The 57575-nt window shown below is 44.9% G+C and carries 47 protein-coding genes and 1 riboswitch; of the genes, 34 read left to right on the top strand and 13 right to left on the bottom strand.

Annotated elements, in window-relative coordinates; all coding sequences use genetic code 11:
- The first annotated feature begins 122 nt into the window (after positions 1–122).
- From L0G63_RS03850 to pnp, 5 genes are all read left to right on the top strand, one after another.
- Entirely contained in the window at positions 123–647 is a 525-nt protein-coding gene (locus tag L0G63_RS03850) for a type 1 glutamine amidotransferase domain-containing protein (RefSeq protein ID WP_301449437.1), read from the top strand.
- Positions 648–721: 74 nt separating this feature from the next.
- Entirely contained in the window at positions 722–883 is a 162-nt protein-coding gene (locus L0G63_RS03845; protein WP_301449436.1) for a hypothetical protein, read from the top strand.
- Positions 884–992: 109 nt separating this feature from the next.
- On the top strand, positions 993–1169 hold the full coding sequence (locus tag L0G63_RS03840; RefSeq protein ID WP_301449435.1) for a hypothetical protein: 177 nt from the start codon (positions 993–995) through the stop codon (positions 1167–1169).
- 374 nt (positions 1170–1543) lie between these two features.
- Positions 1544–1810: a 30S ribosomal protein S15 gene (gene rpsO / locus L0G63_RS03835; protein WP_238035965.1), complete on the top strand. Its 267-nt coding sequence runs from the start codon at positions 1544–1546 to the stop codon at positions 1808–1810.
- A gap of 696 nt (positions 1811–2506) precedes the next feature.
- Positions 2507–4609 (top strand): polyribonucleotide nucleotidyltransferase, encoded by a 2103-nt coding sequence (pnp, locus tag L0G63_RS03830; protein ID WP_301449434.1) that lies wholly within the window; start codon positions 2507–2509, stop codon positions 4607–4609.
- Positions 4610–4709: 100 nt separating this feature from the next.
- Here pnp and L0G63_RS03825 read toward each other — a convergent pair whose 3' ends face one another.
- The 4 genes from L0G63_RS03825 to L0G63_RS03810 all read right to left on the bottom strand — a co-directional run bounded on the left by L0G63_RS03825 (position 4710) and on the right by L0G63_RS03810 (position 8464).
- The gene (locus L0G63_RS03825) at positions 4710–5273 is read right to left on the bottom strand and encodes a hypothetical protein (RefSeq protein ID WP_301449433.1); all 564 of its coding nucleotides are present in this window, start codon (positions 5271–5273) and stop codon (positions 4710–4712) included.
- 28 nt (positions 5274–5301) lie between these two features.
- The gene (locus tag L0G63_RS03820; RefSeq protein ID WP_301449432.1) at positions 5302–5853 is read right to left on the bottom strand and encodes a hypothetical protein; all 552 of its coding nucleotides are present in this window, start codon (positions 5851–5853) and stop codon (positions 5302–5304) included.
- Between the two features lie 142 nt (positions 5854–5995).
- Complete coding sequence (locus L0G63_RS03815) at positions 5996–6253, bottom strand: YheV family putative metal-binding protein (RefSeq protein ID WP_301449431.1); 258 nt, start codon at positions 6251–6253, stop codon at positions 5996–5998.
- Positions 6254–8464 (bottom strand): M3 family metallopeptidase, encoded by a 2211-nt coding sequence (locus tag L0G63_RS03810; protein WP_301449430.1) that lies wholly within the window; start codon positions 8462–8464, stop codon positions 6254–6256.
- Positions 8465–9023: 559 nt separating this feature from the next.
- On the opposite strand from L0G63_RS03810, the gene L0G63_RS03805 reads away from it, so the two are divergent.
- The 4 genes from L0G63_RS03805 (at position 9024) to L0G63_RS03790 (ending at position 12882) form a co-directional block, all read left to right on the top strand.
- Positions 9024–10136: a hypothetical protein gene (locus L0G63_RS03805; protein WP_301449429.1), complete on the top strand. Its 1113-nt coding sequence runs from the start codon at positions 9024–9026 to the stop codon at positions 10134–10136.
- A 258-nt stretch (positions 10137–10394) separates the two neighbouring features.
- Complete coding sequence (locus L0G63_RS03800; RefSeq protein ID WP_301449428.1) at positions 10395–11150, top strand: endonuclease/exonuclease/phosphatase family protein; 756 nt, start codon at positions 10395–10397, stop codon at positions 11148–11150.
- Between the two features lie 178 nt (positions 11151–11328).
- Positions 11329–12354, top strand: a complete 1026-nt coding sequence (locus L0G63_RS03795; protein WP_301449427.1) for an NADP-dependent oxidoreductase — start codon at positions 11329–11331, stop codon at positions 12352–12354.
- A gap of 231 nt (positions 12355–12585) precedes the next feature.
- Positions 12586–12882, top strand: a complete 297-nt coding sequence (locus L0G63_RS03790) for an EcsC family protein (protein ID WP_301449426.1) — start codon at positions 12586–12588, stop codon at positions 12880–12882.
- An 83-nt stretch (positions 12883–12965) separates the two neighbouring features.
- On the opposite strand, the gene L0G63_RS03785 is transcribed toward L0G63_RS03790, so the two are convergent.
- Genes L0G63_RS03785 through L0G63_RS03775 form a run of 3 tightly spaced genes read right to left on the bottom strand, consistent with a single transcriptional unit; the run spans position 12966 to position 16445 of the window.
- Entirely contained in the window at positions 12966–13583 is a 618-nt protein-coding gene (locus tag L0G63_RS03785; RefSeq protein ID WP_301449425.1) for an alpha-ketoglutarate-dependent dioxygenase AlkB, read from the bottom strand.
- A 17-nt stretch (positions 13584–13600) separates the two neighbouring features.
- A complete protein-coding gene (locus L0G63_RS03780) occupies positions 13601–14494 on the bottom strand; it encodes an alpha/beta fold hydrolase (RefSeq protein WP_301449424.1) in 894 nt (297 codons plus the stop codon).
- Positions 14495–14531: 37 nt separating this feature from the next.
- Positions 14532–16445 carry an ABC transporter ATP-binding protein gene (locus tag L0G63_RS03775; RefSeq protein ID WP_301449423.1) on the bottom strand — a complete coding sequence of 638 codons (1914 nt, stop codon included), beginning with the start codon at positions 16443–16445 and terminating at the stop codon, positions 14532–14534.
- A 361-nt stretch (positions 16446–16806) separates the two neighbouring features.
- On the opposite strand from L0G63_RS03775, the gene L0G63_RS03770 reads away from it, so the two are divergent.
- On the top strand, positions 16807–17655 hold the full coding sequence (locus L0G63_RS03770) for an EamA/RhaT family transporter (RefSeq protein ID WP_301449422.1): 849 nt from the start codon (positions 16807–16809) through the stop codon (positions 17653–17655).
- A 177-nt stretch (positions 17656–17832) separates the two neighbouring features.
- The gene (locus L0G63_RS03765; protein ID WP_075105841.1) at positions 17833–18723 is read left to right on the top strand and encodes a fructose bisphosphate aldolase; all 891 of its coding nucleotides are present in this window, start codon (positions 17833–17835) and stop codon (positions 18721–18723) included.
- 74 nt (positions 18724–18797) lie between these two features.
- On the opposite strand, the gene thiC is transcribed toward L0G63_RS03765, so the two are convergent.
- On the bottom strand, positions 18798–20894 hold the full coding sequence (thiC, locus tag L0G63_RS03760) for a phosphomethylpyrimidine synthase ThiC (RefSeq protein ID WP_301449421.1): 2097 nt from the start codon (positions 20892–20894) through the stop codon (positions 18798–18800).
- Between the two features lie 246 nt (positions 20895–21140).
- Positions 21141–21296, bottom strand: a riboswitch (TPP riboswitch).
- Between the two features lie 292 nt (positions 21297–21588).
- Between thiC and pstS the strand changes: the two genes are divergently transcribed.
- The 5 genes from pstS (at position 21589) to phoU (ending at position 26781) form a co-directional block, all read left to right on the top strand.
- A complete protein-coding gene (gene pstS, locus L0G63_RS03755; protein WP_301449420.1) occupies positions 21589–22761 on the top strand; it encodes a phosphate ABC transporter substrate-binding protein PstS in 1173 nt (390 codons plus the stop codon).
- 219 nt (positions 22762–22980) lie between these two features.
- Complete coding sequence (pstC, locus tag L0G63_RS03750; protein ID WP_093069746.1) at positions 22981–23934, top strand: phosphate ABC transporter permease subunit PstC; 954 nt, start codon at positions 22981–22983, stop codon at positions 23932–23934.
- 90 nt (positions 23935–24024) lie between these two features.
- Positions 24025–24900 (top strand): phosphate ABC transporter permease PstA, encoded by an 876-nt coding sequence (pstA, locus tag L0G63_RS03745; RefSeq protein ID WP_301449442.1) that lies wholly within the window; start codon positions 24025–24027, stop codon positions 24898–24900.
- Positions 24901–25139: 239 nt separating this feature from the next.
- Positions 25140–25898, top strand: a complete 759-nt coding sequence (pstB, locus tag L0G63_RS03740; RefSeq protein WP_301449441.1) for a phosphate ABC transporter ATP-binding protein PstB — start codon at positions 25140–25142, stop codon at positions 25896–25898.
- 100 nt (positions 25899–25998) lie between these two features.
- Positions 25999–26781 (top strand): phosphate signaling complex protein PhoU, encoded by a 783-nt coding sequence (gene phoU, locus L0G63_RS03735; RefSeq protein WP_058023580.1) that lies wholly within the window; start codon positions 25999–26001, stop codon positions 26779–26781.
- 84 nt (positions 26782–26865) lie between these two features.
- Here the strand turns inward: phoU and L0G63_RS03730 are convergent, their stop codons facing one another.
- Positions 26866–27156, bottom strand: a complete 291-nt coding sequence (locus L0G63_RS03730; RefSeq protein ID WP_058023955.1) for an oxidative damage protection protein — start codon at positions 27154–27156, stop codon at positions 26866–26868.
- Positions 27157–27630: 474 nt separating this feature from the next.
- Positions 27631–29004 (bottom strand): argininosuccinate lyase, encoded by a 1374-nt coding sequence (gene argH / locus L0G63_RS03725; protein ID WP_301449440.1) that lies wholly within the window; start codon positions 29002–29004, stop codon positions 27631–27633.
- Positions 29005–29234: 230 nt separating this feature from the next.
- On the opposite strand from argH, the gene L0G63_RS03720 reads away from it, so the two are divergent.
- From L0G63_RS03720 to L0G63_RS03695, 6 genes are all read left to right on the top strand, one after another.
- Positions 29235–30269, top strand: a complete 1035-nt coding sequence (locus L0G63_RS03720) for a histidine kinase (RefSeq protein WP_301449419.1) — start codon at positions 29235–29237, stop codon at positions 30267–30269.
- A 235-nt stretch (positions 30270–30504) separates the two neighbouring features.
- Positions 30505–31242 (top strand): LytTR family DNA-binding domain-containing protein, encoded by a 738-nt coding sequence (locus tag L0G63_RS03715; RefSeq protein ID WP_301449418.1) that lies wholly within the window; start codon positions 30505–30507, stop codon positions 31240–31242.
- A gap of 188 nt (positions 31243–31430) precedes the next feature.
- Positions 31431–32465, top strand: coding sequence for a hydroxymethylbilane synthase (gene hemC / locus L0G63_RS03710; protein ID WP_301449417.1), 1035 nt, complete (start codon positions 31431–31433; stop codon positions 32463–32465).
- A gap of 94 nt (positions 32466–32559) precedes the next feature.
- On the top strand, positions 32560–33534 hold the full coding sequence (locus L0G63_RS03705) for a uroporphyrinogen-III synthase (protein ID WP_301449416.1): 975 nt from the start codon (positions 32560–32562) through the stop codon (positions 33532–33534).
- Between the two features lie 59 nt (positions 33535–33593).
- On the top strand, positions 33594–34631 hold the full coding sequence (locus tag L0G63_RS03700) for a hypothetical protein (protein WP_301449415.1): 1038 nt from the start codon (positions 33594–33596) through the stop codon (positions 34629–34631).
- Positions 34632–34693: 62 nt separating this feature from the next.
- Positions 34694–35173, top strand: coding sequence for a thioesterase family protein (locus tag L0G63_RS03695; protein WP_301449439.1), 480 nt, complete (start codon positions 34694–34696; stop codon positions 35171–35173).
- Positions 35174–35305: 132 nt separating this feature from the next.
- Here L0G63_RS03695 and ribBA read toward each other — a convergent pair whose 3' ends face one another.
- Together ribBA and L0G63_RS03685 are read right to left on the bottom strand one after the other, a co-directional pair.
- A complete protein-coding gene (gene ribBA / locus L0G63_RS03690; protein ID WP_058023962.1) occupies positions 35306–36418 on the bottom strand; it encodes a bifunctional 3,4-dihydroxy-2-butanone-4-phosphate synthase/GTP cyclohydrolase II in 1113 nt (370 codons plus the stop codon).
- Between the two features lie 310 nt (positions 36419–36728).
- A complete protein-coding gene (locus tag L0G63_RS03685; protein WP_301449414.1) occupies positions 36729–38018 on the bottom strand; it encodes a replication-associated recombination protein A in 1290 nt (429 codons plus the stop codon).
- Positions 38019–38427: 409 nt separating this feature from the next.
- Between L0G63_RS03685 and L0G63_RS03680 the strand changes: the two genes are divergently transcribed.
- Together L0G63_RS03680 and L0G63_RS03675 are read left to right on the top strand one after the other, a co-directional pair.
- A complete protein-coding gene (locus L0G63_RS03680; protein ID WP_301449413.1) occupies positions 38428–38961 on the top strand; it encodes a type IV secretion protein Rhs in 534 nt (177 codons plus the stop codon).
- An 84-nt stretch (positions 38962–39045) separates the two neighbouring features.
- Positions 39046–39975, top strand: coding sequence for a hypothetical protein (locus tag L0G63_RS03675; RefSeq protein WP_301449412.1), 930 nt, complete (start codon positions 39046–39048; stop codon positions 39973–39975).
- A gap of 118 nt (positions 39976–40093) precedes the next feature.
- On the opposite strand, the gene gltA is transcribed toward L0G63_RS03675, so the two are convergent.
- On the bottom strand, positions 40094–41374 hold the full coding sequence (gene gltA / locus L0G63_RS03670) for a citrate synthase (protein WP_301449411.1): 1281 nt from the start codon (positions 41372–41374) through the stop codon (positions 40094–40096).
- A gap of 1029 nt (positions 41375–42403) precedes the next feature.
- Here gltA and sdhC point away from each other — a divergent pair.
- The 10 genes from sdhC (at position 42404) to L0G63_RS03620 (ending at position 57338) form a co-directional block, all read left to right on the top strand.
- A complete protein-coding gene (gene sdhC / locus L0G63_RS03665) occupies positions 42404–42790 on the top strand; it encodes a succinate dehydrogenase, cytochrome b556 subunit (RefSeq protein WP_301449410.1) in 387 nt (128 codons plus the stop codon).
- A gap of 2 nt (positions 42791–42792) precedes the next feature.
- Positions 42793–43197, top strand: coding sequence for a succinate dehydrogenase, hydrophobic membrane anchor protein (sdhD, locus tag L0G63_RS03660; RefSeq protein ID WP_301449438.1), 405 nt, complete (start codon positions 42793–42795; stop codon positions 43195–43197).
- Between the two features lie 358 nt (positions 43198–43555).
- Positions 43556–45406, top strand: a complete 1851-nt coding sequence (gene sdhA / locus L0G63_RS03655; protein ID WP_301449409.1) for a succinate dehydrogenase flavoprotein subunit — start codon at positions 43556–43558, stop codon at positions 45404–45406.
- 224 nt (positions 45407–45630) lie between these two features.
- Positions 45631–46341 carry a succinate dehydrogenase iron-sulfur subunit gene (locus tag L0G63_RS03650; RefSeq protein WP_058023969.1) on the top strand — a complete coding sequence of 237 codons (711 nt, stop codon included), beginning with the start codon at positions 45631–45633 and terminating at the stop codon, positions 46339–46341.
- 935 nt (positions 46342–47276) lie between these two features.
- Positions 47277–50150 (top strand): 2-oxoglutarate dehydrogenase E1 component, encoded by a 2874-nt coding sequence (locus L0G63_RS03645; RefSeq protein WP_301449408.1) that lies wholly within the window; start codon positions 47277–47279, stop codon positions 50148–50150.
- A 163-nt stretch (positions 50151–50313) separates the two neighbouring features.
- Positions 50314–51561, top strand: a complete 1248-nt coding sequence (gene odhB / locus L0G63_RS03640) for a 2-oxoglutarate dehydrogenase complex dihydrolipoyllysine-residue succinyltransferase (protein WP_301449407.1) — start codon at positions 50314–50316, stop codon at positions 51559–51561.
- A 355-nt stretch (positions 51562–51916) separates the two neighbouring features.
- On the top strand, positions 51917–53371 hold the full coding sequence (lpdA, locus tag L0G63_RS03635; protein ID WP_301449406.1) for a dihydrolipoyl dehydrogenase: 1455 nt from the start codon (positions 51917–51919) through the stop codon (positions 53369–53371).
- 185 nt (positions 53372–53556) lie between these two features.
- Entirely contained in the window at positions 53557–54723 is a 1167-nt protein-coding gene (sucC, locus tag L0G63_RS03630; RefSeq protein ID WP_075101408.1) for an ADP-forming succinate--CoA ligase subunit beta, read from the top strand.
- Positions 54724–54910: 187 nt separating this feature from the next.
- Positions 54911–55786, top strand: a complete 876-nt coding sequence (gene sucD, locus L0G63_RS03625; protein ID WP_301449405.1) for a succinate--CoA ligase subunit alpha — start codon at positions 54911–54913, stop codon at positions 55784–55786.
- A gap of 202 nt (positions 55787–55988) precedes the next feature.
- Entirely contained in the window at positions 55989–57338 is a 1350-nt protein-coding gene (locus tag L0G63_RS03620; protein WP_301449404.1) for a Gfo/Idh/MocA family oxidoreductase, read from the top strand.
- Positions 57339–57575 lie beyond the last annotated feature (237 nt).

Raw genomic sequence — 57575 nt, 5'->3', positions numbered from 1 at the left:
AGAGTTCAATAATATACGTTGTGTCTTACAACTACTTTTGCAAGAGGTCTATTAATGAATGATAAAAATATTATAACAAATGAATTGATACAAACTCGACGCTAAATACAAAAGGAAATATTATGAAAACGATCGCTTTTTTACTACACAATAATTTTGAGCAAGCAGAATACGAAGAGGTGAATAACCAGCTGAAAGACAAAGGTTATAAGACGCTACTGATCACTACGAACGATACTAAAGAAGTCCAAGCCATGCAGCAGGATGTAAATAAAGGTGATACCTTTACTGCTGATATCTTCGTAAAAGATGCAAATGTTTCCGATTATGATGCATTGGTATTACCAGGTGGTACGGTCAATGCGGATACCATTCGTGGTAATAAAGAAGCCCATGACATTATCAATGCTATCAATGATGCAGGTAAACCATTAGCTGTGATATGCCACGCTTCTTGGGCGCTTATCAACACGGGCATTGCAAAAGGTAAAACCCTTACTGCCTTCCATACATTACAAACAGATTTGGAAAATGCTGGTGCGACGTATGTCGATAAAACAGTACAAGTCGATGGCAATTTAATTACTTCACGTAATCCAGATGATATCAGTAACTTCGTTAATGCCATTGATAAAGCATTGTCTTAAATTTTACTTCATTTATTGAAAGATGAAAAATTAAGAACTCTCAAATATTTATAATTATAATTAAGGAAAATATTATGTCTAACTCTAATCCAAATGATACTAAACTTGAACAGCAACGCTCTGAATCAGCAAAAGCCGCTCTTAAAGGCCAGACTGAAAATAACCATACTGAAGATAACGAAGCTGCAGCTGAGCGTATTGCTGACAACTTAGAGAATGCTAAAGAAGATAAGTAACACGCTCAAAAAGTCGCCTGTAACAGGGTGACATCGTCGTACTTAACTTTCAGTTCAATATCGATAATTCTGAAATATAAATTCCAAAAATTATAATTTAGGAGCTAATATGAGTAATTTATCAGGCAATATGGACGAACAAGAAAAAGAAATTGAGCAACTTTCAGAGGATATCAATCCTAGTGAAGATGCTGCACCTGATAGTCTAGCAGAAGTGACGACTGCAGCACCACTCGACAGTGATGAGCTAGGTGGTAATGCAACAGAAGATGATATTAAGAAATAGGGTTATTTTACCAATGATGACATCATCAGTTTCTTACTAATAGCTAAGATAAGTTTACAAGTATTATGAAAAACTGCTGCTAGTTCAGCAGTTTTTTGTTATAATTGCCCTCGCATTTAAATCAGGTTCTGAACAATGTACCACAGTCGGCTTATTGCTTTAATTAAGTATTATAGCTAATAGATGCGATGCGGGGGTTCAAACGGATTAAATGGTTTTTTATTTTTAATTGCGCTTGTCGTACACTAGGTCAACTCTAGTAATGCAGGGTTGTCCTGAATGGCGTACAAGTCATTTTATTTATCACTCTACTGCTTTTAAGCTGACTTAATGATAGTTAGTGTTGAAAGCCTTTAGCATTGCCGGAGATATTTATGCTAACTAATACTGATCGTGAACAAATTATTGCGCAATACCAACGTGGCGAAAACGACACTGGTTCTCCAGAAGTTCAAGTAGCTTTATTGAGTGCGCGTATCAATGATTTGCAGAACCATTTCAAAGCACATAAAGCTGACCATCACAGCCGCCGCGGTCTTATCCGTATGGTTAACACACGTCGCAAATTGCTTGATTACCTAAAAGGTAAAGATCTTGGTCGTTACACTGCTCTTATCAGCCAGTTGGGTCTACGTCGTTAATTTAGCGATAACAGTATGAGCGGATGCCAAAATTAAGGCTGTCGCTATATGGTGCTGTCTTCAAGTTCTCGCTAAATCGCTGATTACTCGTTTATTGTTATTAACAGAATAGATTTTTAAAAAACGGTGTGGAATAGTTTCACGCCGTTTTTTTATGCTTATTCATTTTAGAGACGGATTATAAAGCGTGTAAGCGGTTTTCTCACAGATTGATACTAGTAGTACTATTAAAGTCTGAGAGATTATATTGAGTATCGATAGTGGTGCGATTCTTCAATTAATTGGTCAACAGCTATAAATCACTGTAAAATAACACCTTGTGAGTTCGACATTGTATTTACTATATATGTGCGATCTACAGAGTAAGTGCTGCGCAATCTAGTTTGCTGCACACATGTTTGACCATTGAAAATGTCGAAAAATAGCCTGTACGGTTTTTAGCGTCGAAGTCTTTTGACTTGAAGCGTTTTTGATAGTATTTATAGTAAAGCAAAAATTGAACAACCGAATATATAAAAGTACGACGTCTAGCATAGACAGATATATGGAATGATTAATAAGGTTATTGGCGCTGATTGAGATGATTTCGAGAAGAAAAATTATCAGTGAGTGGCCATATACATAGAGTTTTAATGACGGATATCAGTGTCTTATGATGCTGGTATCATTTTTGTCAGCCAACATTAGGAAGATTATATGACAATGTTTAATACCATTAAGCGTGAATTTCAGTACGGCGACCAACAAGTCGTTATCGAGACAGGCCGAATTGCCCGTCAAGCAAACTCTGTATTAGTACACATGGGCGGCGTTACGGTACTTGTCGCAGCAGTGGTAAAGTCAGAAGCCAAAGAAGGTCAGAATTTCTTTCCGCTCACTGTCAACTATCAAGAAAAAATGTATGCAGCGGGTAAGATTCCAGGTGCTTATGGCAAACGTGAAGGCCGCGCGAGCGAGTTTGAAACACTAACTTCTCGCTTGATTGACCGTCCGATTCGTCCACTATTCCCTGAAGGTTATGTCAACGAGATTCAAATTACTGCCACCGTTGTGTCATCAGACAAAACGCAGTCTGCAGATATCGCAGCACTAATCGGTGCTTCAGCAGCATTGGCTATCTCTGATGCGCCATTCAATGGCCCTGTCGCTGCCGCTCGTGTTGGTTTTATTAACGGCGAATACGTACTAAACCCAACGACTGAGCAGCTTGAAACCAGTGATCTAGATTTGGTCGTGGCTGGTACTAAATCTGCGGTATTGATGGTGGAGTCTGAAGCAGCTGAGTTGTCAGAAGATCAGATGTTAGGGGCGGTATTATACGGTCATCAGCAGCAGCAAATCGTTATCGACAATATTGTATCGATGGCGGAAGAAATTGGTACTGCTAAGCAGCAGTATTCTGCGCCTGAGCGTGATCAAGCACTTACAAACAGCATGAAAGAGCAGTTTGGCGAGCAAGTGGCTGACGCTTATACCATCACTGATAAGCAAGATCGCTACACCAAGCTTGATGAGATCAAGCAATCAATCATTGATACCCTCGCTGGTGATGCTGAGTCAGAAACGTATGCTGATACAGTGTCTGAGCTAAAAGAAATCTACAACGACCTTAAATATCGTACCGTTCGTGACAATATCTTGTCAGGCAAGCCACGTATCGATGGTCGTGACCTTGAGACGGTTCGTGCGCTTGATGTGCAGGTTGGTGTATTGCCATATACGCATGGTTCAGCACTGTTTACTCGCGGTGAGACGCAAGCACTGGTGACAACCACGCTTGGTAACACCCGTGATGTCAATATGATTGACTCACTAGGTGGCACGATTCGTGACCATTTCATGCTGCATTACAACTTCCCGCACTTCTCAGTAGGCGAGACAGGCCGTGAAGGTATTCCAAAGCGTCGCGAAATCGGTCATGGCCGTCTGGCACGCCGCGGTGTCCAAGCAATGCTACCAGACAGCGAGCGCTTCCCATATGTCATCCGTGTGGTGTCAGAAATCACTGAGTCAAACGGCTCGTCTTCTATGGCGTCTGTTTGTGGTGCAAGCTTAGCATTGATGGATGCTGGTGTACCATTAAAAGCACCAGTTGCTGGTATTGCGATGGGTCTGGTTAAAGAAGGCGAGCGCTTTGCTGTCTTGTCAGACATCTTGGGTGATGAAGATCATCTAGGTGATATGGACTTTAAAGTAGCGGGTTCTAAAAACGGTATCACTGCGCTACAGATGGATATCAAGATCGAAGGTATTACTCCTGACATCATGGAGCAAGCGCTTAAGCAAGCCCACGCTGGTCGTATCCATATCTTGGATGCGATGAACCAAGTATTGCCTGAGAGCCGTACAGAGATCAATGCACATGCACCGAACTACGCAGTTATCGAAATCAACCCAGACAAGATTCGTGATGTGATCGGTAAAGGCGGCGCAACTATCCGTCAGCTGACTGAAGAGACGGGTGCTGTTATTGATATCGATGATGCTGGCACGATTCGTATCTTTGGTGAAAACAAAGCAGCCACTAAGGCCGCCATTGGCAAAATCGAAGCCCTAACGGCAGAAGTTGAAGTGGGTAAAACGTATGAAGGTACGGTCGCTCGTATCGTTGACTTTGGTGCGTTTGTTAACCTATTACCAAACACTGATGGCCTAGTGCACATCTCACAAATCGCAGAAGAGCGCGTAGAAAATGTATCAGATTACTTAAAGGAAGGCCAAGTGGTCAACGTGCTTGTCCAAGACGTTGATAACCGTGGTCGTATTAAACTGACGATGAAAGGTGTTGAGCAGAACTAATTCTCAATACTTAGTGTCAGTTAAGTAAAAAACCGCTTTGATTTGGATCAAGGCGGTTTTTTTATGTATTCAAAAAAATAATGATCTCGCCAAAGTTTATTTATAAAATGATACTTTTGGGCACATGGATATCGATACGCAGCTTTGGTAAATCTTGTAAATACTCGCTCAGTAATGGCAATGTATCAGTCTGCCAATCTAGAGGGAGTAGTTGACCATTCTCATTTTTGGCATGTTCCTCATTACGTGGATTATCAAAGATAAGCGGACGCGCCAGTAGAGCAACTCTACGGATACCCTGATAGCGTATGAGCGGAATTAATTGTTGCTGTAGGTCGATCAGAGCCATGATGAGCCAACGCGACCGCGCAGGATGGTATGGGTGATTTGATATAACGAGGTTGGCGATATAGCTGGGCTGATTGCCGTTACTACTGATGCCAAGACCGGCTTGCTCACGTGTGCGCTTATGCAGTAAGCAGCTGCCAACACTCAAGCTACCATCGCGGCATGCCCTATGATAACGATGGTAATTATCAGGGAATAAGGTCTTGGCTCGTGTGAGTACAGGATCCAAAATAATACCGGCATTATTCACAGGCAAAATGAGCAGCTGTGCATTACTGTTTAAAATAGAGGCATGTGTGAGTTGCAAATTTGCCATCATAACCTCCTTTATCTTAGCTCTGCTTTTATTGTGCTGCTATTTGAGCAGAATCTTCTGCTTCTAACTGTGCAATTTGTTGTTCGAGTAGAGCAATTTGTTCAGCTTTCATGTCAGTGAGCTGTTTATTCATCGCCAATTGCTCAGCGGCCAGCTTCTCTTGTTCAGCTAAGCGTTTGCGCTCATCTTCTAAGCGATCAATCTCTTCTTTGGCCAAACTGTCTGTCTCTGGCAAAGGAGCTTCTAAGATAGCTTTAGGACTTGGTGTTTCAATCCTATCTTCATTGTCTACACTGCGAGTTTCATTGATCACCGTATCATCACTAATTATAGTGTCTGTATCGTCAGTGATGATATCCTCTGGCGTCGAAGTTACCTGAGCCGCTTCAATTTGCTCAGCCATTGTGGGGGAGGTGTCGACAGGTAAAACGGTGTTTGGTTCAGGCTTCGCCCACATCATGTAACCAATGGCGATAAGTATCAACGCAAAAATGAGTATTACCCAAACCGGTCGGCCTGCTTTTGCAGATTTTGCTTTAAAGGACTTATGTAATAAAAGGCGCATTTTTTTACGGTTCATATTATGATCGATGGATATCAAGAAGATAAGTAGACCTACTATAGCAAACTCAAAATAAAAAGCCTATCTATTGATAGATAGGCTTAAGTCAGTATTAAATAGTGAGTCGCTTAGGTGGTAGTCTAGAATCAACACTGGATAACTAGGGTTTGAATTTTACCGTTCCACTCGTACCCGTGGTCATGGCATCGCGAGCAAGCTGATCCTCAAGCTGGTTTTTGGCGCTGATGGCATCAGGATCGGGCCGGTGTTCCGAATGGCCACACTTTGTGCATTCGATATACTCATCTGGTACTGGCGTGACGATATTGACTTGTACCACGGCATCCATCTCTTGGCATTTTGGGCAGCGTACCCCTGCCAAGAATCGGCGCTTAGGACGAGATGACTGATAGCGCATTTAGATAACCTCGCGTGTCGTTTGAGCATTTGCAGCATCAGGACTTTTTGCATCGGTAAAACCATTATGGCGCAATAGGGCATCGATACTGGCACGACGACCACGGAAGTTTTTAAAGTTGGTTTTGGCTGGGAAGCTGCCGCCAACAGATAAGATAGACTCACGAAATGCTTTACCTGTTGCTGGGTTAAAAATTCCCTCTTCTTCAAACTTACTAAACGCATCTGCCGAGAGCAGCTCTGCCCATTTGTACGAATAATAACCTGCGGCATAGCCACCTGCGAATATATGGCTAAAGCCATTGGCAAAGCGGTTGTAATCAGGCGTCTGCACCACAGCAATGTCGTGTCGAACGGTATTTAATGTCGCCAAAATACCCTCATAGTCGAGCGCTGGTGTATGGGCGTGAATCAGCAAATCAAACAGCGCAAACTCAATCTGGCGCAGCGTTTGTAGGCCGCTTTGGAAGTTTTTGACGGCCAATAGTGCATCGAGTTTGTCCTTGGGCAGTGGCTCGCCAGTGTCGACATGACTGCTAATAAGGGCAATGCCTTCAGCATCCCAAGCCCAGTTTTCCATAAACTGACTAGGAAGCTCGACGGCATCCCATTCGACGCCATTGACGCCTGCGACATCACCGACCGTCACTTGAGTTAACAAATGATGTAAGCCGTGACCAAATTCGTGGAATAAGGTCAGCACCTCATCATGGGTCAATAAGCTTGGTTTGCCATCAAGTGCGGGCGTAAAATTGCCAACCATGAAGCAAACAGGTAGCTGCTGATGGTTTTGTTCCTCGTAACTGTAACGAGATTGAAAACCACTCATCCAAGCACCGCTGCGCTTGCCGCTACGAGCAAACAAATCAAAATAAAACCCGCCAATCAATTGATCATCAGCATCAAACAGTTGGTAAAAACGTACGTCATCGTGCCAGCGTGAGACAGAATGAGAATCTGCACTGTCTTCAGTACTATTGCTTTGCTCTTTTACTGTAATACCGTATAAGCGCTCAACGATGGAAAACAGACCACTAATCACTTTTGGCAATGGAAAGTACGGACGAATCTCTTCTTGCGATAAGCTAAATGCGCTCTGCTTTACTTTTTCAGCGATATAAGCGCTATCCCATGGTTGCAGATCATCAATCCCATAATCCTGCGCACATTTTTGTAGCTGAGCCAAATCTTTCTGCGCAGCTGGGGTCGCTTGAGTGGCCAAGTCACGCAGGAACGTTTCTACTTCCAAGACACTGTCTGCCATCTTAGTCGATAGGGATACTTCAGCATAATTATCAAAGCCTAATAACTTGGCCTTTTGTTCACGTAAGGTGAGAATTTGGCTCATGATATCAGCGTTATTGAGCGACTCTCCCTTAGCATTGGTATGGGTGTCAAATTCAGAAGCGCGCGTGACATAAGCGTGATAGAGCGTTTCACGCAAGCTGCGGTCATCAGCGTGGGTCATCACTGCTAGATATACAGGAATATTCAAGCTTGCGACATAATAAGGTGTCGGGAGCGCATCTATCTGTGCTTGAGTCAGTGTGCCATCAGCAAGCGCACGCGTTTTGTACTGCTCGCCTGCATCTGCCAATAGTGCCAAACCGCTTTCTGTTAAGCCTTTTAGCTGATTTGGTTGTAGAGGTAATGCAAAGGCTTGGGTTGCATCCAAAATATGATCAGAGAATGTTGCAGATAAGGTTGATAGCTCGCTTTGGATCGCGGCAAATTGCTCTTGCTCAGCTTGAGGCAAGGCGACCCCTGATAGCTCAAAGCTGCGTAGTGCCAGCTCAATTGCACGCGCCCGCGCAGGCTCTAATGTAGCAAAGAAATCTGTGTCATTGACGATTGCTTGATAGCGACGAAATAATGGCTGATGTTGGCCGACCTTTGTACCGTAAGCGGAGAGCTTAGGCAGGATCTCATGATGCACCTGACGAATCTCATCGTTGCTCATCACGCCGTTGAGGTGTGACAGAATACCCCAGCTACGATCTAGCGCCAGATTGATATGATCAAACTGCATCACATCTGCCAGTGCTTGCTCAGCGCTTAATTTTGTAGTGCCAGTACTATTGTCAGCCACCGCCGTCAAGTTATCTAAGAAACGATTGGCAGCATCGATAGCATCGATGACTTGGCGCTGCAATGTGCTTGGTGCCGCATCGGTAAAATCGACAAGGCGTAAATCTGAAAGAGGAGAGGTCATATAAGTATCCGATATTAATGATTATTATGAAAGAAAGATTAGGCAAACGTAGCTTTTAAATCGCGCTTGATACGAGCTAACTTTGCGATGTACTACGATTCGCGCCATTTAAAATTTATATTTAGTTATATAAAAGATGGGTTCGTTTAATAAAAATACAACCTGATTACTTATAAACTAAGAGTGAATAATTAAACTAAAAGTGAATGCTCAAAGGAAACGACAAATAATATAGTAGGCTGAGATATAGTTGATCCAATTTGGGAGTGGTACAAGGCAGCCGAGTGCAGATGTATCTGTCATACTTCAAGCAAGGTTAACGCTGTAACGCTTTTATAGTGGATTGACTATATTAGAAATCTTTAACAATACAGATTGCTCTACTTACAAAGCGCTATCATTTGCTTGCAAATTAACCCTATAGCGAGCTTAGGGTAACTGTTAGCATCAAGATAAAGGAATGCAGGACAGTGTCCAAGAACATACAAAACCGTACATGGAACGAAGATAGCGAACGTAAAAAATGATTAGTAAATGATAATAAAACAAGGAGCAAGGTATGAAAGCGACTCTTAAAAGCTTACGAGAAACAAAAGCCAATCCAGCGGTCAGTGTCTTTGTTAAGACTCATCGAGCACATCCAGCTAACGAGCAAGATCCTATCGCTCTAAAAAATCAGTTGAAAGTTGTCGAAGACCGCTTAAACAAAGAATATGATAAGAGCACAGCGACAACCATCTTAGACAATATTCATGCAAAGACTAAAGAATTAAACCATAACTATAATCTTGATACTTTAGCCATATTTGCTAGTACAGAGGACGTGCAGATTGTACGTATGCCAATCGATACGACCGAACGTGTTGTCATCGCAGACAGTTTTGCCACTCGTGATTTAGTGCGTGATATGGCAAGTGCGGTGCATTTCTACGCCGTTGTTTTGACTCGTGACCATGCCCGCTTGATTGAAGCCTCAAACGACCGTGTCGTGAGAGAGTTTGATAAAGATGATGATGTGCAAAACAACATGGAAAATATCCAGTTTCCTGTTGAGAATAACGGACTATATACTACAGGTGATGGCGGATCAGACCGCTCGTCAAACAATGAAAGCAGTCACTTAAAAGAATTCTTTAACCAAGTGGATAAAAGTGTCCAAGAGCTTTGGGGCGAGCACAAAATGCCACTTGTGATCGTGGGCGATGCCAAAAATATCGGCTATTATAAGGAAGTCTGCGACCGTCCAGATAACATTATTGCGACCGTGTCTAATGCCACCCATCTCGATGATGGTAGCGCTCAGCACATTATTGATAGTGTACAAGAGGAAGTCGAGGCGTATCGTACGTCACTGCATCAGGCGGCACTAGGTGAAATTGATAAAGCCCGCGGTGCCAATATGCTGCAGACTGATTTACAAGAAGTCTATCGTAGCGCGTTCCAAGGCGCTGGCGAGACTCTATATGTACGCCGCGGCTATATGCAATCTGCAAAAATTGATGAAAAAGCCCAAACGTTAAGCCTTGTAAGCGACGCTAGCGCAGAAGGTGTGACCGATGATGCCATTGGTGAAATCATCGAGCATGTCATTCATAACGGCGGTGAAGCAGTATTCATGCCGCAAGAGATGATGGGTGAAGATCAACCCATTGCATTGGTAACTCGTTACTAATTTGACATTTGATAGCGACTAAGACGCTCATCAATAAATGAGCAACTAGCCGTTTATAAGTGTAGTTAAGAGCAATGGTTCAACACGAACCATTGCTTTTTTATTATGCTCAACTCACACGAGCACGTCTCAGATATCACGCTCCCTTAACAACATTACTATGAGTTGTCTCTGATTAACTGCTGATGACAAATAAGACTGCTGTTATACTCAGTAGCGTATTCATCTACTTATCGACTTTTTATAACGACTGAATCTATGACTACTACTTCGTTTGTTTTGACCAGCTACAATATCCACAAAGGTATGTCACCGCTAAACCGTCAAGTAAAAATGCAAGGTATTGCTCAAGCGTTAGAAGCGGTGGGCGCCGACATCTTATGTTTGCAAGAGGTGCAAGGGCAAAACCTTAAACGCAATATGCAATATAACGAATATCCCAATCAGTCTCAGCATGAATGGTTTGGCGAATTTTTGGATTTAGAAAATAGCTATGGCAAAAACTCAGAATATGAGAATGGCCATCATGGCAATGCGGTATTGAGCCGGTTCCCATTAGACCCAAAACACAATGTCAATATTACGGTCAATCGGCTAGAGCAGCGCGGGGTCTTGCACTGTGAAGTACAGCCTATCGGTTGGGACAGACCAGTTGTGGTACTGTGCGCGCATCTAAATCTGTTTGAGCGTGACCGTATTAAGCAGTATCAGGCTATCAGCGACTATGTGCGCCATGAGATCGCACCTGATCAGCCGCTTATTCTGGCAGGTGATTTTAACGATTGGAAAAAAATGTCTTGCGACAAACTGGCTACTGAGCTTGGCATGATAGAAGCATTTAAACATTGTCATGGCAAATTGCTACCGACATTCCCCGCAAAACTGCCAGTGCTCAGCCTAGATCGTATCTATCTGCGTAATTTGGTCGTCAAAGACGCATGGGTACATAGTGGAAAGCCGTGGTCATCACTGTCGGATCATTTGCCGATTAGTGCAGAACTGATGCTGCCTTAATACTTTCTTAATATTTGGTGGTAACTTGCTCGGATGCACTGCCTTGATAATCTATCGAGACTAAAACATTTTTTTAGCAAAAATACTATCGACTAAAATCGTCCCTTATGAAATAGTCACCTAACGTAAGATAAATAGTAACCATGCCCTAATGAACAAAATATAAGGATATTCTGCAATGGCAACGCCAGCTACTAATGACAACAATCAGCAACATCAACTACCCAATACACAGCACGCTGCATTAATACGTGAATTCGGTGAACCTGAAGTCATGGTTTATCAAGATGGTGTCGACATCCCTGAGCTGCAGAAGGATGAGGTATTGGTAAAAGTCGCCTACGCCGGTATCAACCCTGTCGATTATAAAACTCGCCAAGGCAAAGGCTGGGGCGCAGACAATATTCAAAAACAAAAATTCGATAACGACCAGCCTGCTATTTTGGGGTTTGACGTATCAGGTACAGTGGTTGATAGCAACAGCGATAAGTTCGCCATTGGCGATCGAGTCGCTGCTTTGACCTTTACTGGTGGTTGCTATGCGCAGTATGTGGCGGTAGACACCAAAATGCTGGCCAAAGTATCAGAAAATGTGACATTAGAGCAGGCAGGGGCATTGCCGTGCATTGGGCAAACAGCGCTACAGTTTGTAGAGTTTGCAGATATCAAAGAGGCTGAGCATGTCGTGATCAATGCACCAGCAGGCGGCGTTGGTCATTTGCTGATTCAATTATTAATGGACAAAGTGAGCCGTGATGATATTAAGGTCACAGTTATTTGCTCACCAGAAAAATATGCCAAGCTCGGTGAGCTTATCGATACCGACAAGCTGGCAGGCTGGATCGATTATACCAAAGATGAGGATTTCCCTGATTTGCAAGCTGATGTATTGCTTGACTTGGTTGGCGATAATGCTGGGGTGCGTGCCCTGAGTGTGCTCAAATCTGGTGGCCGAGTCAATGTGTTGCCCACTATTTGGGTTGATAAGCTCAAAGAAGCAGGCGAGCAAAAAAGCTTAGCAGTCTCAGGGTATAAAGCGCAGCGTAGTGGTGACGATATGGCGCGTGTTTTACAGCTCGTTGCTGACGGTGAATTGATATTAAAAATCCAAAAAACATATCCACTCTCTGACGTGGTAGCCGCGCACCATGAGCTACAAAAGGGTGATGCCTTTGGCAAGATTGTTCTTGCTGCCTCTGAATAACAAACGCCAGTCTGTCGTTAGAAAGCAGTAGCATCCTTTACGTACTTCATAAAACTCTACAAGAATGATGTCTCTGACAACACAACAGGTCTACTCTCTGGCGTTGCCTGCTGTAGGATAAAGAGACAGACGAAAAAGTAACGGATCATGTGGCCTATGAAGCGCAAGTGCGTGAAGAAATAGAAGCATGGAAAACCCTGATATAGGGGCGTTGAGCAAGTCATCAGGACGTTGAGTGATGCGGCCAATTGGACACTGAACGCGCAAGAGGTGATCGATAGCTATCAAGAAGAATCTGATCTGGCAGGCTCATCGATTGAGACATTGGATGACACCAATGAGATGATTAAAGATCCAGAAAAACAGGCATTTAATCAGATTAATGAAGAGGTCATGTCGCGGGTACTGCGTCAAACAGCGACGAAAGTCGCGACCAATATGGTCAAAACCAAGGCGGCGCAAGTCATTCCAGCAGTCGGTGCGGTAGTCGCAGGTGGCGTCAATGCCAACTATACGGCCAATGTCTGAGAAGCGGCGCATCAATGCTACCGTGAACATTTTTTAGATCGTCTTGCATAGGTAATCGTTTACTCAACCTGACCATGGCAGTTTTAGTGTGCAAGCATTTGCCGAAATGTCAGGCTAATCCGTCCAGTATCGACTGTTTTTGTTTTCGTGATTGTATGCTTCCAAAAGCGCTGTGTGTCCCCATGCATGACGATTAATTGTCCAGACTCAAGATAAAGCGCGACTTTTTCTTGAGTTTTTTTGTGCTTAAAAACAAATTTGCGGGTGGCACCAAGGGAGAGAGACGCAATGATTGGTTGATGACCGAGCTCCTTTTCATCATCTGCATGATAGCCCATGCCCTCGCTACCAGAGGGGTAGTAATTGAGTAGGCAGGTATTGAAGTGAGCTGCAATACCGATGTCTGCCAACGCTTTTTCTATCCATTGTTTCACGTGGAACACTTGGTACGACCATGGTACTGTTTGCCGCGTATGCCCTGAATACTGATAGTCTGCCTCTGTCTCTCCCATCCAAACAATCTGACGAGTCGTCACATGCGTCTGACCAAACAATGTCACAATGTCTGACTGCCAAGGTAGCTCAGCCAGTAGCGTATCATAGAGCGTTTCTGTATCGTCTATAAGCATTCCAAGGTCGTGTACCTTACCATCATAGGGTAATAAATTATCTGTAGGTGCAGGTGCAAAAAGATCTGTCATAGGTCAATGAACCTCCCTTATAGGTGGCTTTTTCGATAATGCTCGTTAATAATCTGAGCACATCGTTCGGGCGCTTCCATTGGCAATAGATGACCATAATCTAGCAAGGAGATGATGCGGCTATCAGGCACAAACTGTTGCCATTGCCGTCGCACTTTGTGATTGATAAATAGCGTAGGCTTCCCTGTGATCAAAGTATAGGGACAGCGCAGTTTTTTGAGCGCGGTATCGATATGAGGGGCGGCAAAATAATTGGCCAGCTCTTGCTCTGGAGCAAATATAAGCGTGTAGCTATCATCTGGGTTTTTGCTCAAGCTCTGTTCGGCAAATATCTGCAAGTGTTCATCACTGATTCGTCTATAAGCACGCTGCGCACGCAAACTCTCATAATACTCATGAGCATTTGACCAAGTCGATTGTTTGGCTGATGTACTTTTAAAAGGCTCGCGGCTCAGCAGGATAGAGCGCGGTAACAGATTATACAAGGTGGCTTGGTTTTTGGTGAATGTGACAGGCTCTATCAGATATAGCTGCGAGAACAGCTCTGGACGTTTGGCTGCTGCCATAGCGGTGGCGGTGGCGCCTTGTGAATGTCCGATACCGACGACAGGCGCGTCCTGTGTTTTTTCCAAAAATTCAATGAGCATATCAGCATCTTGCTCACGTGTCAGACGACGGCTGTGCGGTTTGTCATACCAATAGCCACGCAGGGCAAGTGAGCTGATATCAAACGTTGCTGCCAGCTCATGCAGCAGCGGCGTATAAGTACCGACCGTAAAGCTGTTGCCTCCATAAAAGTGCGCCGGCGCACGTTTGTTGTGCTCTGCTGCTACTGATGGGTTGAGACTGCCAAGGTCGTAGTAACGTGCTTTTTTACCATCAAGATTGATACTGTTTGTAAATGCTTCCATAAAATAAACACTTCCTTGTGATTTATTTTGATAGCTCTTAGTTGTCTTCACCTAAGAAACCACCGCTTTGACGTTGCCATAATTTAGCATAGACGCCATCGCGTGCGAGCAGCGCCTCGTGACTGCCTTGTTCAATAATACGACCTTTGTCCATCACTACTAGTCGATCCAGTGCCGCAATGGTTGATAAACGGTGGGCAATGGCAATCACGGTTTTGCCAGTCATCATGTCGTTTAAGCTTTCAGTAATGGCAAATTCGATTTCAGAGTCAAGGGCACTCGTGGCTTCATCAAGCAGCAAAATTGGTGCGTTTTTCAGCATTACGCGGGAGATGGCGATACGCTGGCGCTGACCACCTGAGAGTTTGACGCCGCGCTCACCGACCTGGGTATCAAGGTCGGTGTTGCCTTTGTCATCGCTTAAGTCTTTGATAAAGTCCCATGCTTGGGCTTGCTTAGTGGCTTCAATAATTTCAGCATCGGTGGCATCTGGACGACCATAAGCAATGTTTTCACGGATGGTACGATGCAATAATGAGGTGTCTTGGGTCACCATACCAATTTGCTGACGTAACGATTCTTGGGTGACCTCATCAATTGCCTGTCCATCAATAAAGATTTTGCCACTATCGACATCAAAGAAGCGTAGTAGTAAATTCACCAAGGTTGATTTGCCTGCCCCAGAGCGTCCAACCAGACCGATTTTTTCACCTGGTTTGATGTCCAAATAAAAGTCATCTAGCAGCTTCACACGGTTGCTCGCCAGTGCGGTACCTACAGTGTGCGCCTCATCGACGCGCGCGCCTTCATCATCGGCAGCGCTCATATCCTCTTCGTAACCAAAATCAATATGATCAAAGACAATACGACCATCAGTGACCGTTAGTGTTTGCGCATTGGGTTTATCGACGACTTTTTGCGGGGCTGATAGAGTACGCATACCATCTTGTACCGTACCAATACTTTCAAACAAACTGGTGGTCTGCCACATAATCCAGTGGGTCAAACCGTTTAAGCGCAGTGCCATAGCAGTCGCTGCGGCAATCGCACCAACACCAACATCGCCTTGTTGCCACAAATATATACCGATAGCTGCAGTCGAGCCAATCAAAGTCACACTGATGGCATGATTGACGACCTCAAGATAGCTGACCCAGCGCATCTGTGCGTGTACCGTACCCAAAAACTGATTCATCGCGTATTTGGCATAGCCAAGCTCACGCTGCGAGTGGCTAAACAGCTTGACGGTCATGATATTGGCATAAGCATCGGTGATGCGCCCGGTCATCAACGCACGGGCATCCGCTTGTACAATGGCCGTACGTTTGAGGCGCGGAATAAAATACCACATGGCAAGCCCAAACAGCACAAACCAAACCGCAAACGGAATGAGCAGCAAGCTGTCCAGATTAAATAAAATCACCCCAGTAGTGACAAAATATACCACCACATACATCATCATATCGGTGATGGTCATCACCGTATCACGCACCGCAAGTGCAGTCTGCATCACCTTTGCTGAGACACGTCCTGAAAACTCATCTTGATAAAACTGCATCGACTGCCCAAGCATGCGGCGGTGAAAACGCCAGCGCATTTGCATCGGAAACACGCCTTGGATCACTTGAAAATGTACCAATGACGATAAGGCAATCCAAAATGGGCTGAGGATTAAGACAGCAAACATCAGCAGTAGCATGTCGCTTTTTTCTGCCCACAGTGTCTGCGGGGTATAAGCACCCAGCCAATCCACCAAGTTACCAATCCATGCAAACAACATGGCCTCATAGACCCCAACACCTGCGGAGAGGATCATAAATAAGAACAGCCAGCCACGCAAACCATGAGTACAGGCCCACAAAAACTTCAACAACCCCTTACGAGGCAATGGCATGGGCGTTTCTGGGAAGGCAGGAAGACGGGATTCAAAAAAACGAAAGAGAGCGTTCATAGGCGGCAATAATACGTCAAAACAGAGCGGTTTTGAGTCGTTACTTATGTTAATAAAATAGCAGGATATTTTATCAAAACTTGGCAATCAGGCGTGCAGTAAATTGTAATTTACCCATGCATAGTGCTTTTGGTTGATACGTTATTGCCAATAACGCGCGTGGAAATACGGATAAATAGATTGCTGTCAAAAATATATTTTGCTACCTTCTAGACCGCAACTGGCTTAGTTGATCAAATGATGAGCGTTGTCATCATATTTTTTAATGAAAACAGTGGAATACAAAGCGGCTTACTTGATGCTGCGCCACCAGTGTATGGATAATAAATACCCAGTACTAGGGTTCAAAAGGTAGGCCTTAATGATGTATCTAACCATTGCGGTGCTGTGTAGCGTCGCTGTTTCAGTGCTTTTAAAAATACTACGCCAAAAGAAAATGGATATTCGTCAGACCATTGTCGCAGGTTATCCCGTCGCTTTTTTATTGACTTGGCTTTTATTGAAGCCTGATGTCAGGGCCATAGATGCGCTAGACAGTGCTTGGGGCATCATCATCGCGCTTGGGATCTTGCTACCGGCCGTGTTTATCATTCTTGGACGTGCTATTGAGGCGGTGGGAATGGTGGCAACGGATGCCTCCCAGCGCTTATCATTGATTATTCCGATAGTGGCCGCTTTTTTGCTATTTGGTGAGGTGCTGACAGGTACGCGTGTGCTGGGATTGGTACTTGGCTTTTTGGCGCTAGGAGCACTGGTTTATCGACCACAGCAGACAGATACCCCTAAGCAAACAAAATACACACCGCTGTGGTTATTCGGTGTATGGGCGGGTTACGGCATCATCGATATCTTGTTTAAGCAGGTTGCCAAGCAGGGTACCGCTTTTCCGTTGACACTGTTTGTGAGCTTTGGAGTCGCAGGTTTATTATTGCTCGTCTATCTGCTCGTCACTCGGGTGCGCTGGCAGGCAGACGCCCTTGTCGCTGGATTGCTACTTGGCGCGCTGAATATGGGTAATATTTATGCTTATGTCAGAGCCCATCAAGTGCTCTCCGATTCACCCAGTATTGTGTTTACGGGGATGAACGTGGGTGTCATCGCAGTCGCCACATTGATCGGAGTGGGCGTGTTTAAAGAACGACTCAATCGCATCAATTTGGTGGGACTGCTACTCGCAGTATGCTGTGTGGGCGTCTTATTTTTGGCGTGAGATATGTTGTCCAAAGAAGGATACAGTAGAATTTTTAGCAAAGTTGTCACGTTTTCTATATAGGCATACTTATCATCCTATGATAAGGTCATCTACAAATAGCAGACCTTATATAGGTGATAGAAAGCTTGATTTATGATGTTTGAATTCACTCAATAAAAATAGGATGTACTTTCAATGGAATACGACAATCAGTTACAGCGCATAAAAGACGGTTCAGGGTTTATCGCTGCGCTCGATCAAAGTGGCGGCAGCACACCAAAGGCTTTAGAGAATTACGGCATCAGCGGCGATGAGTATGAGAATGATGAGGCCATGTTTGATTTGGTGCATGAGATGCGTGCCCGTATCATGACTTGCGACTGTTTTGACAATGAGCGTGTGCTTGGTGCGATCTTATTTGAAGATACCATGGAGCGCGACGTCAATGGTAAGTCGACCGCCAACTATCTGTGGGAAGACAAGCAAATCGTTCCATTTTTGAAGGTCGATAAGGGTTTAGCCGAGCAAATGAGCGGCGTCCAAGTCATGAAGCCGATGCCTAATCTAGACCTGTTGCTAGATAAAGCCAAGAACTATCCAGTATTTGGTACCAAGATGCGCTCAGTCATTTATGAGCCAAATGTCGATGGTATTGAGCTCGTTGTACAGCAGCAATTTGATGTGGCCAAGCAAATTATCTCAAAAGGCTTGATGCCAATCGTTGAGCCAGAGGTCAATATTGATAGTGCACAAAAACATGATTGCGAAGTACTGTTAAAAGCCGATATTTTGCGTAATCTGGAACGCTTAAATGACGAACAGCAAGTGATGCTCAAGCTGACATTGCCCGAAGAAGCAGGATTTTATCAGGAGCTGATTGACCATCCAAAAGTACTCAAAGTCGTGGCGCTATCAGGCGGTTATAGCCGCAATGATGCGTGCGCGAAGCTCAAACAAAACCCCGGTATGATTGCCAGCTTCTCGCGCGCCTTTACCGAAGGGTTGAGTAAGCAGCAAAGCGATGAAGAGTTTGCCGATACCATTAATACGTCGATTGAGGAGATTTATCAGGCGTCGAAGGTTTGATATTACTAAATACATAAACTAAAAAAGCCCAAACTTGATAGTCAGGTTTGGGCTTTTTTATTATAGTAAAAAGCTTATACTTCTTTGTATAACTGGCATCCCTCCTTGTTGTATTTTTCCATCATCTCAGCCATGCCTTGACGGACTTCTTCAGCACTGGCTTCGCCTACTTGTCCGACCAGTTCTGTATCGACTTTTTTGATCAAATGATCATCATCGCTTAAGTCGCCTGATTGCGGCGTCACTTTTTGGTTGGCGGCATCTTTGTCCAGTCCTGCTGCATACTCACGCACGTTTTGCGTGATTTTCATGGAGCAAAACTTCGGACCACACATAGAGCAAAAGTGTGCCGATTTATGCGCATCTTTTGGCAACGTTTCATCGTGATATTCGCGCGCGGTATCAGGGTCGAGCGCCAGATTGAACTGATCATCCCAGCGGAATTCAAAGCGCGCTTTGGATAGCGCATTATCACGCGCCTGTGCACCAGGGTGACCTTTGGCAAGGTCGGCGGCGTGTGCAGCGATTTTATAGGTAATAATGCCGTCTTTGACGTCTTTTTTGTTTGGTAGCCCTAAGTGCTCTTTTGGTGTGACATAGCATAGCATCGCGGTACCAAACCAGCCAATCATCGCCGCACCAATCCCACTGGTGATATGGTCGTAACCCGGGGCGATGTCAGTCGTTAATGGGCCCAAGGTATAGAAAGGCGCGTCAGCACACAGCTCAAGCTGCAAATCCATGTTTTCTTTGATACGGTTCATCGCCACGTGTCCAGGGCCTTCAATCATCAACTGTACGTCGTGCTCCCATGCCACTTTGGTCAATTCTCCAAGGGTGCGTAGCTCACCGAACTGCGCTTCATCATTGGCATCTTGCAAGCAGCCGGGGCGTAGACCGTCACCTAGACTGAACGCCACATCGTATTGCTTCATAATCTCGCAGATATCTTCAAAATGCGTGTATAAAAAGCTCTCTTTGTGATGCGCCAGACACCACTGCGCCATGATAGAGCCACCGCGTGAGACGATACCTGTCAAACGCTTTGCGGTGAGCGGTACATAGCGGAGCAGGACGCCTGCGTGAATGGTGAAGTAATCCACACCTTGCTCGGCTTGCTCGATCAAGGTATCACGAAATATTTCCCACGTCAGATCTTCAGCGACGCCATCTACTTTTTCTAAGGCTTGGTAAATCGGTACGGTACCAATCGGCACAGGAGAGTTACGGATTAGCCATTCGCGGGTTTCGTGAATGTGATTACCCGTCGATAAATCCATGATGGTATCCGCGCCCCAACGCGTAGCCCATGTCATTTTGGAGACTTCTTCATCAATCGATGAGCCGAGCGCTGAGTTGCCGATATTGGCATTGATTTTCACCAAAAAATTGCGCCCGATAATCATTGGCTCAGATTCAGGGTGGTTGATGTTGTTGGGAATAATGGCGCGTCCAGCCGCCACTTCATCACGGACAAATTCAGGGGTGATAATTTTGGGCGTGTTGGCACCGAAGCTCTCACCCTCATGTTGACGCATGTCAGTCAGTTCATGCTGCTTTTGCGTCTCACGTATCGCAATATATTCCATCTCAGGGGTAATGATGCCGCGACGCGCGTAGTACATCTGCGTGACGTTTTTCCCTGCTTTGGCACGGCGCGGTTTGTCAATATGAGCAAACCTGAGGTTGGCAGTGCTGATATCACGAGCACGCGCTTGCCCGTACGAGCTAGATAGACCGCTTAGTTGCTCGGTATCACCGCGCTCAGCGATCCAGTTTTCACGCAGTTTGGGTAGACCGCGGGTCAGATCAATCTCGACATTGGGGTCGGTATAGACACCTGAGGTGTCATACACATAAAAAGGCGGATTGTGCTCGCCATCCTTATCACCCGTACCGCCAACAGGCGTATCCGTTAAGCTGATTTCACGCATCGGTACTTGGATATCAGGTCGTGAGCCTTCGATATAGACTTTGCGTGAGGCGGGTAGGATACGGTGTAAGTCGCGCGCGTCTTCTTCGAAGCGCGCATCACTGGCGGCGCGGTGGGCAGGTGTCTTTAGCGCGTCGGCTTTTTTATCTGCTTTGGTGTCTGATACAGGAAGAATGTTATCGGCTGGGTTATGCGTTTGGGCTTTCGGTGCAATTGAGGTGCTGTCTGAAATAGTCATATGCTGTCCTAGCGTGTTGGTTTTTGAATAAAAGCAACACCGCCAGTAGCTGCGGGGCAAACACTCGTCATTCAGACAAATTTATATTATCAACACCTAACAGCGAGCAAAGAAATTGTCGCGGTTAATGGTCATCAAATAGTGGACGCCGCTTTCTATCTTCTCTCGTTATCTACGTATGCGACGTGCATCGTTAGACAATAGCGATGATAAAAGGGTATTTCTACGCGTCCGTTGTCATCAATAACAACGTGCTTAAGACTTCCCTGCGTCGGTACTAACCGCATCAGGTTCGGCGGGTGATCTCTCAGCGAATGTAGATAGGTGGCTACTTTTATCAATGTTTAACTATAAACGTTTAATAAAGTAGGCCAATGCTACACCGCACCCCGAGTCTGTCAGTGTTGTAAATCTTCTTCATACTAACAAAATTCTGCGTTAACGGCTAATGGAATTTGGATGAAAATATCAGGCGCTTATTTTGCTATTTAGCATGGATACAAAGAACAGGAGTTATTGATAGTAATTAAAATTCCTTGATATTACTGTTACTTAGAGGCGATTGCTAAATATTGTGTAAAGCGAATGCAGGATTTGAGAGGTTGTCATTAAACTGTCATAAAGATTTGTCAAGATAACGCTCATATCACAAACAATGCTTTTTTATATCGTTGTTAAACTTCAGGAGTCCTACATGCGTTATTCGTTATTAGCAGTGGCCGTTAGTTGTACATTAATGCTTACGGCGTGTAATAAGTCAACAGAGACGGCAGAACCAGCTGCTGATACGACCAGTAGCGCCGCTACCACGGCTGAAACCACCACTCAGACTCAGGCAACGCCTTCTGCTGACACGGGTTTCAAATCTGCTGAAAACATCGCCATGAATATCACAGGTGCAGGCGCATCATTCCCGCAGCCGATCTATGCCAAATGGTCTTATGACTATAACGCTGCCACAGGTGGCCAAGTCAACTATCAATCTATTGGTTCATCTGGTGGTATCAAACAAATCCAATCAAAAACCGTCGATTTTGGTGCTTCTGATGCGCCATTGACACCTGAAGAGCTTGAAGAGTCTGGTCTTATCCAGTTCCCAACCGTGATTGGTGGCGTTGTGCCAATCGTTAACATCGATGGCGTTGAGCCAGGTCAGTTAAAGCTAGATGGTGAAACCTTAGCCAATATCTATCTGGGTAAAATCAATAACTGGAATGATCCTGCGATCAAAGCCATGAACCCAGATTTGACTTTGCCAGATGCGGCTATCACCACAGTATTCCGCTCAGACGGTTCAGGTACGACTTTTAACTTTACCGATTATCTCGCCAAGGTATCACCAGATTGGAAAGACAGCGTTGGGGTTGATAAAACCGTTAAGTGGCCAACCTCTGCGACTGGTGCAGGTGGTAAAGGTAATGAGGGCGTCTCAAGCTACGTCAACCGTATGAAAAACTCTATCGGCTATGTGGAGTATGCCTACGCCAAGCAAAACAATATGTCACATGCCGCGCTTAAAAATGCCGCGGGCAATATCGTGCAGCCATCTGCTGAAACCTTTGCCGCCGCTGGTGACATCGATTGGTCACAACAAGAAGGCTTTTATAAAGTCATCACCAACTCTGAGACGGATCAAGCATGGCCAATCGCTGCTGCTACTTTCATCTTAGTACACAAGCAACCAGAGAATCCTCAGCAAGTCGCTGGCGTGTTGAACTTCTTTGATTGGGCGTATACCCAAGGTGATGATGATGCCATGGCGCTAGACTATGTCCCATTCTCTGATACAGCAGTGGCTCTATTCAAAGAGAAATGGAATGAGGTCAAAGGTAGCGATGGACAGCCAGTTTATAAGCCAGCGCAATAAACGATCTGTACAAGCTGCTGCTTAATGACTTTTTAATTTCCTCTTAAGCCACTATTCTCCGGTAGTGGTTTGAGAGGTTTTATCACAGCAAATTTGACCAAAACACTAATCGCTATATTTCACGATAACCATTAGTAATGATACAAGTTGCGTTTGCTGTCATAAAACGAAATGAACACCCTGGGTTTTTGAATTCACCCATTCAATGCTGAGACACTTATGACAGACTTAAGGTCCCAACTGGCTAAACAAAAACGTTACGACGCTTTATTTGTCAACTCTACCAAAGCGTTTGCCATACTCGTCCTCCTATCGTTAGGGGGCATTTTGGTGTCTCTGATTGTTGGGGCGTGGCCGAGTATCCAAGAGTTTGGTCTGGGGTTTTATAGCAGTAATAATTGGGATACGGTTGCCAATGAGTACGGGGCACTCGCGCCTATTTATGGCACCTTGGTGACGTCATTTATCGCGATTGTTATCGCTGTACCAGTCAGTTTTGGTATTGCGATATTTTTGACCGAAATGTGTCCAAAGTTCCTCAAAAAACCGCTTGGTATTGCCATTGAGCTGTTGGCAGGTATTCCTTCTATCATTTATGGTATGTGGGGCTTGTTTGTCTTTGCGCCTTTCTTTGGTGAGCATATTCAGCCATGGTTTATTGAGCATGTGGGCCCGCTACCGATCATCGGTAAGCTGTTTACAGGCGCACCCATGGGACTAGGTATGTTTACCGCGTCCTTGGTACTTGCCATCATGATTATCCCTTTTATCGCTGCCACCATGCGTGATGTTTTCTCTGTGGTGCCAGATCTACTCAAAGAGTCCGCCTACGGTATGGGTGCGACGACGTGGGAAGTGATGTTCAAGATTATCTTGCCTTATACCAAAGCGGGTGTCGTTGGCGGCGTAATCTTGGGACTGGGTCGTGCGCTCGGTGAGACCATGGCAGTGACTTTCTTGATCGGTAATGCGTTCAATATCAGCCCAAGTCTATTTACTTCTGGTGTGACCATCACCTCAGCATTGGCCAATGAGTTTGCCGAAGCGTCAAGTGAGCTGCATCTAGCGTCTTTACTGCATCTGGGCTTAATCTTGTTTATCATCACCTTCATCGTGCTGTCGCTGGCCAAACTGATGCTCATGCGCATGGATCACAAAGCAGGTAACCGATAAGCTTAAGCATGCTTATTGGATCTCGATTGATATTGATAAAAGATATGGGAAATAAATAGTATGGCTGCTAACAATGCGATGAATGCGCCCATGACCACCAAGCCAAGTAGCGTGGGGCGTTACAACAAGAGTCTGTACAACAAACGTCGCTGGATGAATAAGCTGGGTTTGGGGTTTGCCATGTCAGCCATGGTGTTTGGCTTATTTTGGTTATCATGGATCTTGGTGACGCTGTTTATTGAAGGCTTCCAAGGCATGGTGCAGCTGCCAATTTTTACCGCTGACACGCCGCCGCCGATGAGTCCAGGTGGTTTGCGCAATGCGATCGTGGGTTCTGCCATGCTGGCGTTTTCAGGATTGTTCATCGGCGCACCCATCGGGCTTATGACTGGTATTTATTTGTCTGAGTTTTCTAAAGGCAGTATGCTTGGCCAAGTGACGCGTTTTTTGAACGATATTTTATTATCGGCACCATCCATTGTCATTGGTCTGTTTATATATGCTTTAATGGTCAAAGGTCAAAGTTTCTCTGGTTGGGCAGGCGCATTGGCATTGGCATTGATTGTCATTCCAGTCGTCGTACGTACCACGGAGAATATGCTGAATCTGGTACCCAATAGCTTGCGCGAAGCGGCTTATGCACTTGGCACGCCCAAGTGGAAAATGGTGACGCAAGTGACTATCAAAGCTGCCAAAGCGGGACTGACGACAGGGGTGCTTTTGGCTTTTGCTCGTATCACAGGTGAGACGGCGCCATTACTATTTACCGCGCTCAATAATCAGTATTTCAGTACCGACATGGGTCAGCCAATTGCCAACTTACCCAATACCATCTATCAGTTTGCGATGAGTCCTTATGATAATTGGCACACACTGGCATGGGCAGCCGCGCTGCTGATCACAGCGTCGGTCTTGGTATTGAATATTTTGGCAAGATTTATTGGCAATCGCGGTCAGGTCAAATAAAGACAGATATCGCTGCAAAGATACCAAGTATTTACTTATATTTATACGAAATACACTAAGCTAGGTTGGATAATATTATGAATGATGTCGTAAGCAAAGCCCGCACAGAAACAACGGCTGATCGCTTTAACAGTACAACAGACAGCTTGTTAAATAGAACCACGTCTCATAGTGCGCAATCGCAGCAACCCAATACTGCTGACTTCACTAAGCAAAGCATTCATGATATCCCCAAAAACATGCCCAAAGCAAAAATGGAAGTCCGCGATCTTAACTTTTACTACGATGATTTTCAGGCATTAAAAAACATCAATATCGATATCGCAGAAAAGAAAGTGACGGCGTTCATTGGTCCATCAGGTTGCGGCAAATCGACGCTGCTACGTACCTTTAACCGCATGTATGATCTGTATCCAGGAATGCGTGCAGAGGGCGCTATCAACCTTGATGGGCGCAATATTTTGAGCAAAGACATCGATGTCAACTTGCTACGCGCGCAGGTCGGTATGGTATTTCAAAAGCCAACCCCGTTTCCCATGTCGATCTATGACAATGTTGCCTTTGGTGTCAAACTCTATGAAAAGCTCAGCAAAGACGAGCTAGATCATCGCGTGGAGTGGGCACTAAAAAAATCGGCGCTATGGCCAGAAGTGAAAGACAAACTAAAAGCATCCGGCCTGTCACTATCAGGTGGTCAGCAGCAGCGTCTGTGTATCGCTCGTAGTGTCGCAACCAAGCCTGAAGTATTGCTGCTCGATGAGCCAACGTCTGCGCTTGACCCTATCTCGACGGGTGCTATCGAAGATCTGATAGAAGATCTCAAAAATGACTATACCATCGCCATCGTTACCCACAACATGCAGCAAGCGGCGCGGGTATCAGACTATACCGTCTATATGTATCTAGGCGATATGATCGAGATGGGTGAGACTGATCAGATCTTTACCAAACCTACCCAAACTGCGACAGAAGATTATATTACTGGTCGCTATGGCTAGGGCTGATTAATTAGTACTGAAGAGCTAATACTGAAGTTGGGTCGTTTCACTCAACCAGCATATCGCGCTACTAAAATATAGATTTCAGGGAATATCTCTCATGCAAAGTGATAAGCATATCTCCAAAAGTTTTGACCAAGATCTTGATGAAGCCATCCGTTTGTTCTTATACATGGGTGATAGTGCTGCCAACCAAGTGGCCAAAGCGATTCATGCACTTATTGATAGAGACGAGACACTGGCGCAAGAGGTCATCGAGATGGATTTTGATATCAACCGCATGGAGGTTGAGCTCGATGAACATATTTTATTGTTGGTTGCTAAGCGTCAACCTGCCGCAGGAGATTTGCGTCTGGTTATGTCGATCAGTAAAGGCGTGGTAGATTTGGAACGTATTGGCGATGAGGCGGTAAAAATCGCGAAAATGGCCAGCAGAATCGCGGCACAAGGCAAATCGTCTTACGGCTATGCTGAGGTACAGCATTTGAGCAATCAGGTAAGACTGATGCTTAACAACGCACTAGAAGCCTTTAGTCAATCGAATGCTGAGCAAGCGTTTGAGGTCATGCGCAATGACAGTGTGGTCAATAATGAATATCAATCTGCCATTCGCGCGTTGATGACCTATATCATGGAAGACTCAAGACAAGTCTCAAAGGTCATCAATATCATGTGGATTTTGCGCTCGCTTGAACGTATCGGCGATCATGCGCAAAACGTGGCGGAGCTGGTGATCAACTATATCAGTGGTCAAGATGTACGCCATTCAGACTATGCCATGGTCGAAAAAGCGGTGCAAGAAGCCAATGATCGTCTGGCTGCTCGTCAAGTGAGCACGATGTCAGTCGACGACTACGAAGCTTTAGAAAGTAATGACGACTAATAACGCAGGCAGAATAGTCTTCTTACGTAAAAAACGCGCTTACTATAGCGCGTTTTTTTATGGATGTAATACAGTGGTCTCAGCCTAGCTTTCTGGCGTCCAGCCTTGGGCGCGCTCATAGTCTTCATTATCCAAGAACTTATCACGCTGCTCGGTCAAGAATTTTTTGGCTTCAGGATCCATCATACTCAAATGGTTCTCATTGATGAGCATGGTTTGATGTTCTAGCCACTCTTTCCATGCCTTGTCAGATACTGTTTCTTGTAGCTCTTGGCCTTTTTTATTAGGGAAGGGCGGATGGGGCATTTTTGGTAGTTCTTGCTTGTATTTGCGGCAAAACACGGTATTGTCTTGGGGATTAAAAGTCTCAGTCATCAGGTGTTCCTTATTTATTATATTAGGGCGTGTCATCAATTAGCCTATTCAGTCATTTAGCGGTCTTAAAATGGCTAAATCTTGTCAAACATCGTCAAAAACTTTGTGAATATACCGATATTCTCTGCAGTTTTTTCCTTGTTTGACTACCATTTATCTTATTTTAAGCCTCGCTATCTAAATGATGATATGCCCTAGCAGGCAAGTTAAATAATCGTATGAGTCTATGATAACGGTCTTGGTCAATTTAGCAAAGGGTATCTCGTGTCTCTTAACCAACAGACATCAATCTACAAGGCGTCATCCGTACATTCTACTTTTTTTCTGCTTTTATTGTTGCTGGTTTCATATGACGCCGAATGAGGCTGCGCGAAAAAGCGCGAATAGCGAATGGTTAATGAAATAAAAACACCCGCATCAATAGCGGGTGTCAGATGTAGCGCGGTCAGTTCACTTATGCTTAAAACGATATGATCAAGCAAAGGCTTTTAAACGAGCGCGGCCATTGATTACGGCTTGCTTGACTTGGTTTGGCGCAGTACCGCCCAGATGGTCACGAGCTGCTAGTGAGCCCTCTAGCGTGAGATAGTCAAAGACATCCTCACCGATGGCATCACTGAATTGTTGCAATTGTGCCAAGGATAAGTCACTGAGGTCGACGCCTTCTTTAATGCCTAGTGCAACCGCATTACCCACGACTTCATGCGCATCACGGAACGCAACGCCTTGACGTACCAGATAATCTGCCAAGTCAGTGGCAGTGGCATAGCCTTTCATCGTTGCAGCACGCATGCTCTCTTTGTTTGGGACAATGTTGGGCAGCATATCAGCAAAGGCAAGTAGTGAGCCTGTTAGCGTGTCGACACAATCAAACAAAGGCTCTTTGTCTTCTTGGTTGTCTTTATTGTAGGCGAGTGGCTGGCTTTTCATCAGGCTGAGTAATGTCATTAGCTGACCAAAGACACGTGCCGCTTTACCGCGTACCAATTCTGGCACGTCAGGGTTTTTCTTTTGTGGCATGATTGATGAGCCAGTACAGAAACGATCGGGTATCTGGACAAAGTTAAACTGCGCTGACATCCACAGAATAATCTCTTCACTCATACGTGACATGTGCATCATCAGAATCGAGGCGGCGGAGGTAAACTCAATCGCAAAATCACGATCTGAGACGGCATCGAGCGAATTTTGACAAATACCTTCAAACCCTAGCAACTCAGCGGTGATGGTACGATCAATCGGGAACGTTGTACCAGCTAGGGCTGCACTACCAAGGGGCATCTGATTGATACGGCGACGGGCGTCAACCAAACGCTCGGTATCGCGATACAACATCTCAAACCACGCCATTACATGGTGACCAAAGCTGACAGGCTGGGCGGTTTGTAGATGCGTAAAACCAGGCATAATGGTATCGGTATGTTGATCAGCCAGATCAAGCAGGCCACTTTGTAAGCGCACGAGCAGCTCAATAATATTATCGATCTCTTCACGCAACCATAAACGAATGTCGGTCGCGACCTGATCGTTACGGCTACGGCCCGTGTGTAGCTTTTTGCCGACTGGGCCTATAATATCAGTCAAGCGAGATTCGACGTTCATGTGCACATCTTCGAGGGCGATCGACCAATTAAACTCACCCGCTTCGATTTCTTGCAGCACGGTGTTTAGCCCATCGATAATGGTAGCCACCTCATCAGCAGTCAAGATATCGCATGCTTTGAGCATCGTTGCATGCGCAATCGAGCCTTGGATGTCGTGGCGAGCGAAGCGTTGGTCAAAGCCGACAGAGGCAGTAAAGGCGGCAACGAAGCTATCCGTCGCCTCGCTAAAGCGCCCGCCCCACATTTGCTGGCCTTGAGTGCTGATAGGGCTATTTTTTGCATCTTTGTTTGTTGTTGGGACATTCGTGCTAGAATCAGAAGCAGATGAATTTTTACTTGATTCAGGATTACTAAGGTTTGAAGAATTGGCGTTCATATCGGTACAAGACAAGTCAAGAGAATAAGAACTCGAGTATAGCAAATGATGAGGTTGCCTTACTAGCTACGCGCTTAGAGTTTTTTATTCCCAAGCTTATGCAGCTCATGAAGCCGTGGCAATGGCTGACCTATATCGTTTTTTGGTCACTGTTTTTGACGGTGATTGAGCGTCATGGTCTATCGAGCTGGTCAGATTTTATCATCAAGCTGCTGGCGAGAATCATTCAAAACGCACTGACCGTCATACCCGCATTGTATTTGGTGGATTATCTGCGCCCTATTCTAAAAAATGCCAGTATTCCTAGTGTTAGTGTGCGTATCGTCATGCTCATGATGTTTTCTGCGACTGTTTCTATGGCATTAGTGGTCTTGGTGATGATCAATCTGGGTTTTATGACGTACGATCGTCATGCTTTTTTGACAAACCTATGGTTTAATACGGTACTGACTGGCGGTTTTACGATTGTGTTTTTGCTGTACTTTTTGCGTAGCCATCGTGAGCTCAATGCGCTCAGACTATCATTTGAATATAAATTGACCGCGCAAAACGATTTAATCAAAGTTCGTACCGCCCCACATTTTTTCTTTAATACCATCAACACACTGGTATCGCTTATTGAGTCAAACCCACCAAAAGCGGCCGCTTTATTACAGCACGTTTCAGTATTATATCGCGCCAGTTTTAGCGGCGAACGTGAGATCAGTTTTGAAGAAGAAATTGCGCTTTGTGAGCATTATCTAGCGATTGAGTCTAGCCGCTTGGCAGACAAGCTTGAGGTCAATTGGGATCTGCCTGACGAGGATGTCATGTATGATATGGTGATTACAGCATTAACCTTACAAAGTGTCCTAGAGAAAATGCTGCTCAATGTGGTTGAGATGACCACCGAAACCATTTATTTCAATATTAAGGTCAGATGGGAGTCGCACCGCGTGCATATTCAGATTGATGTGAAGCTGCCCAAAAAGACGTTGATCATTAACTATGATTTACGTCAGCACATGAATTTTTACATTCAAGCGGATCGCTTACGTGCTTATTTCGGCCAAAGCGCCGATATCCAAGGCACAGTCACGAACAATCATGTGACTACCATTATTGACTATCCCCTTCAAGATGTCAGCGTATAAATCTCTATTTTCCTTTCCTGCTTTTTCATCGTTATTATTGATCATAAAGAGTGATGGCATATTTATTGCTTAGTCTCCTATATCTATATGGTTATTACGATTTATATCTGTCAATTACTGACAACGAGTGGTTAATATTAAAAATATGATGTAGAAAAATTCACCATATTGAACTGACCAGTATATTCGTCATACCATCGACACATATTCAGTAGAATTTGAGGTGGGAGTTTACATGCGTATTATAGTTTGCGATGATGAGCCTCTAGCGCGTGAGCGTTTGGTGAGAATCGTCCAAGAGTCAGGTTACGAGGTCGTTGCGCAAGCAACCACAGGGGCAGAGGCTATTGTCGCTGTAAAAACTCAGCAGCCTGATATTATATTGTTAGACATTCGTATGCCTGAGATGGATGGGGTGCGCTGTGCCCAAGAGTTGAATCAACTTGAGCATCCACCAGCAATTATATTTGTTACCGCTTACGATCATTATGCGATAGCGGCGCTAAAAGCGAATGCAATCGGCTACGTGCTCAAACCTGCAAACAAAGATGAGCTTTTAGAGGCGCTAAACAAAGCAAAAAACCTAAACGCTGCACAACTAAATGAGATTCGTAAGCTTGAGGATCCAACGGCGCGCCCAATACGTGAGCACATTGCCGCTCGTACTCACCGCGGGGTTGAGCTTATTAAAATCAAAGATATTTATTATTTTGCAGCAGATCAAAAGTATGTCAAAGTGCGTCACAAAGGCGGCATCGTATTGATTGATGAAACTTTGAAAGAATTAGAGCGAGAGTTTGAAGATCGTTTGTTCCGCGTCCATCGCAACGCCATTATCAATTTGAACTTTTTGGATTTTTTGGAAACGTTAGATGCAGGGCAGTATCAGATCCGTTTTAAGGGCATAGACGAGACTTTGGCGGTGAGTCGTCGTCATCTGCCAGCCTTACGTGATAAAATCCAAAGTATGTAATAGTGAGAAGGGTGACATCATCATCCCATATCATCAAACCCTTATTTATGCTTAAATAGGGGTATTTTTTTGCGTCGGTATTTACCATCAGTGCTTTGAGCTGCCTCTTTTTATGGCAAGTTTTGGTTTTGTATCGTACTGACATTATAGTATCGAGCTTGAGAGTATCGAACTTATTGAGGCCCTTTATGAGCAATCTGCAGCAACCTGCTTTGACTACCCTAACCATCGCCACGCGTCAGAGCCCTTTGGCCCTATGGCAAGCAGAGCATATTCGTGATCGTCTGTTGGCGCTTTATCCTGAGCTGAGCATTCACCTACTAAAAATTGTCACTAAGGGTGACAAGATTTTGGACACACCATTGGCCAAAATTGGCGGTAAGGGATTGTTTGTCAAAGAGCTTGAGCAGGCACTGTATAACAAACAAGCAGACATTGCGGTGCATTCGCTAAAGGATGTTCCTATGCAGCTCCCTGATGGCCTGACGCTGGGCGTCTATTGCAAACGTGCCTCACCCACTGATGCTTTTGTCTCAAATACTTATAATAGTATTGATGAATTGCCGCAAGGCGCGATCGTGGGGACGTCAAGCTTGCGTCGTCAATGCCAGATCAAGGCCTATCGTCCAGATCTACAAATCAGAACCCTACGAGGCAATGTCGGTACGCGTTTAGGCAAGCTAGATGCAGGTGAGTACGATGCTATTATTTTGGCCACCAGTGGTTTGCAGCGTATTGAGCTGGATGAGCGCATTCGCGGACAGCTAGATATTGATGCGTGCCTGCCAGCTGTGGGTCAAGGGGCTTTGGCGATTGAGTGCCGTGAAGGCGATGACGAGGTGTTGAAATTACTAGCGCCACTGAACGATGATAAAGCGCGTATTCGCCTTATCGCTGAGCGTGCGCTTAACCGTCACTTGGAGGGTGGCTGCCAAGTACCGATTGCAGCCTATGCTGTCTTGCAAATGGCTGATGAAACCAGTGCGAATAACGATGACAATGGCGAAAACGGTAACAATGATAACGGCAATGTACTGTGGCTCCGTGGCCGTGTGGGTCAGGCGGATGGCAGTAAATTGCTAAAAGCAGAGAAGCGAGTCACTCTAGTCGGTACACAAGATGAGCAAGAAGCGCAAGCGAATCAGCTTGGTATCGATGTCGCAGATAAGTTGCTTGCCGATGGCGCAGGGGAGATCTTATCAGCCATTTATCATCCTGAGTAACGCATTGGCCTTATCCTATTTGGTCGTAGATCAGCTTGTTTGAGAGTGGGTCTACGATTGATAAACTCTTTACGCTTTTTGCCGTGGGATATCGATGTCATCAACGTCAAGTCACGCTAAATCTTTGTATAACAAACCACTGTCCAATGAGTCAATGTCGCAAATTGTCATCAATACGCGACCGATTGCTCGCGCTGCCCCGCTTACACAGTATTTGCAGGCAGCGGGACTGAGCGTGGTTGAGATACCGATGCTGACACTGCGTCAGCGTCCAACCACTGATGAAGATAGGGCGCTGATGCACGCGTGGCTAGCGGGTGAATATAAAGCACTGGTGATCGTAAGCCCCACTGCTGCAAGCTTAGGTCTAAAGGTTTGGCAATCGCTTGTACATAACGATCATGACGATAGTGATGATACGAAAACGGCAAACAAAGCAGCAGATAGGGGTCATAAGGCTTTGATAACGCCAAGCCCACTCATTGCAGTGGGGCAAGCGACCGCTGCGGCCCTCAATCAGGCAAAAATAGACGCGACCAACTATCAAGTGCGACAGCCCAAAGTTGCCAATAATGAAGGGATGCTGGCCATGCCTGAAATCGAACGCTTACAGTCAGGTGATAAGCTTTTGATATGGCGCGGGCTTGGGGGACGGCGATTACTGGTTGATACCTTGCAAGCACGCGGCGTACAGATCGATAGTATTGCATGGTATGAGCGCTCGATGCCTATTGAGGCGATGGCTCAGTATCAGCAGTGGCAACAAGATTTTCATTCGTATCATAAAATAGCGAAGACCACAAAAAAGCCTATCGTCGTCGTGAGTAGTGGTGCCGCTTTTGAGCATTGGACCACTATCGTTGCAGACGCAAAGACTGTCGCGTCAGAACATGACAGTCACATTACAAGTGCTACAGCAATCAACTTGCCACTCAGCTTATCAGATTTTGCTTATGTGGTATTGGGGGCGCGCTTGGCCAATATGGTGGCAGCTCAGCGTCTGAGCTATTGGCGCGTAGAGGATTTGGCGCCAGATACCATTCTATCAGCCATCAATAATGATACTTAGCGTTACCATTTTTTATTTGCGTTAAACCTGTTTACACATACCTATAGCGGTACGTCCTTATGTCAATGAATTCTGAGTCCTTATCTAAGGAGCCTTCTCCTATCCAGCAGCGCCGGCAAGCACACATTTTGTTGCTGCGCTTACAGTGGCTGGTTATCTTGCTGCTTATCGCAGCATTGCTGTGGCTCTATATTAGTCAGCAGCGTTTTCAGCATAGTGTCAACGAGCGCTTGCAAAGCAATGAGCAGGTTGTCAGTCGCCTAAACGAGATGGACGATCGTTTGTTTGCCATGAGCCAGCAGACGCTACCAGAGCCTAGAGTCAAAGCCAGTAGCCAAGCGCAAAACCAACTGGATTTACTGCGTATTCAAATAAAAGCAGCAGATAGGTTGATAGCAGACAACAATGACAGCGCAGCGATAGAGTTGCTGCGAGGTTTGCATTGGCAATTGGCACAAAGCAGCAATGAGATTGCCCCTGCATTGACCGTCGTGATCAAGCAAAGCTTGCTCAAAGATATCGAACGACTACAGGCGCAAAGCTCGCAGCCCAGCCCATGGCAAATACAAAATCTTGCGATACAAAACATCCAAGAGTTTTTGCACAGTCATGAGCGCCTTGGGAGTTACGAGGGTGCTGATATTCAGCGCCGAGAGCTAGTTGATGCTGCAACTGAGGGTGACCAAAAGCGTGCAGTAGCGAATCCGCCTGCTCAAACGTCAGCGCGTAACGACACGACATTGACGCGTAGACAACTGACGATTCATGAAGTCATCATGACGTTGAATCTGGCGAGTCAAGCGAGCAATATGCGCGAGCAGGATCAACTGATCAATTATTTAACCCAAGCGCGCAAACAGCTAAAAACCTTACTACCTAAATCATCGGTTAGCAATGGCAAAAACTCCGCGCAAGTTGGCGCCATTGGCATTGCTCCATCCGACAAAAAGCCAAAGGGTACGGACAACAACCTAGAGACCATGCAGTCGCCAAATGATATACCAGAAGTCATTGCCTGGCTTGACCAACTGATTGCCAACGCTCCTAAGCCAACACCCTTGTTAACCACACAGATTTTGGATAAGCCACAACCTTAATCGATACGGTTCGAAACAGCTATATATAGACAACATGAGACACAAGGTAAGTTATGACCAATATGAGTGAAAAATCAGATTTCATGTCTGAGGTAGCAATTGATCGACCTGAAGTACTGGCGCATTACCCAGTGATTCATTATCAGCCGATTCATTGGGGTGAGATGGATGCCTTTAACCATTTAAATAACGTGGTGTATTATCGTTATTCTGAGTCAGCGCGTATTGGCTATTTACATGCGCTAGATATGTTCGATGGCAGTATGGTCACCGTCTTAGCACAGTCGAGCTGCCAGTATTTGCACCCAGTGACCTATCCTGATACTTTGTTATTGGGCGTTCGCTGTCAGCGTCTGGGCAATACCAGTATCGCGATGGAATATAGCTACTATAGTACAGCACAAAACAAAATCGTTGCCACCGCTGAGGCTGTCGTGGTGCGCCTCGATAGTGATGGCAAAGCTAAACTGCCTTGGACAGCAGAAGAACGTGCGCGCTTACTGGCATTAGAGGCAAAATTTGGTCATACCCCTGAATATTAGAATAGGCTTTAGCTGCGTTGATGACCTATCTCGGATAGTGTTATATAACCATCAAAAATAAAAAAGGCACGCTAACATTATCGTAGCGTGCCTTTTTTCATGACTTTTCTCAGGCCATTTTCCAAGTAGATTTTAGCTCTCTTGCGGTGCGTGCACAAAATCCACCACATTGAGATCAAAACCTGATAACGCATAAAACTTCATGGGTGATGACAATAGACGCATATCACGGACGCCTAAATGACGTAATATCTGTGCACCAACGCCGATACTGCGATAAGGCTGCTGGGTAATGGTCGATTGTGACTCATTGTCCAAGGCTTTATCTAATGCATCTCCCAAATCGATCGGCTGATGGTTGCCGACCCAAACCAACACACCGCGCTCTGAGGCGCTAATCTCTTCTAGCGCTGATTGGACGCTCCAGCCGCTACGACCAGTCATATCATTTTTGGCAGCAAATAAATCACGCAGTGGGTGGAAACCGTGGACACGTACGGTACTCACGCCTTCGCTCACATCTCCTTTTACCAAGGCGATATGAGTTTCTTCAGCGCCGAACTCGCGGAAACGGTGCAAGGTAAAAGTGCCATGTTCTGTTTCAAAAGGACGAGTTTCGATTTCTTCTACCGTTTGCTCATTGGCGATGCGGTAGTTGATGAGATCAGCAATGGTGCCCATCTTGATGTTATGCTCTTTGGCAAATATCTCAAGATCATCGCGACGTGCCATGGTGCCATCAGCGTTGATGATTTCTACAATCACCGCAGCAGGCTCTAATCCTGCCAGTCTTGATAAATCGCACCCTGCTTCTGTGTGGCCTGCACGGTGTAGAACGCCGCCGTTTTGTGCCATGATAGGGAAAATATGCCCAGGCTGCACGATGTCTTCTGGTTTGGCTGCCGAAGATACAGCGGCTTGAATGGTGCGAGCACGGTCAGCGGCAGAGATACCTGTGGTCACGCCTTCAGCCGCCTCAATCGATACTGTAAAGTTGGTGCTAAATTTTGCCTCGTTGCGATCTGACATCAGTGGCAATGCCAATTGCTGACAGCGTGCTTGTGATAGCGTCAGACACACCAAGCCGCGTGCATGAGTAATCATAAAGTTGATATCTTCAGGACGAACATGGGTCGCCGCCATGATGATATCGCCTTCGTTTTCGCGGTCTTCATCATCCATTAAGATGACCATTTTTCCGGCACGAATGTCTTCGATAATCTCAGGAATCGTATTTAAACTCATAGTAAATCTCAATATTTTATTATTAATAAATATGTGTGGTTTGTAATATAAAGGGTTGTCGGCTCATTGTAGCAGTAGTTGGTAACACGTGCTGTTGCTGTTGAGCAAATCGTTTGATCATCATAGCAACCAAATATGAAAATGTTTCATGATTCTTATTCATCATGGCGATAGGTATTTTAACGGTTTTTGCCTCAGCGTGCTGACCCAAAGCTGAACTATAACGCTTAGTCTTTTAAAAACAGGGTTCAGTTTTACCAATAGTATATGCAACTAACTTTCAAACCTTTTGATCCAGTGGGTCAATAGATCAGTCGTTACTGGCCGTTTGGCTTTTTAGCCACGCCATAAACTGCTTGCTATGCTGTTCTCGCTGGTTATCGGCAAACTCATAAAAGCTCGTGCCTGCTAAGTTTTCTGGCAAATAGCTTTGAGGGTAGTAGTGATTGGGATAATCATGCGGGTAAGCATAACCTTGACCATAGCCTTGATTGCGCATCAGTTTGGTCACGCCATTACGCAGATGTAGTGGTACTGGCGAGGCGTCTTTTTCTGCCAACGCCATCGCTGCATTGATCGCTTTATATGTGCTGTTACTCTTTGCACTGGTGGCTAAATAGACCACCACTTGCCCTAGGATAATACGCGCTTCTGGCATACCGATGGATTGCACACTGCGCAGGGCTGCATCCGCAAGGAGTAGGGCGTTTGGATTGGCATTGCCGATATCTTCACTGGCTAAGATTACCAATCTGCGCGCGATAAAATCGGCAGGCTCACCGCCAACGAGCATCCGCGCCATCCAGTACAACGCCGCGTCAGGATCTGAGCCACGCACTGATTTGATCATGGCTGAGATAATATCGTAATGTTGTTCGCCATCTTTGTCATAACGTACCAATGCCGTCTGCGCTACTCGGCTAACCAATTCATCATTGATAATAATCGGTGATTGCTTGGCATCCGCTGTTTGAATCGCCAGCTCTAGCAAGTTTAGTGCCTTTCTTGCATCGCCATGTGCCAGTTGGCTGATGGTCTCTTGTGCTTGCAAGTCGATGGTGAGTTTTTTGAGTATAGGGTCTTTCGAGAGTGCTCGCTGTAATACCGCACTGATTTGCTCGGGCGTTAACGGCTCTAAGCGGTACACTTGGCAACGTGACAACAGCGCGTTATTCACACTGAATGAGGGATTTTCTGTCGTGGCACCAATCAGCGTAATATCACCAGATTCTACCGCGCCCAATAATGCATCTTGCTGCGCCTTATTAAACCGATGAATCTCGTCGATAAAGACCACTGGTGACTCAAATGCCAGTGAGTCTTTGCTATCGAGCACCTCGCGTAACTGCTTAACCCCAGTATTCAATGCAGAAAGCGCATGAAAAGGTCGATTGACCGCATCAGCCAATAGCATTGCGATGGTCGTCTTACCGATACCTGCTTCGCCATGGAGGATGATAGAGGGCAAATGGCCCTGCTCGACCAAACGCCGTAATGGTGCCCCAGCCGCCAAAAGGTGCTCTTGGCCAATAATAGCCGCGAGAGAATCAGGACGCATACGCTGAGCAAGTGGGGTATCAGCATGGAAATTGGGTGGCATAAGACTCTCTATTGGAAAGTGAAAAGGCAATCTGCTAGCGACAATGGCGATACGCAAGAGATTCTATGATCGTTCCTAAAAAACATATGGGACTTTAAATACAGTACTGTGAATGTAAATGGTGTATATCTATCCGCTTGGCATGATTCTCGCAATAATTCTACAATAATAATGGCCACTAAATGATAGTCGTAGCAGAATTCATCGGGCATTTACTTATGGAAAGTATAGACGTCAGGCTAACGCAAAAACATGTTAATGAAAGCTAACGAAGCGTATAGCTTATGTCCTCAACGCTTTAGTTTTCGACATTCATCTATATTAAAGGTCTAACCGTACGAATAAGCATGGCTAAGGTAAGTATGATTTATTATAACTGGCCTATCAACGATAAGGTATTGCATTGACTATGATGAGACCACCTCTCAAGCGTTTATTGAACCGATACTCACGTAATATTGCAAAAAAGCAGCAGTCGCGTTATCTGACAATTGGCGAGATAGCACTGGCACGCTCAGTGTTCGGTGACCGTATTAGGCTCGATGAGGTGCAGCTAAAGACCACATGGTGGGTACTAAAAAACTACGCGGTGAGTCCAAATGGTCATATTTACTTTAATCCAGCCGATTGGATCACAGATTTTAGTTTGGCCTCGCTGGGCAAGCAAAGCTGGCTTATCCATGAGCTCACTCACGTGTGGCAGCTACAGCAAGGCTTGAAAGTGGTACGCGGTGCCCTTATCGATCGGCGATATGATTATGTGCTAGAGACGGGTAAGTCCTTTTTTAAATACGGTATCGAGCAGCAGGCGCGAATGGTTCAAGATTATTTTGTGCGCCGTCAAAAAGGACAGGATTGTCAGGATTTAGAAGCCTGTATACCATTTTTGACAGTGAATGCTATCACTGACAAAAAACGCGCCAACAGCAATTTTACTACTTAAACTGCCTCATAGTAAGCAAAAAGCCTACGTGCATCACCATTTTAGCTCTTTATATTTTAGCCTTATTAAAGGATATTTACGCTCATGTTTCGACTTTTGCCAGTAACGCCTCATGTCAATCCTCATGCTAGCTCAGCGTTGGCAGCTGCGTTAGCTAGTGTATTATTTCTGACTGGTTGTCAGCAGCAAGCAGATACGCCACCTGTATCCGAAGACGGTCAGACAAGCGAGCAGACGAACACAGAGGACAGTCAGCCTATACCCCAAAGTGACTCAGCGGCTGCTCGTATTGAGCAGTTTCAGCCTATATATGTGGCCCAGGCTCAAGGGTTGCAGCGCCGACTACAAGCAGAGTATGAGTCTTTGCAAGCTGCAGATACTTCAGATAGCGAAGCGTCATTATTGCTCACTACGCCTACTGATAATAAAGACACAGATAATACCGAAGCAATGACAAATGATGCTGTTTCTACCAGCGGTGTAGAAGCGATGGGCACTGAGCAGGGAGTGGCAACGGATGATTCAGTCGCTATCGATAGCAATACAGATTCAAACACAGATGCAGAGGTCAATACCAGCACGGAAGTTGGAGAGCGTGACTTAACGGTATTAAAACGTATTAGCCTTGAGCCGCGTAAGCCCGTCATGTTGACTGAAGATGAGATCATAGAGCGCTATCAGCAGACGATGGAGGCGTTGTATCAGCCTGTGACCACGCCCCTTAGTGCAGAAGATGCGGATACGCTAATCAACATAGCGACCTTAGTTCCTCAGCTATTTGAACATGCAGAGATTGCTGGACGTGTGAGTGCAAAAAGTCCAGCGCTGGCTCGGTTGATTATTCAGCATCAAGTGTGGGAGCAGATAGAAGCGCAGCAGGTCGTTGATATGCAGCAAATGAAGCAAAAGCAGCAGCAAGAGTTTGAAACGCTCATGACCAAATTCAACGATACGATTAAAGGATATGATGAGCAGATTGCCAAATATGAACAGACGTTAAAAGAGTTCCAATAGCGTATGACGTGATGGCGATAGTCGCGTGCCAAGTATCGTATTTGCTATAGACTTTACAGACACAATAAAAAATCCCGCATGATGGCGGGATTTTTTATTGTAAAGATACTATTTTTGCTTACTTACGGTCTTCAACCTTGACAAAGTCACGGCGCGTTTCACCCGTATATAACTGACGTGGACGACCGATCTTGTGTGGGGCGCTGTGCATCTCTAACAAATGGCTGATCCAACCTGAAGTACGAGCCAGTGCAAAGATTACCGTAAACATTGATGTTGGGATACCGATGGCTTTTAAGATAATACCAGAGTAAAAATCAACGTTTGGATATAGGTTACGCTCGATGAAGAACGGGTCTTCTAGTGCAATTTTTTCGAGTGCCATTGCCAATTCAAGCTTAGGATCGTTGACACCAAGTGCTTCTAATACTTCATCACAAGTCTCTTTCATGACTTTCGCACGTGGATCGAAGTTTTTGTAGACACGGTGACCAAAGCCCATTAGCTTCACTTCACGGCTTTTCACTTTTTCCATAAACTCAGGCACATTTTCAACCGTACCGATCTCATCTAGCATCTCTAGTACAGCTTCGTTTGCGCCGCCATGCGATGGACCCCAAAGAGCTGCGATACCAGCAGCGATACAAGCATAAGGGTTAGCACCAGTAGAGCCAGCTAAGCGGACTGTTGATGTTGACGCGTTTTGCTCATGATCAGCATGCAAGGTAAAGATTTTGTCCATGGCGCGCGTGATGACATCGTTTGTTTGATAGTCTACATCAGCAGGGGTGGCAAACATCATATATAAGAAGTTTTCAGCGTAATTAAAGTCATTACGCGGATACATGAACGGTTCGCCCTGCGAGTATTTATAACTCATCGCCGCAAGCGTAGGCATCTTAGCAATCAAACGAATAGCTGTGATTTCACGATGCTCTTCGTTACTGAGGTCTAGGTTGTCATGATAGAACGCTGATAACGCACCAACGACACCAACCATAATGGCCATTGGATGCGCGTCACGGCGGAAACCTTCAAAGAATTTACGCAATTGATCATGAACAGCCGTATGTTCACGAATTTTTTCAAAGAAATCTGCCTTTTGCTCAGCGTTAGGTAGGTCGCCATTTAGCAACGCATAAGCCACTTCTAGGTATTCAGCATGGTTTGCTAACTCATCAATAGGATAGCCACGATGTAATAACTCGCCTTTACCGCCGTCGATGTAAGTAATTTTTGATTCAACAGGAGCAGTCACTTTAAAACCAGGGTCATAAGTCCAAAATCCTGATTCTTGTATAGCAGCAACATCGAGGACTGGACGTCCTAAGGTACCTTTAATAATAGGAAGTTCGTATTCTTCACCATTCACGGTTAGTTTGGCATTTGTATCAGCCATAAATTGCTCTCCATTGTTTTTGACTTGTTAGAATAAAATTACTACAGACGCATACCTCACGTCGTCATCTGTCAAACGGCAAAATCCGTTTCACTCATTTAATACGCAAGGTATATTAGCAGCAATTACTTGTGATTTGAAAAAACTTTTCTTGACCATAGCCCCAATTGGTACGGCCTAGCGGTATTTATTCGCTGTAATTTTTGTATCAAAATATGTCGGATTGGTTATTTTGCTCAGAACTTTCTGTTTATCAAATATATTTGGACCATAAATATTGGTGTCATATTTTCTGACTGTTAGCAAAAAATCAGAAAAATATCCGCAGAAAACTGAGCTAAAAACAGACAGGGCATGAGTATTGGGCAAGTTAATCGTCAGCTGAAACTATCAGAGGTAAATGCTTTTCAAACTCAGTATTGCATATATCTATTCATTTGTTAATTCAGTATGTGCCTTTATTACTTTAGGGATAAATTTGTAATTATCGTCCAGTCATTTTATAATTGTAGGAATTAACTGGCACTAGCTTTGTGCGAATTGATAAGTGGTCATGATATAGTGTCGCCTAGAGCTTACTTTATACATGCTTATTTACGATTGTCTGGTGTTTCGATAGACCAAACCGAATTCTATGGTTTAAGTGTTCTTATTAATCGCTCTATTTTTAAAGACTTAGCATAAATATTTTGTGCCAAGTAAAGGGTTTGTTCTGATACAGAAGACATAGTAACGTTGTCTTGCGGTTCATACGACCAATAAAAATAGACTGGTTAGTCGATCTTACTCATGTTTATTCTCTTTGTTGTATAATAGATAGGTTGTTTTGTAGGCCTGTCCGTTCGACAAGCGACATTTCACGACTTATCAATATTTTGTATACATGATTCTTTCTTCATATTTAGCACAAACTAAAAGAAGTCAGCTAGCTCTTCCTTACTTTATTCGTCTCGTGTGTTGCTCGATGCTCAACTGACACCATTTTTGTCAAGCGTTGATAGCAGATACAGGAGTATAACCGCAAAAAGGATGCCCGCTGTGAAAAGCAACCGACCTATAGATCTGCCTTTAAGCCAAGTGATTAGCGTTAATCGCTCACCGATCGCAATCGCCTCTATCTTGCATCGTATCTCTGGCATTATTTTATTTTTATTAATCCCTGTAATGTTATGGCTATTACAAAACTCATTGGCATCGCCTGAGAGTTTTGAGACCGTATTTGACAACGTACTTGTGCGCTTTTTGGCATGGATATTTGTTGCCGCCATCGCATACCACTTCGTGATGGGTATCAAACACTTATTTGCTGATATGGGCATGAACGAAGAGCTAAAATCTGGCCGCACTGCTTCTATGGTCAGTTTTGTAATTGCAGCGATTTTAGTTGTCGCGTCATTTGTATGGGTGATGTTCTAATGATTAAAAATGATTCAGGAATCAAAAGTGCTACTGGTCTGACAGGTTCAGGTTCTCGTGATTGGATAGTACAACGTATTAGTGCTGTCGTATTAGCCGTTTATAGTGTGGTGTTGTTGGGCTTCTTTTTGACTCATGGTAATGTCACTTTCATTGAATGGTCGTCATTTATGACAAGCCTTCCTATGCGCTTATTTAGCTTGGTAGCTGTACTGGCGCTAGCTGGTCACGCTTGGGTCGGCATGTGGACGGTATTCACCGATTACATTACGTCTGGCAAAATGGGCGAAAGCGCACCGAAACTACGTTTGGTATTACAGACTTTAATGATTATCGCCATCTTAGTGTTTCTATTTTGGGGCATCATGATTTTTTGGGGTACAGGCTTTAGCGCTGTTGCAGTGTAATTGCTCCGTTATTACCTTTTAATATCTATACATCTTAACGAACGTCTGTCGCAAAATTACTTGCTGCTAGCACATCAAAAAGTCGTTCGTTATTAGCCAAAAATAGTCATAGCATTGGGCTGATGCTGGTTTGATCCATGATTTAGATGATGAAAGCTAAGTCGATATGGTGTTAAACAAACATAGCCTAATATAACGATAGATATGCGAATTAAGTGGTCAAAGGGTGTTTGTAACATCCGCTTGAATAATGGCATGTATTGACCAAGTATGAAGATAATTAGTTTGGTAATGACATGATGTTCAAAATAGCCTTTTTATTTACTTTTAAGCATTAACAGGCATTAGGAAAACCGTAATGGCAACTAGACAAGATAACACCATTAGTAATATCAAGACTCTAAACTACGATGCAGTCATCGTTGGTGGTGGCGGCTCAGGTATGCGTGCTTCATTGCATTTAGCCGAAGCAGGTATGAAGGTCGCAGTTTTGACCAAAGTATTCCCAACACGTTCACACACGGTTGCCGCTCAGGGTGGTATCGGTGCAAGTTTGGGTAACATGAGTAACGACAACTGGCATTTCCACTTTTATGATACCGTTAAAGGGTCAGACTGGTTGGGTGACCAAGACGCGATCGAGTACATGTGCCGTGAAGCGCCAAAAGTGGTCTATGAGCTTGAGCACATGGGCATGCCGTTTGACCGTAACGAAGATGGTACGATCTATCAGCGTCCATTTGGCGGCCATACATCCAATTATGGTGAAAAAGCAGTACAACGTGCTTGTGCTGCTGCTGACCGTACTGGTCATGCACTATTGCACACGCTATACCAGAAAAACTTACAGCAAGGTACTGAGTTCTTTATTGAGTGGATCGCACTTGATTTGATCAAAGACGAAGCAGGTAATATCAACGGCGTTATCGCCCTTGAGCAAGAGACAGGTACGGTTGCAGTATTCCAAGCGCCAGTTACTGTCCTAGCGACAGGCGGTGCAGGTCGTATCTTTGCCGCCTCTACCAACGCTTATATCAACACAGGCGATGGTATTGGTATGGCCGTTCGTGCAGGCATCCCACTACAGGATATGGAGTTCTGGCAATTCCATCCAACCGGCGTTCATGGTGCAGGGGTACTATTGACCGAAGGGTGCCGCGGTGAAGGGGCGATCTTGCGTAACAAAGATGGCGAAGCCTTCATGGAGCGTTATGCCCCAACGGTAAAAGACTTGGCACCACGTGATCTAGTATCACGCTCTATGGACCAAGAAATCAAAGAAGGTCGTGGTTGTGGCCCTAATGCCGACCATATCGTTATGGACATGACCCATTTGGGTGTTGACACTATCATGAAGCGTCTACCATCAGTATTTGAGATCGGTAAAAACTTCGCCAACGTTGACATCACAAAAGAGCCTATCCCAGTTATCTCAACCATTCACTACATGATGGGCGGTATTCCTACCACTATTCATGGTCAGGTGATTGTACCGGATCTAGAAGCAGGTACTGATGAGGACGGTTTATATGCCAAAGGCAATGTTGTCAAAGGCCTATATGCTATCGGTGAATGTGCGTGCGTGAGTGTACATGGTGCCAACCGTTTGGGTACCAACTCACTACTTGATTTGGTCGTGTTTGGTCGTGCTGCTGGTAAGCATATCGTTGATGAATTCCATCAAAATGATCATAATTACAAACCACTTGATCCTCATGTGCTTGATATCACAGTTGGTCGTTTAGACAAATTGCAGCAATCAACGTCAGGCTACAATGCACAAGACGTGGCTGATGAGATCCGTGCGACAATGCAGACACACGCCAGTGTATTCCGTACGCAAGCCATGATGGATGAAGGCGTTGAGAAAATTTTAGCGCTGGGTGAGAAAGTCGACAAGATCCACTTGGGTGATAAATCACAAGTCTTCAACACTGCTCGTATCGAAGCGTTTGAAGTGGCAAACTTATACGAAGTCGCAAAAGCGACAATGGTATCAGCTGCTAGTCGCCACGAAAGCCGCGGCGCGCATAGCGTCTCTGATTACGATCGTCCAGAAGATGATGATTACGCACCAAATGGCCGTAATGACCACGATTGGATGAAGCATACTTTATGGTATTCTGAAGGCAACCGCATCATTTATAAGCCAGTTCGCAAAGTACCATTGACTGTTGACTATATCGAACCAAAAGTCCGCGTCTATTAATGTTAGATAGTGAGCTTGATGTATAGCCGATATACAAAAGCAGTGTTAACGTTTTATCCCTTATTCATTTATTAAAAAGGTGATCGCCAGCTACATGCTCATAGACGTGTTACTAGGCTATTAATTGATATTCGATATTTGGTTATCAATAGTGATTAATAGTCATCACCAATATGCTGCAACCTTTGTATGCCCGCCATCACCTACGTGTGGAGTTTAGCATTATGAGCCGAGGTACTCGCACCATCGAAATCTATCGCTACGATCCTGATGTGGACGCAGCGCCACGCATGCAGACGTATACGATTGAATTACTTGATTCAGATCGTATGTTGCTTGACGTGCTATTACGCCTAAAGAAAGAAGATGAAACCATCACCTTCCGTCGCTCTTGCCGCGAAGGTATTTGTGGTTCTGATGGCATGAACATCAATGGCAAAAACGGCCTAGCATGTCTTATCAACATGAATACTTTGCCAGAGAAAGTAACCGTTCGTCCTTTACCTGGTTTGCCAGTGGTTCGTGACTTGGTGGTTGATATGAACCAATTCTACGAGCAATACGAAAAAGTACATCCTTACTTAATTAATGATCAGCCAGCACCGCCAACAGAGCGTCTACAGTCTCCTGCTGAACGTGAAAAGCTAAACGGTCTGTATGAGTGCATTCTATGTGCATGTTGCTCAACGAGCTGCCCTTCTTTTTGGTGGAACCCTGATAAGTTCCTAGGTCCATCAGCATTACTACATGCGTATCGTTTCGTTGCTGATAGCCGCGATGGTGACACGCAAGCACGTTTGGCACGTCTGGATGATCCGTTCAGTTTGTTCCGTTGCCGCGGTATCATGAACTGTGTATCAGTTTGTCCAAAAGGCTTGAACCCAACCAAAGCCATTGGTCATCTACGTAATATGCTGATCGATCAAGCTGGTTAGTGATTTGATGTATTATAAATATGACAATAAGACACCACCTATTCGTTAGGTGGTGTTTTTGTTGGTCGAAATGATTGATTATATAGGTAGCTATTTTGACACGATGATTTGAAATATATCTTTAAGCCTAATCATTGATGCGGCTGGTATATTGCACAAGAGAGCCTTTTAGCTCAGTTGTCATATAATTAAGCTTATTAGCTTATGAAGGATATAAGCGATGGGTATAAGTTATAAGACATATTGTGTACCCAATTAGTATATATAATCAGAGATAGAGACACGCAAATTTTGTTATAATTCCATTCAGAATTCAGTCATATCGCTGTGTAGAGGTTTTGATATTTCAGAAGTAGGGTGCACATATATCATTGCATTAATACAATAAAACGTTATGTATACAATAATGATGCTTCTATAATTGATAATAGATATTCATTATGTAAATACTTAGTATTGAACAAACAAACTATGTCGCAAAAAATGCTCATGATAATCTATACAGCAATGTATTTTTGTCTGAACCAGAAAGTTTTGTTAGCAAATAGTGGTTATTTCAGCGATAATAGTCAGTTTGTAGGTCAGCTAGAAATCGACCATTTAGTAATAAATTATCATTAATAAATTGGTTATGGCTGAAAGAAGTATATATAAATTAATGTTGTGAAACGAGGTAGATAAGAAAACTGAGCATTCACAAATAAATTTATTTTCAATATAGGTGTTGCAAAAAGATTTGTCACCACTATTTAGCATCACTTGCTCCCTTAGACCATGACAGCAATATTCTATAGTGACGGCAATACTTAGGGATAAAGGGTTTTATCGAACAGTATTCAATGGGGTATGACAAATTGTCTGAACACCTAGCATACAGCGAATGACACCATAATAAGCACGATTCCATTCATTTATCTATCAAATAGACGATTATTATGAATAGTATAACCAAAGAAAAAGCGGACCAAGGCCACACCGAGCTAGCTGCCGATAATGCCGGCTATATAGAAGCTCTTTATGAGCAATACCTAACCGACCCCAATAGTGTTGATACAGATTGGCAAGCGTACTTTGAACAGTACAAAACGTCAAACGATGCTCATCACAATGCTATTAAAGACCAGTTTTTATTACTTGCTCGCAACCAAACCGCCAATAAGGGCAGTAGCGAGAGTAACACCACTTCAGAGGACTGTACTGATCCAAAACAAATGGGCGTACAGCAACTCATTTCATCCTATCGTCGCCGTGGTCATCGCCGCGCCAAGCTAGATCCATTAGATCTGCATCCGCGTGCCGAAGTAGAAGATCTGACGCTTGCGTATCACAACCTATCAGAGGCCGATCTCGATACGGTATTTCCGACCAATGATTTAAACATCGGTAAAGACGAAGCGACACTCCGTGAGATCATCGAAATCATGGAGCGTGTGTACTGCCGTTATATCGGTGTTGAATACATGCACGTGACCACCAGCACCGAAAAACGCTGGATGGAAAAATACCTCGAGACCAACCTAGGCTATATCGAATTTGATAAAGAAAAACGCCTCTCTATCTTAGAGCGTCTGACAGCAGCGGAAGGCCTAGAGAAATATCTGGCTCGTAAATATACCGGCGTCAAACGTTTCGGTCTAGAAGGCGGCGAGAGCTTTATCCCAGCCATCAATGAAATCATCCAACGTGCTGGCGGCTATGGCACCAAAGAGATGGTCATTGGTATGGCGCACCGTGGCCGTCTAAACCTATTGGTCAATATCTTAGGTAAAAACCCTGCCGATTTGTTTGATGAATTCGATGGTAAGGTACAGCCAGAAAAAGGCTCAGGCGACGTTAAGTATCATAACGGTTTTTCTTCTAACGTCATGACACCAGGCGGTGAGGCGCATTTGGCTCTAGCCTTTAACCCATCGCACCTTGAAATCGTAGCGCCCGTCTTACAAGGCTCGGTACGTGCACGTCAAGTTCGCCGTAACGATCAGCCGTTTATGGACAACAAAGGCGGTAACTCAGTGCTGCCAATCGTCATCCATGGTGATGCTGCTTTTGCCGGTCAGGGTGTGGTTCAAGAAACCTTCCAGATGTCACAGACGCGTGGTTATACCACGGGTGGTACGGTTCATATCGTGATCAACAACCAAGTCGGCTTTACGACCAGCCGTCAAGAAGACGCACGCTCAACCGAGTACTGTACTGATGTGGCCAAGATGGTGCATGCACCTATCTTACACGTCAACGGCGATGATCCTGAGTCTGTGGTGTTTGCTGCGCAATTGGCACTAGACTACCGTCATGAGTTTGGCAAAGACATCATCATTGATTTGTTCTGCTATCGCCGTAACGGTCACAACGAAGCCGACGAGCCATCAGCGACGCAGCCTTTGATGTATGCAGTTATCAAAAAATTGCCTACGACGCGTACTATCTACGCACAAAAACTCATCGCCGATGGCGTCCTTAGCGCAGAAGAAGAAAAACAGTACGAAGATGACTACCGTGAGTCGCTAGACCGTGGTGATTATGTCGCCAACTCATTGGTCAGCAAGCCAAACGAAGCGTTATTTGTCGATTGGAAGCCCTACCTAGGTCATGATTTGGTCGATGAATGGGATACCAGCGTCGATATCGAAAAATTAAAAGAGTATGGCCGCCGTATGGCGCAAATGCCAGAAGGCTACAAGCTACAGCGCCAAGTACAAAAAGTGGTCGATCAGCGTCTAGCCATGCAGACAGGCGAAGAGCCACTGAACTGGGGCGCCGCTGAAACTTTGGCCTATGCATCATTGGTCGATCATGATAATGCCTTGGTTCGTATCACTGGTGAAGATGTCGGCCGTGGTACTTTCTCGCATCGTCATAGTGAGATCTACAACGTCAATGACGGCAGCATGTATGTGCCTTTATCACATATCAGCGAAAGCCAAGCACGTTTTGCCACTTATAACTCGTTGTTGTCAGAAGAAGCGGTACTGGCCTTTGAATACGGCTATGCAACCACCGTACCCAACGCGCTCATCGTTTGGGAAGCGCAGTTTGGTGATTTCGTCAACGGCGCGCAAGTGGTGATTGATCAGTTTATCTCAAGCGGCGAGACCAAATGGCAGCGCGTTTGTGGTCTAACCATGCTGTTGCCACATGGCTACGAAGGTCAAGGCCCTGAGCATTCATCAGCACGTCTTGAGCGTTTCTTGCAGCTATGTGCCGAAGACAACATGCAAGTGATTACCCCAACGACGCCTGCACAGATTTATCATGCCTTACGTCGTCAAGCGGTACGCCCAATTCGTAAGCCGCTTATCGTGATGTCACCGAAGAGCCTGCTGCGTCATAAGCTGGCAACCTCTCACCTAGAAGAGCTTGCCAACGGTAAGTTTGAGACGGTATTGCCAGAGATGGACGATCATAACGCAGATAAAGTGACTCGTATGGTGCTCTGTGGTGGTAAGGTCTACTATGATCTACTTGAGCAGCGCCGTGCGCTTGGCCTTGATCATGTGGCCATCGTCCGTATTGAGCAGCTTTATCCATTGCCAGAGCAACGTTTGGTCGCTGAGATCGAAAAATACAGCAACCTAAAAGAAATCGTTTGGACGCAAGAAGAGCCATTGAACCAAGGTGCTTGGTACTATCTGGCGCCGCATATGTTCCGTATCGTCGTACCACATCCAACCAAGGCAAAAGTCATGGAGCCAGTCGCACGTCCGCCGAGCGCCGCTCCTGCGACAGGGTCGCCAAAACTGCATGCTCAGCAGCAGCAAGCACTGATCGCAGGCGGTCTTGGTATCAGTGTCGATGAGCTGGCAAAGTAAGATAAGTGACAGACGTTACAAGTTATAGATTATAGAAGACACATGAAGCAGGCGATGACAGTCAGTACTGGCAATACCTATCAGTGACATTGTTGCAAACAGTATTGACTGCCTATCACGACTTAATAATGCAGATAAATATCCAAATCTAAGGAGTATATCGATGGCTGATATCAAAGCCCCCGTTTTTCCAGAATCGGTTGCCGATGGCACGATCGTCGAATGGCATGTCAGTGAAGGTCAGCAAGTAAACCGTGATGACCTATTGGCTGAAATCGAAACCGACAAAGTTGTTTTAGAAGTTGTGGCACCTGATGATGGTGTTGTGACCAAAATCGTCAAGCAAGTAGATGACACAGTACTATCTGACGAGCTAATCGCTGAGTTTGAAGCCGGTGCAAGTGGCAGCACAGACTCAAACGATGAGCCAGCAGTCAACCCAGACCAGCCAGCGGCACCGGTACAAGCCAAGCAAGGTACAGATGGCGGTGAGCCAGTACAAGTCACTGATAAAAAAGACGAAGCAGATCACAAAGATCAAAGCCCAGCCGTCCGTAAAGCAGCAAAAGAGTCTGGCGTTGATCCTAAAGATGTGGAAGGTAGTGGCCGCGGTGGTCGTGTCACCAAAACAGATATGGCCAACCCAACACTAAAATCAGACAGCAGCATCAAATCTGATAGCGGTCGTCCTGTAGCAGAATCAACGGGCGAGCGTACTGAAAAACGCGTTCCAATGACTCGCTTGCGTAAGCGTGTCGCTGAGCGTCTACTGTCGGCTACTCAAGAAACTGCTATGTTGACGACCTTTAACGAAGTCAATATGAAGCCGTTGATGGACATGCGTACTAAGTACAAAGAGAAGTTCGAAAAACGTCATGGCGTACGTCTAGGCTTTATGTCGCTATTTGTCAAAGCGGCGACCGAAGCACTCAAACGCTTCCCAGCGGTAAACGCTTCGCTAGACGGTGATGACATCGTTTATCATGGTTTTTATGACATCGGTGTGGCGGTATCATCAGATCGCGGCCTCGTCGTTCCCGTACTGCGCGATACTGACCGTATGGGTATGGCGGACATCGAAGCCAAAATCCGTGAATACGGTAGCAAGGCGCAAGAAGGCAAGCTTGGTCTAGACGAGATGACGGGTGGTACATTCACTATCTCAAATGGCGGTGTATTTGGCTCACTGATGTCAACGCCTATCTTGAACCCACCGCAAACTGCTATCTTGGGTATGCATGCGATCAACGAGCGCCCAATGGCGGTCGACGGTAAAGTTGAGATCTTGCCGATGATGTACCTAGCGCTGTCTTATGACCACCGTATGATCGATGGTAAAGAAGCGGTACAATTCTTAGTGACACTAAAAGAATTGGTCGAAGATCCTACTATGCTTCTTTTAGACCTGTAAGCTTCTAAGCTTGTATTGGCAATCGCTGATACAAGTTTTTTAACTTTGGTATCGGCCATTGTCATTTGAGCAAAATTAAGCTTAGCAATAATCAAGCCGTTTAGTTGTGACGTTTAATGAAGACGCAGTCATATAGGGCGGCGTCTGACGGCGGGCCATTAGTACGCTTTATCGAGCTGCCTGTATTTGGGGCAGCCTATTGGCTACTACAGACGTCATCAAAACCAGACAGATGATTGACTTTGTGGTTAAAGATGAGATCGGTCGTTATTGCACAAAAGTGACACCATCGTGCCGATATACCTCACACAACATGAGCAAAATCTAAAATAATCTAAAAAAATAGGAACGTACTATGAAAGACAATTATGATTTGGTCGTCATCGGCGGCGGTCCTGGCGGTTATGAAGCAGCCATTCGCGCAGGTCAGCTCGGCATGAGCGTGGCCTGTATCGAAAAACGCGTTTATAAAGGCGAGCCTGCGCTTGGCGGTACTTGTCTAAACGTCGGTTGTATCCCATCAAAAGCCTTGCTGGATAGCTCGCATCGTTATGAAGCGACCAAGCATGACTTAGCTGAGCATGGCATCAGCACAGGTGATGTCTCTATCGATATCGAGCAGATGATCACTCGTAAAGAAGGCATCGTCAAGCAGTTGACCGGCGGCGTGGCAGCATTGCTGAAGGGCAATGGCGTTGACTGGCTACAAGGCTGGGGTACGCTCATTGATGGTAAAGGTAGCGAGAAAAAAGTTAAATTTACCGCGCTAGAAGACGACAGCGAAACGACCATCACCGCAAAAAATGTCATTCTTGCGGCAGGCTCAGTACCTATCGAGATTCCAGTGGCCAAAACTGACGGCGACCGTATTGTTGATTCAACTGGCGCACTGGACTTTACTGAAGTACCTAAACGCCTTGGCGTGATCGGTGCGGGCGTGATCGGTCTGGAGCTAGGCTCTGTATGGCGCCGCTTGGGTAGTGAGGTCGTGGTATATGAAGCACTACCAAGCTTCTTAGCCGCCGCTGACAAAGACATCGCCAAAGAAGCCGGCAAACTGCTGAAAAAGCAAGGCCTTGATATTCGTGTCGATACCAAAGTTACCAACGCTGAAGTCAAAGGCGATCAAGTCGTTGTGACCAGCGAAGCCAAAGGCGAAGCCTCAGAGGAGAGCTTTGATAAGCTAATCGTCTGTGTCGGTCGCCGTGCCTACTCTGAAAAACTACTGGGCGAAGACAGCGGTATCACCTTGACCGAGCGCGGTCTAATCGATGTCGACGATCAGTGCAAAACCAATCTAGACGGCGTCTATGCCATCGGCGATTTGGTACGTGGTCCTATGCTTGCGCACAAAGCGATGGAAGAGGGCATGATGGCCGTCGAGCGTATCCATGGCGAAAAAGCTCAGGTCAACTACGACACCATCATCAACGTCATCTATACCCATCCAGAAATCGCATGGGTTGGCATGACTGAGCAAGAAGCCGAAGAAGCTGGTTATGAAGTCAAAACTGGCTCATTTAACCTAGCGGCCAACGGTCGTGCGCTCGCGCAAAGCGAAGGCCAAGGCTCTATCAAAGTCGTCGCCGATGCCAAAACAGATCGTTTGTTAGGTATGCATGCCATCTCTGCAGGCGCAGGTGACATCGTCCATCAAGGCATGATCGCGATGGAGTTTGTCTCTAGTATCGAAGACCTGCAGCTGATGACGTTTGCTCATCCAACGATCTCAGAAGCAGTACACGAAGCGGCGCTATCTGCAGATGGCCGTGCTATCCACGCTATCCAGCGTAAAAAGCGTAAAAAATAAGTCGTTCGCTACCGTTGCAAAACAAGCAAACAAATAAGCAAGTATCGATTTATGACTTGACTATTTAGGCGTCAATGATAGTGCTGCTATCGGCGCTGCTGCTATGGTCATGAGTGCGCCAGGCTCTGGTCTACGCGCACTTATTTTCACTTTTTATTAATTGTAAAAAACAAGGGATACAATCAATGAATTTACATGAGTATCAAGCAAAAGAGCTATTAAAAAGCTACGGATTGCCTATTCAAGAAGGCATCATCGCCCACAATGGCGACGAAGCTGCTGCTGCTTTTGACAAAACCCCAACCGATATCGCCGTCATCAAAGCACAGGTACACGCTGGTGGCCGTGGTAAAGCGGGCGGTGTAAAGCTGGTTAAGACTCGTGAAGAAGCCAAACAAGTGGCAGAAGAGCTCATCGGTACCAACTTGGTCACCTTCCAGACTGATGCTGATGGTCAACCCGTCAACTTCGTCTTGGTTGCAGAAGATATGTATCCAGTACAGACTGAGCTATATCTTGGTGCTGTGGTCGACCGTGCTACCCGCCGTGTGACCTTTATGGCATCAACCGAAGGCGGCGTCGATATCGAAGAAGTCGCTAATGAGACACCAGAAAAAATCTTTAAAGTACATGTAGATCCATTAGTCGGTCTTATGCCTTTCCAAGCGCGTGATGTGGCGTTTAAACTTGGCCTAGAAGGCAAACAAATCAACCAGTTCGTAAAATTGATGACTGGCGCATACAAAGCCTTTGTTGAAAACGACTTTGCCCTAATGGAGATCAACCCATTAGCCGTACGCGAAAACGGCGAAATCGTCTGTGTCGATGGCAAAATCGGTATCGACTCAAACGCCCTATATCGCCTACCAAAAATTGCAGCCCTACAAGACAAAACGCAAGAAAACGAGCGTGAGCTAAAAGCCGCTGAGTTTGACCTAAACTATGTCGCTCTAGAAGGCAACATCGGTTGTATGGTCAACGGTGCGGGTCTTGCCATGGCGACCATGGACATCATCAAACTGTACGGCGGCAAGCCTGCTAACTTCCTAGACGTGGGCGGCGGTGCAACCAAAGATCGCGTTGTAGAAGCGTTCAAAATCATCCTAGAAGACAGCAGCGTAGAAGGCGTTCTTATCAACATCTTCGGTGGTATCGTACGCTGTGACATGATCGCAGAAGCCATCATCGCTGCAGTAAAAGAAGTCGACGTACAAGTACCTGTGGTCGTCCGTCTAGAAGGTAACAACGCTGAAAAAGGCGCGCAAATCCTAGAAGAATCTGGTCTAAAACTGATCTCAGCTCAGGGCCTCGCAGACGCTGCACAAAAAATTGTCGAAGCTGTACAAGCTTAATACCGATTGCGCCAGCGCCTTAGAGTAGGGCGATGAAACCTAACTCTAAGCATATAAGCGCTATCGCATAGTCGTCAAAGCGTGATGGCACTTGCTAAGCTCAGATCGTCATTGTCAGATCATCATTGATAGTGGTCATCAGTCGTCAAGTCGCTGTCACAAGACAACCGAATACAAGGAAAAAATAATGAGTGTATTAATCGATAAAGATACCAAAGTATTGGTACAAGGTTTTACGGGTAAAAATGGTACCTTCCATTCAGAGCAAGCCATCGAATACGGCACCAAAGTCGTCGGCGGTGTTACGCCAGGTAAAGGCGGTCAAACGCACCTAGGCTTGCCAGTATTTAACACTATGAGCGAGGCGATGGAAGCGACTCAAGCGGACGCTTCTGTAATCTACGTACCAGCACCATTTGTACTAGACTCTATCGTTGAAGCGATCGATGCGGGCGTTAAGTTGATCGTTGTGATCACTGAAGGCGTACCGACTCTCGATATGCTAAAAGCAAAACGCTATCTTGAAGAAGCGGGCGACGTACGTTTGGTTGGTCCTAACTGCCCAGGCGTTATCACTCCAGGTCAGTGCAAAATCGGTATCATGCCAGGCCATATCCATCAGCCAGGTAAAGTCGGTATCATCTCACGCTCTGGTACCTTGACTTATGAAGCTGTCGCGCAGACCACAAAGCTTGGCTTTGGTCAGTCAACCTGTATCGGTATCGGTGGTGACCCTATCCCTGGTATGAACCAGATCGACGCGCTAAAACTGTTTGAAGAAGATCCACAGACCGAGGCGATCATCTTGATCGGTGAGATCGGTGGTACTGCGGAAGAAGAAGCCGCCGCTTATATCAAAGACCATGTGACGAAGCCTGTGGTCGGCTATATCGCTGGTGTCACTGCTCCAGAAGGCAAGCGTATGGGTCATGCTGGTGCGATCATCTCTGGTGGTCAAGGTACGGCAGAAGAGAAGTTTAGAGCCTTTGAAGACGCTGGTATCGCATATACACGTGACCCATCTAAGCTTGGTGACAAACTAAAAGAAGTTACTGGTTGGTAAGATAGACATTGGTCTATAGTGAAACTACTAAAACTATATTGAAATATGACTAAGACACCCCTATGATGGGGTGTCTTTTTTATGTATTATATTTGGTATAGTTCGAATCACTTTAATACCGCAGTCTCTCAAATTTATATCATTTTCTATTTGAATTTACTGAATAATAATACTTCTATACTGGAAAATTAGGTTTTTTAAAATGAAAAAAGTAATTACATATGGATCATATGATTTGTTACATGAAGGGCATGTTCGCCTTTTAAAAAGAGCTAAGGCATTAGGTGATTATTTAGTAGTGGGGGTAACCTCAGAAAGTTATGATAGATCAAGAGGTAAGTTAGATGTTGTAAACACAACTACTGAACGTGCTGAAGCAGTACGGGCTTTAGAGTATGTAGATGAAGTCATCATTGAATATGATAAAGAACAAAAAGCTAAAGATATTCAGGAAATGGGAATAGACATATTTGCTATAGGTGATGATTGGATAGGTTCTTTTGATTATCTATCTGAACATTGCGAAGTAATATATCTACCACGTACTCCCGCAATTTCTAGCAGTAAGCTTAGAGAAGATTTATTACGTGAATTTAAGATAGGAGTGATAGGTACAGGCAGAATAGCTAAGCGTTTCTGTAATGAAGCTAAACATGTGCCTCATTTGGTTATTAAAGCTGCCATGTCACGAGACATAGTTAACGTCAGAAATTTTATCGAAGCTACTGGTATTCCTAATGGACATTTAATTCTAGCAGATCTCTTAAATGATGATATTGATGCAGTATACATTGCCTCACCTCATGAATTTCATTATGAACAAGCTAAAGCAGCTCTCTTGAGTGGAAAGCATGTATTATGTGAAAAGCCAGTTACTTTAGAATCAGAAAAACTCGTAGAACTGCTTAATATCGCGAAAGAAAAAGAATTAGTATTTATTGAAGCTATTAAAACTGCATTTGTATCTGCATTTCATAAATTGTTATATGAAGTAAAAAATGGCAAAATTGGTGAGATAAGAGAAGTAAGGTCTTCTTTTACAAAATTAATTGAAGACAAGTCTAACAGAGAGTGGAAAAAGTCTTATGGCGGGGCAACGAATGAGCTTGCTAGTTATCCATTACTATTAGCCCAAAAAGTGCTTGGGAAGCCATCTAAAATCCATTATTTTGATCAGATAGACGAAGAGACTGGCGTTGACTTATCTAACCGTATTATTGGAGAGTATGAGTCAGGTGCTATTTCAATCAGTACTGTTGGCATAGGTGCTAAAACTGAAGGCTCGGCAGTTATTTCGGGCTCGAAAGGGTATATTTATATCCCTGCTCCATGGTGGTTAACTAAGAAGTTTTTTGTTAGATATGAGGATCCCAATCATATAGAAGAGTTTGAGTATTCATTTGAAGGGGATGGATTAAGATATGAAATTTCAGAGTTTGTTACTTTAGTAACTCGCAATATGAAAGCTTCTGAGCAATTAACCCATGAAGATATGCTGAGTATTAATTTTATAATTGATGACTATAATAAATATCATAAGAAATTGAATTAGTATTATTTTCAGCAAAGCTGGTGATTGTATAGCATGGAATGATGTATTTTCCAAGTTATTATTCGGGATTTTGATAGTGTTAAGTTTAATGCCTTATACTTAAAGCAACTGAAATTACGCTAATTAATAATTTAATAAGTGTATATTCATGATAATTGCATTTTGATTACAAATTGAAAAGTGTTATTTTTATTTAGGTGGCACTTTAGGACTGTTGTGACAATTCACATTGACAAA

Origin of the sequence: Psychrobacter sp., from assembly GCF_030454045.1 — a bacterium.
GTDB lineage: Bacteria > Pseudomonadota > Gammaproteobacteria > Pseudomonadales > Moraxellaceae > Psychrobacter.
The sequence above is the reverse complement of the archived record's forward strand: the minus strand, read 5'-3'. Positions and strand labels throughout refer to the sequence as shown.

Bases quoted from the DNA above. Each gene is read 5' to 3' on its own strand.
- L0G63_RS03850 (WP_301449437.1), top strand. From the start codon at position 123: ATGAAAACGATCGCTTTTTTACTACACAATAATTTTGAGCAAGCAGAA.
- L0G63_RS03845 (WP_301449436.1), top strand. From the start codon at position 722: ATGTCTAACTCTAATCCAAATGATACTAAACTTGAACAGCAACGCTCT.
- L0G63_RS03840 (WP_301449435.1), top strand. From the start codon at position 993: ATGAGTAATTTATCAGGCAATATGGACGAACAAGAAAAAGAAATTGAG.
- rpsO (WP_238035965.1), top strand. From the start codon at position 1,544: ATGCTAACTAATACTGATCGTGAACAAATTATTGCGCAATACCAACGT.
- pnp (WP_301449434.1), top strand. From the start codon at position 2,507: ATGACAATGTTTAATACCATTAAGCGTGAATTTCAGTACGGCGACCAA.
- L0G63_RS03825 (WP_301449433.1), bottom strand. From the start codon at position 5,273: ATGGCAAATTTGCAACTCACACATGCCTCTATTTTAAACAGTAATGCA.
- L0G63_RS03820 (WP_301449432.1), bottom strand. From the start codon at position 5,853: ATGAACCGTAAAAAAATGCGCCTTTTATTACATAAGTCCTTTAAAGCA.
- L0G63_RS03815 (WP_301449431.1), bottom strand. From the start codon at position 6,253: ATGCGCTATCAGTCATCTCGTCCTAAGCGCCGATTCTTGGCAGGGGTA.
- L0G63_RS03810 (WP_301449430.1), bottom strand. From the start codon at position 8,464: ATGACCTCTCCTCTTTCAGATTTACGCCTTGTCGATTTTACCGATGCG.
- L0G63_RS03805 (WP_301449429.1), top strand. From the start codon at position 9,024: ATGAAAGCGACTCTTAAAAGCTTACGAGAAACAAAAGCCAATCCAGCG.
- L0G63_RS03800 (WP_301449428.1), top strand. From the start codon at position 10,395: ATGACTACTACTTCGTTTGTTTTGACCAGCTACAATATCCACAAAGGT.
- L0G63_RS03795 (WP_301449427.1), top strand. From the start codon at position 11,329: ATGGCAACGCCAGCTACTAATGACAACAATCAGCAACATCAACTACCC.
- L0G63_RS03785 (WP_301449425.1), bottom strand. From the start codon at position 13,583: ATGACAGATCTTTTTGCACCTGCACCTACAGATAATTTATTACCCTAT.
- L0G63_RS03780 (WP_301449424.1), bottom strand. From the start codon at position 14,494: ATGGAAGCATTTACAAACAGTATCAATCTTGATGGTAAAAAAGCACGT.
- L0G63_RS03775 (WP_301449423.1), bottom strand. From the start codon at position 16,445: ATGAACGCTCTCTTTCGTTTTTTTGAATCCCGTCTTCCTGCCTTCCCA.
- L0G63_RS03770 (WP_301449422.1), top strand. From the start codon at position 16,807: ATGATGTATCTAACCATTGCGGTGCTGTGTAGCGTCGCTGTTTCAGTG.
- L0G63_RS03765 (WP_075105841.1), top strand. From the start codon at position 17,833: ATGGAATACGACAATCAGTTACAGCGCATAAAAGACGGTTCAGGGTTT.
- thiC (WP_301449421.1), bottom strand. From the start codon at position 20,894: ATGACTATTTCAGACAGCACCTCAATTGCACCGAAAGCCCAAACGCAT.
- pstS (WP_301449420.1), top strand. From the start codon at position 21,589: ATGCGTTATTCGTTATTAGCAGTGGCCGTTAGTTGTACATTAATGCTT.
- pstC (WP_093069746.1), top strand. From the start codon at position 22,981: ATGACAGACTTAAGGTCCCAACTGGCTAAACAAAAACGTTACGACGCT.
- pstA (WP_301449442.1), top strand. From the start codon at position 24,025: ATGACCACCAAGCCAAGTAGCGTGGGGCGTTACAACAAGAGTCTGTAC.
- pstB (WP_301449441.1), top strand. From the start codon at position 25,140: ATGCCCAAAGCAAAAATGGAAGTCCGCGATCTTAACTTTTACTACGAT.
- phoU (WP_058023580.1), top strand. From the start codon at position 25,999: ATGCAAAGTGATAAGCATATCTCCAAAAGTTTTGACCAAGATCTTGAT.
- L0G63_RS03730 (WP_058023955.1), bottom strand. From the start codon at position 27,156: ATGACTGAGACTTTTAATCCCCAAGACAATACCGTGTTTTGCCGCAAA.
- argH (WP_301449440.1), bottom strand. From the start codon at position 29,004: ATGTGGGGCGGGCGCTTTAGCGAGGCGACGGATAGCTTCGTTGCCGCC.
- L0G63_RS03720 (WP_301449419.1), top strand. From the start codon at position 29,235: ATGCAGCTCATGAAGCCGTGGCAATGGCTGACCTATATCGTTTTTTGG.
- L0G63_RS03715 (WP_301449418.1), top strand. From the start codon at position 30,505: ATGCGTATTATAGTTTGCGATGATGAGCCTCTAGCGCGTGAGCGTTTG.
- hemC (WP_301449417.1), top strand. From the start codon at position 31,431: ATGAGCAATCTGCAGCAACCTGCTTTGACTACCCTAACCATCGCCACG.
- L0G63_RS03705 (WP_301449416.1), top strand. From the start codon at position 32,560: ATGTCATCAACGTCAAGTCACGCTAAATCTTTGTATAACAAACCACTG.
- L0G63_RS03700 (WP_301449415.1), top strand. From the start codon at position 33,594: ATGTCAATGAATTCTGAGTCCTTATCTAAGGAGCCTTCTCCTATCCAG.
- L0G63_RS03695 (WP_301449439.1), top strand. From the start codon at position 34,694: ATGAGTGAAAAATCAGATTTCATGTCTGAGGTAGCAATTGATCGACCT.
- ribBA (WP_058023962.1), bottom strand. From the start codon at position 36,418: ATGAGTTTAAATACGATTCCTGAGATTATCGAAGACATTCGTGCCGGA.
- L0G63_RS03685 (WP_301449414.1), bottom strand. From the start codon at position 38,018: ATGCCACCCAATTTCCATGCTGATACCCCACTTGCTCAGCGTATGCGT.
- L0G63_RS03680 (WP_301449413.1), top strand. From the start codon at position 38,428: ATGATGAGACCACCTCTCAAGCGTTTATTGAACCGATACTCACGTAAT.
- L0G63_RS03675 (WP_301449412.1), top strand. From the start codon at position 39,046: ATGTTTCGACTTTTGCCAGTAACGCCTCATGTCAATCCTCATGCTAGC.
- gltA (WP_301449411.1), bottom strand. From the start codon at position 41,374: ATGGCTGATACAAATGCCAAACTAACCGTGAATGGTGAAGAATACGAA.
- sdhC (WP_301449410.1), top strand. From the start codon at position 42,404: ATGCCCGCTGTGAAAAGCAACCGACCTATAGATCTGCCTTTAAGCCAA.
- sdhA (WP_301449409.1), top strand. From the start codon at position 43,556: ATGGCAACTAGACAAGATAACACCATTAGTAATATCAAGACTCTAAAC.
- L0G63_RS03650 (WP_058023969.1), top strand. From the start codon at position 45,631: ATGAGCCGAGGTACTCGCACCATCGAAATCTATCGCTACGATCCTGAT.
- L0G63_RS03645 (WP_301449408.1), top strand. From the start codon at position 47,277: ATGAATAGTATAACCAAAGAAAAAGCGGACCAAGGCCACACCGAGCTA.
- odhB (WP_301449407.1), top strand. From the start codon at position 50,314: ATGGCTGATATCAAAGCCCCCGTTTTTCCAGAATCGGTTGCCGATGGC.
- lpdA (WP_301449406.1), top strand. From the start codon at position 51,917: ATGAAAGACAATTATGATTTGGTCGTCATCGGCGGCGGTCCTGGCGGT.
- sucC (WP_075101408.1), top strand. From the start codon at position 53,557: ATGAATTTACATGAGTATCAAGCAAAAGAGCTATTAAAAAGCTACGGA.
- sucD (WP_301449405.1), top strand. From the start codon at position 54,911: ATGAGTGTATTAATCGATAAAGATACCAAAGTATTGGTACAAGGTTTT.
- L0G63_RS03620 (WP_301449404.1), top strand. From the start codon at position 55,989: ATGAAAAAAGTAATTACATATGGATCATATGATTTGTTACATGAAGGG.